This window comes from Streptomyces sp. NPDC090025, from assembly GCF_044748125.1.
Lineage (GTDB): Bacteria > Actinomycetota > Actinomycetes > Streptomycetales > Streptomycetaceae > Streptomyces.
Map to the genome: position 1 here is coordinate 1 of NZ_JBIVFL010000021.1, position 56,893 is coordinate 56,893.

The window sequence follows — 56,893 nt, forward strand, 5'->3', positions numbered from 1 at the left end:
AAGGAAGGCTCGCAGCCATCACGCTGCGTGCTACACCACGTCTCCCTGTCCAGCTCAACTCATCCCGGTGACACCACTCGCACCGCATCACACTGCCCCCGCGAGCCGCCCTCACCGAGCTGAGGGTGTTGGGGTGCACAGGATCGTCCAGGGTCAGTGTGGCAACGGATCCGTCATGCTCCAGACGTACGGGGATCGGGGCTTGATCCGGTGCGTCCTCCATGGTCAGGTGCTCTCCGAAGGGAACATCCGGCCGGTGAGCCTGGCCAGGTATGCCTCGTCCATCAGGGGGGCGGTGATCTCCCTTGCGGCGAGCAGGTTCGTGACCCGTGACGGGGTGAGGGCTGGCAGCCTGTGTGCGGGAGTCGCCTGGACCAGGTAGGGGAGCATGTCGAACATCGCGTACAGCGAACGGGCGGGCTGGAAGCGTCGGTTGGCGGCCAGCAGCGCCAGCCATTCGTCGACGGGTACGGATGTGATCTCGTGCCCGGCCCGGCGCAGTGCGTGGACCGCTTCGCCGAGCGGGAACGGGGTCGGGTCGTGCAGGTTGAACACCTGCGGATGCTCCGTTCGCGCCGCGCCATCGGCCAGCGCCGCGATGACGTTTCCGGCGTGGTCGACGGTGCAGACCGGCACCTGAGGCAGTGCCTCGGGAGCGGCATGGAGCTGTACACACACCTTCATGAGGGTGCTGAGCGGCTCACCCGTGGTGATCATGCCGGTGGTGCTGTCGCCCAGGACGAACGGCGGGCGGTAAATGGCGGCGGGAACGCCGCGTGCGGCTGCCTGACGCACCAGTTCCTCGGCCACGTACTTGGAGGCCGGGTATCCGAACGTGCCCGAGTACGACAGTGCGGGTGCGCTGTCGTCATCGATCAGGTCGGTCCCGCAGGCGCGGGCGGAGATGAACACCGCCATGGTCGAGACGTGGTGCACCGCCTTGACCGGACCGTACGCGGCGAAGCGCAGGACCTCGGTCGTTCCTCGCACGTTGGGAAGCCGCGCCAGCTGGTAGGGATCGTTCATGTTGACCGACGCACCGCAGTGGTAGACGGTGCCCACCTCCTCAGCAAGGGCCCGGTAGCGGTCGTCGTCGAGGCCGAAGCGCGGCTGGGTGAAGTCGCCCGCGACGGCGACCGCCCGCTTGAGGGGGACTCCCAACTCGGCGCAGCGCGCGGCCAGGCGCGCGGTCGCGGCCTGGTCGTCGGGGGCTCTGACCAGGCTGCGGACCGTTCCTGTGGTGAGGTTCTGCAGTTCGCGCAGCAGGTAGGCGCCCAGGTAGCCGGTCGCGCCCGTGAGGAGGATGTCCGGCATGGAGGCCGGATCCGTCAGGGGGCCGGGGCTGATGTCGGCCGGAAGCTGGAGGTCTGTGGCCGGAACGGACAGGGGGATGTGGGCGGTGATGCCATGGGGCATGGTGATGGATTCCCTCGTGTGCTGCTCAGTGCGCCATCATTGAGGCGTATGCCGGGTGGGTGATGCTCAGGCCTCCGTCGGCGTGCAGGACCTGTCCGGTGATCCAGCTCGCGGCGGGTGACGCGAGGAAGAGGACTACCTGGGCGAGTTCGTCGGGGGTGCCGATCCGGCGCAGTGGGGTGCTGGCGCGGGCGGCGGATTCCAGGCGGTCGTTGCCGGGCATTCCGGCGCGTGCGTCTCCTTCGATCAGCCCGCCGGATGCGGTGTTGACTCGGATGCCGGCGGGTCCGTACTCGACGGCCAGGTAGCGGGTGAGCGCCTCGAGGGCGGCTTTGGAGGCGCCGGTGCTGGTGTAGGCGGGCAGTACGGCACCCGCTCCGGACGATGAGACGTTCACGATGGCCGGCCGCGGGGCACGCTCCAGCAGGGGGCGGGCGGCCTGCGAGCACCACAGGGGCCCCGCCGCGTTGGTGGACAGGGCCCTGAGCCAGTGCCGTTCGCCGACCGCGTCGACGGCGGTGAACCGGCCTGAGGCGGCGTTGTTGACCAGGATGTCGAGGCGGCCGTGGCTCTTGGTGATCTTGTCGAACATGGCGGTGACAGCGGTCCGGTCGGCGACGTCACCGGGTAGCAGGTGTGCCGTGCCGCCACCGTCCAGTACCTCGTTGACGGTGCGCTGGGCGGAGTCGGGGTCGCGGAAGCAGTTGACGATGACGTGTGCGCCCTCGCGGGCGAACGCCTGGGTGATGTGGCGGCCGATGCCGCGTCCGCCGCCGGTGACGAGGACCACCTGGTCCGCGAAGGTGTCCGTCACGACAGCAGCCTCCAGCCGGGCGGGGTCATGATGACGCAGGAGTTCTGTCCGCCGAGGCCGAAGGAGTTGGACAGCACCGGCCGGGGGCCGGTGTCACGTGGTTGTCCGGTCACCACATCCAGCCCTGCGCAGTCGTCGGCCAGTCTGTCGTGGCCTGCGGTCGGCGGGACGAGGCCGCGGTAGGCGGTGAGGGCGGCGACGGCGGCCTCGGCGGCGCCCGATGCCCCCATCAGGTGGCCGAGCACGCTCTTGGAGCTGGTGACTGGCGGGGGTGTGCCGTTGAAGGTGGCGAGCAGGGCGCGGGTCTCCATCGCGTCGCCGAGCGGGGTGGAGGGTCCGTGTGCGTTGACCGATCCGATGTCGGCGGGGGTGAGGCTGGCGTCGGCGATTGCGGTGTTCATACAGGTGGTGACCCAAGTTCCGGTCGGGTTGGGCGCGGTGAGGTGGTGGCTGTCGGTGCTCTGCGCACTTCCGGCGACCTCGGCGTAGATCCTCGCCCCTCGGGAGAGCGCGTCGTCGAGGGGCTCCAGGGCCAGGAAGGCCGCGCCCTCGCCCATGACGTAGCCGTCGCGGCCCACCGAGAACGGGCGGGAGGCGGTGGCCGTGTCTTCGTTGCGGGTCGAGAGCGCGTCGGACTGGCAGAAGGCGGCCATCATCAACCGGGTCACCCCGGCGGAGTCGGAGGCACCGGCCAGGACGAGGTCGCAGCGCCCGTCACGGATCAGGCCGACCCCGGTGCTGATCGCGTCGATCCCGGAGGCGCAGGCGGTGGACAGGGTGGTGGAGGGGCCGTGCCAGTCCAGCTTCATGCCGATGAACGCGGCAGCGGAGTTCGGGATCAGCAGGGTGGTCGTGAGAGGGCTGACCTCTTCGGGGCCGCGGTCGCGGCAGTTGAGGGCCTGGAGGGTGTAAGAGTGGGCGCCTCCGAAGGAGGAGCCGCAGACGATGCCGTGCCGAAGGGGGTCGCCGGACGGCGCACCGGCGTCGGCGTGGGCGTCCAGCGCGGCGCAGAGCGCGTACTGGGCGAACAGGTCCGCACGGCGCTGTTCCTTGCCGGACAGGTAGCGGCCGGGGTGGAATCCGCTGACCTGGCAGGCGAATCGGGTCGGCAGACCGGTCGGGTCGAACCGGGTGATGGGTCCGGCGGTCGGCGTGCCTGCCAGGACCGTGTCCGTGAACGTGTCGAGATCGCAGCCGGCCGGGGTGGTGACGCCGATACCGGTCACGGCAACCCGGCGGCGGCCCAGACGGTCGAGAAGCTGATCACGGTGTGTCATGATCCCTCCCGCGGCCGGGGCGTGGGGGCGATGAGCAGGGCCGCGTTGTGGCCGCCGAAGCCGAACGAGTTGGACAGCACCGGGCCGGCCACCAGCTCTCGTGGCCACCCGAGCACCAAGTCGATTTCCATGCCGTCGTCGACTCTGACCGTGTTGGCGGTCGGTGGCACCACCCCGTGCGCGAGGGAGAGCAGAGAGGTGATCACTTCCACCGTGCCCGATGCGGCGATCATGTGGCCGGTGACACCCTTGTTGGCGGTCACCGGGACCTGGCGCGGGCCGAAGACCGCTGTGATCGCCTGCGCTTCGGCCGCGTCCCCGAGCGGCGTCGACGTCGCGTGGGCGTTGACATGCGATACGTCCGCCACGTCGATGCCCGCATCGGCCAGGGCAGCGCGCATGCACTCCGCCGCCCCTTCGCCGCCAGGGCTGGGACTGGTCAGGTGGTGAGCGTCGCAGTTGGTCGCGTAGCCGCTGATCCGCCCGTACTCCCGAGCGCCTCTGCGAGCGGCGTGTTCGAGACTCTCAAGCACCACGAACGCCGATCCTTCGGAAGCCACCGTGCCGTCCCGGTCCGCATCGAACGGTCGCGCCGAACGCAGCGGCTCATGGTGTCGCCCCGACAGCGCGCCGCTGGCTCCGATCCCGGCCAGTGACTTCACGGTGAGCAGCTCGGCGCCACCCGCCACAACGATGTCGGCAAGGCCATCGCGGATGAGCCGCGCTCCTTCACCGACCGCGACCGCGCCGGTGGCACAGGCGGCGCTGACGGCCATCGACGGCCCGGTGAACCCGGCCGCCAGACTGATCGTGGCCGCCAGAGCGTTGTGCATGGCCATCGGCACGAAGAAGGTGCCCCGCTCCGGCGCCTCCACGGTCGTGGACGCACCGAACGCCGTTCCCGCGACCACCGCGAACCTGCCGGTGACCGCACGCCCCGCGCCCTGCGGGCGCTCGTCCAGGTCGGCGTCGGCGAGCGCCTTGAGCGCGGTGTGCACGCCAAGGCGGGTGGCCGGGTCGAGGCGGCGGCCCAACTTGCCCAGGCGTAGATCGTGATGATGCTCGGTCGTCGCGGCGGCTGGCACACGGCAGGCGAAGCACGGGACTCCGTGCGCACCGTCCGGAGTCCCGTATGCGCCGGCCAAGGTACCCTTGGCCGCGATGAGCTCGCTCCACAGGTCTTCGGTGCGGGCCCCGGCCGGTGTGGTGGTGGCCATTCCGGTGACCGCCACCGCTCGTCCGCTTCCTTGCGTGTCCATCAGGCGGGCTCTGACGGTGCGTTGACGAGCGCAACGAGGTCGGCCACCGTCGAGGCCCTGGCCTTCACATCGGCCTTGTCCACGACGAACCCGCGCGCCACGAGCGCCGCCGCGATTTCGGCGAGGTCGAGCGAATCGGCGTCCAGGTCGTCGGCGAGCCGGGATTCGGGCGTCACCTGGTCCTCGGATACCGACAGGATGTGCATCACGACCTCAGTGACGGCATCGGAGATCTTGGTGTCGGGCTGGGTGTCGCTCATGGCGAGTACTCCTTCTTGACAGGGTGATGGGTTACGGTGCCCGCCGCACGGTCGCAGTTGGGCAGGGGGCAAGGGGTGCGGGCTCAATGGCCCATGGACATCCCGCCGTCCACGGGCAGCACGACGCCTGTGATGAAGCTCGCCTCCTCGGAGCAGAGGAAGGCGGCGGCAGAGGCCACTTCGGGGACGGTCCCGAACCTTCTGAACGGGATCATGTCGGCAAGCTGGCGTCGGCGTTTGCCGGTCAGGTGGCTGATCATCGCGGTGTCCACGGGCCCCGGCACCACCAGATTGCAGGTGGTGTACGGGGCCAGCTCACGGGCAAGTGATCTGGTCAGGCCGACAAGACCCGCCTTGGCCGCCGCGTAGTTCGTCTGCCCGGCTGATCCCAGCACACCTGCGGCCGATCCGACGGTGACGATCCGGCCCCACCGCGCGGCGGTCATGCCCGCGGCGGCGCGGGACGCGCAGTGGAAGGGACCGGTGAGGTTCACGTCAAGGGCGGCCTGCCACTGGGCGGTGCTCATCTCGCCGACCAGCGCGTCGGCCAGCAGCCCCGCACAGTTGACCAGGATCTGCACGTCCGAGCCGAAGTGCTCGCCGACCTCGTGGAACAGGGTGTCGACCCGCGCCGGGTCGGTGACATCGGCGCGCACCGCCAAACAGCCCGTCTCCGCAGTCACCTTGGCGGCCGATGTCTCGTCCCGGGCGTAGGCGATCGCGACCCGATGCCCCTGCTCGGTCAGGGCCGAAACGATTCCGGCGCCGATGCCCCGTGAGCCACCGGTGACCAGAGCGACTTTGGGACCACGGTCCTGCCCGGGCATCAGCCGGTGGCCGCGGTGTGCGTCGGCGTCGGGCCGGTGCCGGCGGACGCGGCCACGAGCGCGGAGAGGGAGCCGCACGCATCGGGTGTCGCCGCGTTGTAGAGCCGTACCCGTCCCAGTGTGCGTTTGGCCAGGCCGGTGAGGATACGGCCGTAGCCCGCTTCGACGACGGCGTCGGCTCCGAGCCGGGCGAGGGCGTGCTGGGTGTCACGCCACCGGACCGGAGTCGTCAGATCGGCCGCGACCAGTTCACGCCATGTACCGGGGCCGGTGTCACCAGGACTGTGTACGCGGCCGTTGTGAACGACCACCGCCCTCGCCCTGCGAAAGGGGATGCGGTGCAGCCCCGGCAGGAACTCCGTGGAGGCCCGGTGCATCAATGGCGTGTGGAAGGGGCCTGCGACATCGAGGGGGATGACGTCGCCCGCCCCCAACGCGGTCGCGGCCGCCTCCGCCCTCCGCAGCGCCGTGTGCTGTCCCGAAATGACCGTCTGCGTCGGTGCGTTGTCGTTGGCGACCCAGCAGCCGGAGACATCGGCGCACGCTTCTGTCGCTCCGTCGATGCCCAGAAGCAGGGCCGTCATACCGCCCGTTCCGTCACAGGCCGCTTCGGTGAGGCGGGCCCGCAGCGCCACGACCCGCACGGTGTCCCCGGCGGTGAGCACACCCGCGGCGTGCAGTGCCGAGATCAGCCCCAGCGAGTGGCCGGCCAACAGAGGACGCAGTTCCCCGTCACAGCCGAAGGCGGGCGCCAATGCCGTCCAGGCCATCATCGAGCACAGCACCACCGACAACTGTGCGTCCGTGGTCGAGGCGGGGACGGCCCCGGAGTCCAGCAGCATCGGTTCGAGCCTGCGCTCAAGGATGCTCTCGGCTTCCCGGACGACCGACCATGCAGGATCGCGCTGCCAGGCCGCACCCATGCCGGGGCCTTGTGACCCTTGCCCGGGGAACAGCACTGCGGGAGACCTCAAAGGGGGCATGTCCATCGCATGTACTCCTCGCTCCGCCCACACGGGCGTACAAGGCCAGGGGCAGTGGTGACAGTAGGGCGCGTCGTCGAGCCGACTCGGTGCGCTCGGACTCGTATGTGGCGCCGGAAGGTTGGTTCTCATGGACGTGGACGAAGTCCCGTCAGCAGCGGCAGGAGGGAAGCCAGGAAATCCCGGGCGCCGGAAGGCCGCACCTCCATGATGGTCCGCTGCCCGTCATCTCCGGCAGGCGCAAAGCGTAGGGCGATGAAGCACACGCGCACTACGAAGTGCGCCATGGCGCACTCCGGCCCGGCGCACGCCGTGGGTGCCGTCGTTGCTTCGTGAACACTGATTCTGGATCATCGGGGCGGTGCCGACCTGTCCGGCGGGCAGCGGCAGCGCATCGCGGTCGCTCGCGTGTTCTACAGGGGCGCCGCCATGCTCATGCTGGACGAGCCCACATCCGCGATGGACCCGCGCGCCGAACACCTCGTGATCAGCCGGTTCAAGGACCTCGCGGCGGGCAAGGCCGCCGTGTTCGTCACGCACAACCTGGAGAACGCCAAGATCGCAGACTGCAGCATCGTCCTCGACGGCGGTCGCGTACGAGAACAGGGTGGCTTCCAGGCCCTGATGGATCTGGGCGGCCTTTTTGCGGAGCTGTACAAACTCGCCCAAGACCGGTGAAGTGCCCGCCAACCAGGCGTAGTAGGGCGTTCCGTCGTCGTAGGAGTCGTCGTCGACGTACAGCTCGTAGACGCAGCCGAGCGCGGCGGCCAGGTTCGTCATCGTCTCCCCGGTCCGCTCCCCCAGGCCCGGAACCTCACCGGCGAGACGCCGCGGGTCCTGGACCTCCAGCCTTCAGACCACCCAGTCGAACTCCTGAGTGCACCACTGGTTCTGCGGTAGGTAGTCGATCTGGTACGCGGCTGGTTACGCGGCGCCAAGCGGGGCTGCGGCTCAGGAGGACTTGGCCCCAGTTGACCGAGCGGTCAGGGTGGCTATCAGACCAGAGCCGACCACGAGGATCACCGCGGTGATCATTCCTGGTGTCCACGTGCAGTGGTAGGCGATGGCGCCTGCGATGAGCCCAATGACACCGGTGAACCACGCCATGCGAGCCGTTCGAGTCTCCCCGCGACTACGCCAGATAAGAGCGGCGCCAAGCACGGTGGCGGACAAGACGCGTCCGTCGCTGACCACGCTGAGAAAGTCGGCTGCCATGTGATCTAGCTTCCATCTCATTAAGTCGGCGCTCGCACGCCGAGTGTGGGCGGTGTCTGGTGGGGGTCCGGGGACCGGACCCCCACCAGACAGTGACCTTGATGCGGGTTCTCACCCGCCCTGCAGGCCGGTATGACTACCAGAACCGCCGGAAGCGGATACTACGCGCCCGGCTCCAGCCACTCCGGAAGTACGACCGCCCACGACCGCCCCATCTACGGACGTGCGACCAGCCGGTCCTCCAGTGGGAGTGCAGGCCTGCGCCCGAGACGAACTCTGCCGTCTGGGCTCCACTCCATCCCGCCTGGACATACGCGTCCATGCCAGCTCTGCGATTGCCCAGCCACTTAGCTCCGGCTCCGGCGAGAGCGCCCGCAATGCCAGCGCAGGCGAAAGTCGCGGCTCCGGCGGTGAAGGCACCGCAGGCGACCCCCGCAGCGATGGACGCGAGGCCGACGCGATGGCGCTTGATAAAGCCCCAACCCCTGCGCCACCAGCTCCGGCGACCGTCCAGATCGTACCGATTCAGCGGGTCGGCTTGGACGTACTCGTAGGCGTTGGCGTTACCCCCGTAGATCGGGTCCAAGGACAGGAACCGCCCCGTCTGCGGGTTGTACAGTCGGACGCCCATGAGCATGAGACTCGTGAGCGTCTCGCTGGAGCGTTGCTTGGCGCCGAGCCAGTTGTAGCGGACGGCCGGCTGGCCCGCGCGGGGGTTGCCGTATTCGTCGTTGTCCAGAACGAGCGGGGCGTCGTTGGTGTCCAGCGGGAGCTGGAGGGCGACGTCGCCGTGGATGTTGGTGAGCTGGAGGACGGTGCCGCCGGTGTTGCTGGTGGTGGCGGCGAGGTCGCCGGAGGCGGAGTCGACGTTGCGGCTGAGGGTGCCGTCGGTAGTGTCCTCCACGGTCCAGCGGGGGTTGTCGCCGTCGCTGTCGTAGTGGTTGACCTTGGCCGCGGTCTGGGCCCACGTGCCGTCGGTGTTCTCCTCGACGCTCCAGGAGCGGCGGCGCTGGCCCGCGTCGAGCTGCCAGGTCTGCCGCTGGGTGCCGCTGGTCTGCTGGTACACCAGGTCGTTGGCGTAGTAGCCGATCTGGCTGCCCGGCAGGGCGGTGGTGCGGCCGAAGGCGTCGTAGACGTAGCCGGTCGCGATCAGGCGGTCGGCGCTGTCGTACGTGGAGGCGGTGGTGGTGCCTCCGGTGGTCGGGCAGGTCGCGCCCGCCGTGCCGGTCGCGGTAGTCAGCGAGGTGCGGTTGGTGCGCTTGTCGAAGCCGTACGTACGGACGGTGCAGACGTCGCCGACGGAGTCGTTGACGCCGGTCAGACGGCCGGTCGCGTCGTAGGCGTAGTCCTGGGCGGACCAGCCAGCGTGCTCGGTGACCTGGCCGTGGACGGACTCCTCGACCGTGTCGGAGTAGACGACCTGCTTGTCGCTGTCACGGGTGTAGACCCGAGTCGCGGTCGCGCCCGTGGTGTCCTCGGTGATGGTGAGGGTGTAGCCGCCGGGGAGCTTCTCAGCGGCGACGGAGCCGTCGGCGTCGTAGGTGGCGGCGAAGGTTCCGGCGATCGAGTCCGTGGTAGAGGTGACCAGGCCACGGGGCTCGGCGGTCGTGTCGTAGGTGTATGTGACCGTCGACGGGGCCGAGTCCGTGGTCTTGACCGGGCGGCCGAGGAGGTCGTACTCGGTCGTGGTCACACCGCCGTCGGCGTCTGTGTACGCGACCTGGCGGCCGAGCTTGTCGAACTCCTTGGTGATCGTGCCGCCGGTCGGCGATGTCGTCTTGACGGCCTGGCCGGTGGCAGGGTCGTACTCGGTCGTCGACTCCGGGACGGCCTGGCCGAGCCCGCCGGTCATGACGGACTTGATCGGACGGCCGGCGGCGTCATAGGTGTTGGTGGTGGTGCGGGTGACGCCGTTGGCGGTCTCGGTGACCTTGGCCGGGTTGCCCCACCAGTCGTACTCGGTGGTGGTCGTCGGCAGGCCGGTCGGGTTCGAGCCGCCGCCGATGACCGCGCCAGCCGGGCCGGTGGAGCAGACCTGGTCGGCCCACTCCGGGCGGCCCTGACACGGACCCGTGCCGGTCGCCGTCCAGTAGCCGGTCACGCGGGTACCCGCGTCCGTGCCGGTCGCGTCGGGCAGCAGCTGCTTGGTGACGCGGCCCTGGTCGTCGTGCTCGGTGGTCTCGGTGATCGCCAGACCCGCCGGGTCCTTGATCGTCTTGACTGGCAGGCCCTTGGCCCAGTCGTAGAGCGTCTGGGTCACGCGGGCGTCGGTCATGGCCGTCGAGCCGTAGACCTGGGCACCGGTCGTGACCTTTGTGACCTGGTTCTCGACCTTGGCCGTGCCGTCCGTCGGCCGGCCGGCGTCGTACTCGTTGACCGTCCACGAACGCGCCACCGCCGACTCGGCGCCACCGGTAGGAGTAATCCGGCGCAGCGGGCCGAACTCCTCGAGTTCGTGGATGCCCTTGGTGTCATAGACGGACTTTGTGGAGAGCAGGTCGGCACGGTCCTTGCCGGACAGGCCGATGATGCCGAGGTCGGTCAGCGTCGCCTGATCGACGGCGGTGCCGCCCAGCGCGAGTGCACGGTTGCCTGCGGACAGCTCACGCACCTTGTTGCCGAAGCGGTCGTACTCAGTCGTCGTGACGTTGCCGCCCGGGTCGACCGTGTTCACCTCGCGCCCGGAGGCGTCGGTGTACGTGATCGACGCACGGCCGTAGTCACCGGCACCGAGCTGAGACCCGGCGTTGGAAGACGGAACCTGATCAGCCGGGAAGACAGCGGTCACGTCCGTGGGAGCGTCGGACTGGCCCCACGCCGCGACGTCCGAGACGCCCAGCTGGTACGGGGCGTTGGAACCGGTCAGCGGCACGTCGTAGACGACGCTCGTCGACGCCGTCCCGGACTCCACGTCCTTGCTGCCCTGCTGCAGACCGGAACGATTCACCTTCAGGAGCATGCCGTCACCGGCGGTGGCGGCGTTGCCCGCCTTGCCGTAAGTGAACGACCACGGCAGCTCGCCGGGCGTGGTCAGCTGCGTGACCCGGCCGGCCGTGTCGTAGGCGTACTGCGTTTTCAGCGACGGGGTGACAAGCGGGTTGTACGTCTCCCGCAGGCGGCCCGAGGCGTCGTACGCGTACTTCTGCACTGTCTTCGACGTCGCGGCGGCGGCACCCGGCTCGGTGGACCAGGCCCGGATCTCCTTGACCTGGCCGGCGAAGTCGCCGAAAGCGGTGTCCGTGCCGGTCGTGGCGGTCGCGTAGACGAACTCCAGCACCCGGCAGCCCTTCGTGGACGGCGTCGCCGTGCACGTCGTGGACGAGGCGGCGGAGGTCGGGGCGATGACCAGCTTCGGACGGGCCAGCTTCGCGGTGCCGACCGTCACGGCCTCAGAGAACACCGTCGTCGTCGACTGCGTCAGACCGTCCACGGTGCTCGACGCGACCTGCCAGGCCGTCGCCGCCGGGTCCGCCTTGGTAAAGACGGTGACCGTGCCTTCGGTGTCCTTCAGCGTGAACGAACCCGTCAGCGAGCCGGTCAGCGTCACGTCCTCCGAACCCGGCTCCGGCTTCCAGCCGCCACCGCTCATCGCGGTGAAGCCGAGCTCCTCGCCGTCGCCGTCGACCAGCGCGACCGAGGTCGCCGTCGACTTCTTCAGGTACGCCCAGTCCGACTCGGTGAGCTCTGCGGTCGTCCCGGAGGTCCACTGCGGACCGAAGATCGCCGCCTGGCCGTCCTGCTTCGCGCCCGCGTCGGGGCGGCGCGAGGACGCCGTGCGCGAGACCGACAGGCCGAACATCGACGCGTCGGTCGCCGACAGGCCGTAGTCACCGGTCAGCAGGTTCACCGACCCGGGGCCGGCCGCCTCCGACGGCGCCGTGCCCGCGTTGCGGTCCACGGTGATCTCGTTGTCCGGCGAGTACACGGTCGTCGAACCGTCCGTGAACGCGGCACGGACCTCGATCGGACCGTCCTCGGCGAGGGTGTCCGTGATATTCCACGTCAGACCGGCCGGCTTGCCGTTGGACACACCCACCGGCCAGGCGGAGACGGTGTCCGAGCCCTGCCGGACGTCGGCGACCGGCACGTCCTTCCACGTATCCGTCTCACCTCGCCGGTACTGGTACGTCACGCCCGTGTAGGACGTCAGGCCCTCGGCCGACAGCGCGACACGGCGTGCCGGGCGCTCTCCCTGGCCCGGGGTGAGCAGGGCGGCGCCGGAGCCTGCGTAGAAGACGTGTGCCGCCTCGGCCGAGTAGTTGCCGGCGGCGTCCTTCGTGCGGACGGTCACCGTGTGCTTGCCCGCGGGGAACGTCAGCGTCTTGGACACCGTGGCGCCGGTCGTGGTGGCCGCCGTCCAGGCGCCGGAGTCCAGTTTGTACTCCACCGCGGCCACGTCAGTGATGGGCGGGGTGAAGGTGAAGGAGCCGGAGAAGTTGTTGTTCGCGTCCGGGGTGCCGGACCAGGTGTTCGCCTGGAAGTCCGTCGATCCGACCGCGCTCTTCGCCGGAGCGGTCGTGTCGATGTTGATGTTCCGGAATGCGGCCCAGGCGCTGTGGGTCGTGCCGTCGAAGGAACGAGAGCGCCACTTGTAGGCGCCGGCCGGCAGCGGGTTCGGCGGCGACCAGGTGATGACCGTGCCGGACGGCTTGTACGGCGACGCGGCAGCCTGCAGCCAGGCGGTGCCGTTGCGGTCCCAGATCTCGATGTCGAGGGTCAGCGGCTGGCCGTCGCCGTCGATCGCCTTCGCCGACATCGCCGGCGTCGTGTCGTTGGAGTAGAAGTTCGGCACGGGGCTGACCAGCGTCGGAACGCCCGGAACCGTGTTGTACGTGACCGACATGTACGGCGTGTTCGACGCGGCGTTGCCCGAGTTGAACTTCTTCCAGCCGTACGGGTCGGTCTCGTCCGTGGCGCGGATACCCATAGTGGCGGTCGCGACGCCGGCGCCGGCCCAGTACTGGCCCATTGCGGTCATGTCGGCGCTCACCCAGCCGTCCGCGCAGGACGACGAGTAGCCCTTGGTCGACGTCGACGACGCCCACTTCTTGAACCACGTGGGCTGAGCGGTCCACCGCGTGCTGGTGGAGACTGGGGCGACGTCCCAGATCTCCCAGCTCTTGGCCGTGCACGACCAGGAGTGGAACTCCCACAGGTTCAGCTTCGCGCTCAGGATCTGCTTGCCCGCGATCTTGGCCATGGGGAAGGCCAGGAACGAGCGGGCCACCTGGCTGGAGCCGTTGTTGCCCAGTTTCAGCTCCGTCGACGACGACATGTCGGTCGTGTAGCCCTGCTGGACGAACGTGTCGAAGCTGGGGCCGATGTTGATCGCGGGGTCCACCGTCACGGGGAACTGCGTCTCGGCGGCGTTCAGGAACGCCGCGTCCGGGGTCAGCGTGATGTCGACCTGGTCGGCGTTCTGCGTCACCTTCAGGCCGACGTCAGCGCGGTGCGTGTGCTCGCCGGACTTCGGGTCGACGTACGCGTCCCACATCACCGGCGCCGGCAGCATGCCGACCTGCTTGCCCGACTCCGAGTCCACGAACGTCACCGAGCGGTCCGCGTTCGCCCGAGCAGTGATGCCCTTGGCGTTCAGTGTCAGCGTCACCGAACCGTTCGCGTCGATTGCGGAACGGTCCTTCAGCTCCAGGAACTGCTCGAACCCGGTACGCGTCGACTCGACGCGCAGATCGGTCCCGGTCATGACGTCGGTGTAGCGCGCGGTCGTGCCCGACAGGGCCGGCTCCGGCAGCACACCACGCCACGACAGTCCCAGTTCCTTGCCGTCGCCAGCGTCCAGCGTCACGAGCGGAACCGGCTTCGTGCCCGCGTCACCGGCTTCACCGGAGGCTTCGACCGCCGCGGCTTCGGCAGCCGGGGTCTTCCCGGCGAGCTCCAGGCCGAGTGGATGCGCCTTGGCCTCGATCGTGCCGTCGACGCTCTTCGCGAGGTCGACGTCGATGTCCTGCCACTTATCGGTGGCCTCATCGCGGAACCGAACCGGGCCGGCGGCCGCGTCCAGCGTCACGGTGCCGTCCGGGTTCGCCCACGTGGTGGTCGACTCCGTCCGCTCCGAAAGCGCCTCGACCCGCTTGCCCGACAGCCGGGCAGCAACCTGAGCAGAGGTCAAATCGGCTGCTTCCGTCGCATAAGAGAGCGCACTGTCGACCGAGGGAAGCCGCGATGACACGGCAACCGCCTGCCCCCGTCGCCTCCACCACAACAGCGGCCTCAACTGCCAGCAGGCCCGCCACAGCCACGGCCACCCTTGACAGCGTGCGCTTACTCAGCCATCCCCCACCCACGCGCACGGTGGGCGATCTGTCGCTTCTGATCAAGAAGTCCTCCCCTTACAAAGGCCACTCATGTAGCCATCGGAGGATCATATTCCCCATGTAAAGATCTTGTGAGGGTGGGTGTGTCTACCCGCTTACCTGCCGCTCTGAACGCTAGTGCAAGACCCTCGGTGCTCAGCCGGCGCTGCACACAGGGCCCCAACCTGCCGAACCTGACGTGATCCTCCAGCCGGCGGCAACTGCCCTGGACCTGATGCGCGGGTACCTCGCCGCGGACCCGGAAGCCATCGCGGCCGCTGCGGCGGCGGGCACCGTGTGCCCGACCACCGCCGCCTACACGCGCCGGCAGACCTCGGGGCTGCTGACCGAAGCCGTCCTCGCCGACCCCCGCTTCTCCCCGTACCGCCGCGCGGTGATGGAGCCCGCGGGCATCGAATAGCTGGGGAGCGTGCCCATGGAGACGGCCGTCGCCGAAGCGGTGCTGCGCCCCCGCAGGCGACGGCGCAGCACCGCGCCTCCCTCTGAACGACGCGTTGCCAGCCAATGCGGTCCCTGAGGTCAGGCCACCGTCACGCGCAGGACGTATGACTCCCCCGCGCTGATGGCCCGGGCCTGCTCGCGCAGGTCCACGTCCGTGAAGCCGAGCAGCCCATCGGTGGCGAGGCGGTGCCACTGGCAGCCGGGCACGCGGCGGTCGAGTCGCCTGTACTCCCCCAGCTGGTAGAGGATCACCAAGGTGTCGCCTGCATGCTGGCCGGGCCAGCTCGGAGCCCGGCCCGGCCGGTTCCTGACGCGCGGCAGAGCAGCCCGGACGGTGCGCGCTGCCGCGTCGTACGCGGCCGCCTGCCGGCCGTCGGTGACGGGGAGCGGGCGCAGCGTCTGCGGGTCGCGGTCCGGGGCGGGCAGGCGCCCCAGCACCTGGACGTGCTGGTGGCCCAGTTGCTCGTCGCTCACCCACACCAGGTCGTGGCAGGCCTCGCGGACAGCGTGCGTCGGCTCGATGAGGATGTGCCCGAGCACGGGCCGACGGGGGTCCGTTCCGTGTCGTGCGGACTGGCACCACTGCTGCGCGATCCGCTCCGGTGTCCGTGGCAGCACGCGCTGGGCACGCCGACCGTCCTCGATGACCCACCGCACGTCGGCCGGCTCCACGGGCTCGTCCTGTGTCACCTCGACGTAGACGTCGGCCACATCGGGACACTCTCTGCCCACCGCCGCGATGAGCAGCACCCGGTCGTACGCCGCGCGGCAGGACGCCACGGCCTCGGCGAGTTCCTGGACGAGCCGGACGCGTACCTCGATGCGATCCAGGCACCCGGCGCCGTCGACGACCCGGACAGGCTGCAGGCCGCCCGAGGCGACGGACGCATCGCGCTTCCAGTTCCCCAAGGCCGTCAAGAAGATCACCGACGACGAGGCTGAGCTACTGGCCTTCTCTGACTTCCCCGCCCCACACTGGATCCTTCTGCGGACGACCAACCCAATCGAGTCCACGTTCGCCACCGTCCGACTGCGGACCAAGGTCACCCGTGGCGCCGGCTCCGGCAACGCAGCCCTGACGATGGTCTTCAAGCTTGTTGAGCCCACCCATGCCCGGTGGCGGGCCGTGAACGCACCCCACCTCGTCGCTCTCGTCCGCACCGGAGCCGCTTCGAACGCGGCCGCCTCGTCGAACGTCCCGAAGCCCGCGCGGCATGAGCGATCGCAACCGATCCGCAGAACGCCACCCATGATCCGGGTCACGGGCGCGGGAAGCGGGCGCGCGGGGCGTCGATGCAGGTGTCCCGGGACGTGGGTCCGCCGAACCGAAGACGGTCGTAGGCCGTGAACGCCGGTTCCAGCTTGTCGAGTTCGTCGACCAGTGCGTGCAGCCGCTCAGACCACCGTGCTGAACCGGCATCCGGCTCGTTCATTGCGGCGTTGATCGCGGTCGTCAGATAATCTTTGCGCTGAATGGCGGCCGGGTTCACCGAGTGCAGGCACACGTACTGTCCACTGAGATACGCATTCCACTCCGCCTTCCCGGTGATCGGGTCGGCCCAGTGAGCGGTGAACCACGCTTCGAGCAGCTCTGCACCGCCAGCTTCGTCGGCGAGAGCGAACAGGTCGGCCGGCACCATCTCGGCACCGTCGGAGCGCAGATATCCCGGAAGCGGCAGGTGCCGCCCCAGCATCAGCCGGCGGACCGCATCGGCATCGCGGCCATGAATTGCGCACAGTTCCTCAAGGGCAACGAACTGCGCGCTGACGTATGCGTCATCGGTATCGGTCATCGGATGGTCGCCGTTGACTTCGCGGAATCGCCCGGCGAGCTGCTGCTTCAGATCTGTCTCCGACATCGGGTCGCCTCCGGCGTTTACCAGCGCGGGCATCTCCCGCACAGGACTCGGCACGCTACCGGCCGGATGGTTCGGCACTCACCGAACCATCGATGGAACCACGCCAGCACGAGGGCACCTCGCCCTCGCTCCGCCCACCGATCCACACCTCTTGACGATTGCTCCGGGGCGGTAGAAGAGGTGGACAAAGGGTCAGAACCAGATCGAGGTCGGACCGACTCAGCCGGACAACGGGGCCGGTCGATGGCGTCCGCTCCCTGACGGTGGGCTCCGCTCGCTGAAGTGGACCCGGGCGTCGTTGGTGCGCACCACCGCACCGGGTGCGCGCCATCGGCTCCGTTCAGTGGCCGGTCTCGCGGCCGCGGTGCGGTCCGGGATCGGGCGGGCGGTGCGCCTGATGCTCGTCCGGGCGCACCGGGCGGACCACGTCGGCGACGGGCTGTGCGGTGTGGCGGTGCTCGCGGGCGCGGGCGTCGTCGGTCCTCTTGGCGACCACCTCCTGTAGGCGGCGCAGCCGGTCAGCCGTGAGATCGAGGGCTCCCACGTCCATACGGGACTCCCGCAGGGCCCACGCGGCCGTCAGGAACAACGACTCCGTGATGCCCCTCCCCCGGCGCGCAACACGGCGCCTCCGGCAACCTGCTGAGCGGCTTCTACGACTCCAACCAGATCATCGACGGACTGGACGACGGCTTCATCGTCAAGATCAACTGAGTCGGGCCGCGGGGGGGGGGGGGGGGGGGGGGGGGGGCCCCCCCCCCCCCCCCGCGGCGGCCCCGGCCCCCCCCCCGCCCCCCCCCCCCCCCCCCCGCCCCCCCCCCCGCCCCCCGCCCCCCCCCCCCCGGCCCCCCCCGCCACCGTGTGGGGGGTTTCAACCCACCCCACCCAAACCTCCCCCGCCCCCCCCCCCGCCCCCCGCGCGCCCGGGCCGTGGGGGGGGGGGGGGGGGGGGCGCCGCCGGGGCCCCCACCCCGCGCGTCACCTCTTTGGCCAGAAGTCGATCGAGTACTTCTCCACGCCGTACGCGACGCCTTCCAGCCGTGTGACCCGCGCGACCTCGTCGCGGCCCGCGCAATGGACACGAACACGCCACCATCCCGGCCGACCCAGCCGGATCAGATGCTTCGACCGCCCCAGGGTCGTCGTCCACACCGCGACGTCCCCGGTGGCCGACTCGAAATCGACCTCGCCGCGTTCGTCCCACACGCCCTCTGCCGCCGGGGGCTCGGAAGCCCACACCCTGACGCCCACAGCGGCCGTGTGGGTGTGACCGGCGCTGAACAGATCGAACCGCCGTGAGTACTCCTGGAGAAACGATCCCCACTCCTGCCCGTCCCCGAACGGCACGGGCACCACAGTGTCATCGGACTCCTGAAACCCGAACCCCCGGAATGCCACCTCGACATCCAGTAACTGCTCGTGAAGCAACTCAGGCACAGTTCCTCTCCTCCCTGCCAGCGCCTTTCGGCGGGCCCAACTCTGCGCCTCATGGGTACACAAGCCTCAGGAGCTCCTCTCCAGAATCCGCCAAGTCCATCAGGGCCCGGACGGTCGGGCAACGCGAGGGCGACGCATTGTCCACAGCACCGCCCCGGACGTCGCAAGTGAACAAGTTCAAAGCGCCTTTTCCTCCCTGTAGGGTGACCGTACGGTCAGCTCGCACAGACACCTGGACGGGCGCTTCCGTCCCCTGCTCCCCTCGCCGTCCTTGGAGTCGCACCGCGATGCGCCGCACCTTGTCCTCCGCTGTCGTCTGCCTTGCCCTGCTCACCGCAGGGTGTGGGACCAAGGGCCCGGGTGCCACACCGGAGGCGGCCACGCCTACGGCTGCCGCAGCCGCCACCACTGAGGCCCCCGATCACGCGCGATCGGTGCGGGAGGCCGTCACGGCGCTCACCACGGCTCGTACGGCGTACCGCTGGGAGATCGGCGGGCCGGACGGCAAGACGTACGCGGTCACAGGCAAGGGCAGCCACGACTTCGCGCGCAAGCAAGGAACGCTCGCCGTGGGCCTGGAGGGAGCTGCACGTTTCGAGCAGGTCTTCACCCCGAAGCGGCTCTACATACGAGGGACCGCCGGCGAAGAATCCGTCGGCTGGACGTTCGTGGACCGCGCAGGCATCAAGTCCGAGCGCCTGCTCAAGGCCCCGGGCAACGACCCCGAGTTCCTGCTGCGGCAGGCGGCCATGGGCGAGCACTACCAGCGGCTCCAGGTGGAGGACGTGGCCGGGGTCTCCGCGACCCGTTACCGGGGCGATCTCACGCATGCGGCGCTGACCCTGGACATGTCCGCCGAGTCCCGGAAGAAGACCGACCAGATGCGTGACCTGCTGGGCAGTTCGATCCCGGCGACCGTCGACGTCTGGATCGACGACCGGGGACGGCTCGTGCAGGTCCAGATGAAGCTGGACCTCCAGGGGACGGTCCAGTCCACCACCACCCTCACCCTCAACGGTCAGGGTGAGCCGGTCAAGGTCCACGTGCCTGCCGGGGCAGTCGAAGGCACCGCATCGTCCCTCGTCTGAGCGACTCGCCGCAGCTGACGCCGCACCGCTTCCCAGTCACGCAGTTGGGCTGCCCGCCGTACGAATAGTGGTGTACGAAACCACCGGTCGTGGGTCTCCACGTACCCCGGGGCAAGGTATGAACTGGGTCGCGGGACAAACAGCGACCAATCAGCCGTTCCCGCCCGCGCACCCAGAGGGCACGGTTGCCCACCCTGGCACGCACGAGTTCCCCGCCCGCTGCGCACCGCCGCGCAGCCCAACCGCTCGAAGAGCGACCGGCGCCCGTGGTCGGTCTCGACGAGTCAGGCCGACACGCGTCCCAGCGATCCCGAGCGTTCGGGCGCGGGCGGGAACGGCAGCCCGGCCGACGCCCCGGCACCATCCGGTTCGCCGACCGCGGCGCTCCTCAGGCGGTGGTGTAGTCGTGGAGGCGGACCGGGGTGGTGCGGGTGGTTGTGGCGTTGGCGACCAGGGCGTCCAGGATCTCCTGGCTGGGAGCCGGCAGGAAGAAATGCTGGGCGCCCTCGCGGCCCAGTGCCTGGTGTTCGGTCACGTAGGGGCGCATGTGCTGCTCGTATGCGGCGAAGGCCGTCGCGTGGTCGCCGTGGCAGGTGGCGAGTTCACCGGCCAGGAGGTAGGCGCCGATCAGGGCCTGTGAGGTGCCGCGGCCGGAGCTGGGGCCGGCGCAGTAGCCCGCGTCGCCGAGGAGGACGACCCGGCCCGCGGACCAGGTGTCCATCTCGACCTGGGCGTTGGCGTCGAAGAAGAACTCCTGCGCGGTGTCCATCTCCTTCAACAGGCGCGGGACTTCCCAGCCCTCGTCGGCGAACCGCTCGGCGATGATCCGCTTGTGCGCGGCGGGGTCACGGCGGTCGTACTCCAGGCCCTCGGCGGCGAAGTGGAAGGCCGCCCGGGCCTCGGTGTTCGCGCGGGCCGTGAAGATGTTGGCGGCCTTGCCGGGGGCCGTGTAGAGGCGGCCGGTGTTCTGCAGACCCAGGTAGTTGTCCAAGTTGAAGATCGCGGTGTAGATGCCGAGATGGCGGACGAACTCCTCCTCGGGGCCGAAGACCAGGGCGCGGGTCCGCGAGTGCAGGCCGTCGGCTCCGACGACCAGGTCGAAGCGGCGGGGTGCTCCGCGTTCGAAGGTGACGAGCACGCCGTCCTCGTCCTGTTCCAGGGTGGCGATCGAGTCGCCGAAGACGTACTCGACGTTCTCGCGGGTGGCCTCGTACAGCATCCGGGTCAGGTCGCCCTTGAGGACTTCCAGGTCTCCGGCGAACATCGCGGCCGGGAGGGTGGCGTACTGGCGGCCGTCGGCGTCAACCAGGGCCGCGTCGCCCATCTGCGTGTCCAGCGCCTCGATCTGCTGAAGCAGGCCCATACGGTCCAGGACGTCCAGGGCCTCGCCGCGGAAGTCCACCGCGTAACCGCCGTCACGCAGCTCCGGAGCCCGCTCGACGATCGTGGGAGCGAAGCCGTGGTGGTGCAGCCAGAACGCGAGCGCCGGACCCGCGACGCTGCCGCCGGAGATCAGCACGGTCCGGATGTTGTTCTCAGTCATGTTCCCTGTCCTCCGTGTCGGGGTGATGCGTACAACGTATAGACACTGAAAGGCTTCTGGAAATGGTTTTCTTGGGTATCCTAACTAGTGCACTATGATTGTGCGTACTAGTGCAATGAGGAGGGTGGGATGACGGAACGGAAGCAGGCGCCGTACGCGCGGATCGCGGCCGAGCTGCGCGGGCGCATCGAGTCCGGCGAACTGCGGCCCGGGGACCGGGTGCCCTCGACCCGGGCCATCACCCAACGGTGGGGGGTCGCCATGGCCACGGCGAGCAAGGTCCTGGCAGCGCTCGGACAGGAAGGTCTCGTCCGGGCCGTACCGGGAGTCGGAACCGTGGTCGCGGCCCGGCCCGCCACCGGCCGGGCTCGCCGCCCCGCCACCGAGGACGACACCGCACGGCGCGAACGGATCGTCAGCGCCGCGATGGCGATCGCGGACACCGAAGGACTCGCGGCCCTGACCATGCGCCGGCTCGCCGCAGAACTGGAAGTGTCCGCGATGTCCCTGTACCGCCACGTCAGCAGCAGGGAACAGCTCGTCGTGCTGATGGCCGATGCCGCCTTCGGCGAACAACCCCTGCCCGAGCGGCCGCCACCGCACTGGCGCGAGCGGCTGGAGCTGTCCGCCGCCCTGCAATGGGAGCTCTACCGGACCCACCCCTGGCTCGCCGCCGCCATGAACCTCAACCGGCCACTGCTGATCCCCAACGGCATCCGGCACATCGACTGGGCCCTCGCAGCCCTGGACGGACACGGCCTCGACGCAGACACCCGCATGCACGCCGCCGTCACCCTCTTCAGCTACGTACGAGGCCACGCAGTAGACCTGGAAACCGAAACCGGCGCGGCCCACACCAGCGGACTCAGCGGGCAACAGTGGATGCAGGCCCAGGAAACCCGCCTCTCAACCCTCGTCGACAACGGCGCCTTCCCCGCCTTCGCCGCCACCCGGACGGACGCCGACCTCTCCCCCGAATCCCTCCTGCACTACGGCCTCGCCGCGCTGCTCGACGGACTCACCACCCGCATCACCACACCACCACACTGACCAACCACCGCCGAGACAACGCCCCGACACCCACACAACAACCGCAGGCCGCAGCCGGGGCCTGGTCGGGAACGGTCTGCGGCGCGGCGGGCGCGGCGTCCGGGTTCGCGCGGAGGCGGGCCGGGCGGCAGGCTGGGCGAGGAGGAGCCTCTGGCTGGACACGCCGGACACCGTGATCGTCACGGGGTGAGCAGCAGGCGCGCCGCACCCAGTGGCCTGCGACGCGATCAGACGACGGACAGCGCGACACGACACAGCAGGCGACGCCCCCTGCCGCTCAGGCACAGCGAACAGCGTTGGAGGCCGGTCGGCGCCTTCGCCGTTTACCTCGCGCCGGGAATCCCTGACACATTGGGGACCGCGTTGAGCATGGAGGAGGTACCGGTCGTGGCGGTGAAGCTGCGTGACCATCAGGTCGAGGCCGTCGGGGCCATTGTGCGGGGGCTGGATGTGCCGCTGGGCGGCGTTCCTGTCGACGGGCTCAGGGGGCAGGTGCACGCCGCGTGCGGGACGGGGAAGACGATCATCGCGGCGGCCGCGGCGAGGCGTCTGGTGCCCGGTGGGCGGGTTCTTGTGCTGGTGCCGACGCTGGATCTGCTGACCCAGACCGTGCGGGCGTGGCGTGGGGCCGGGCATTCGGGGCCGGCGGTCGCGGTGTGTTCGTTGCAGGGCGACCCGGAGCTGGGGAGCCTGAAGGTGCGTGCCACGACGAATCCTGTGCAGCTGGCGCTGTGGCACGGTTCGGGGCCCGTCACGGTGTTCGGGACGTACGCCAGTCTCGGTGTGCTGGCGGAGGCGTTCGGGGGTGTGTACGGGCAGCGGCTGGACCCGATGGATCTGACGGTGGTCGATGAGGCTCACCGTACGTCCGGCTCCATGGGCAAGGCGTGGGCCGGTGTCCATGACCAGGGTGTCGTCCCATCGGCTCGCCGACTGTACTTGACGGCCACGCCGCGGATCTGGGCGGAGCGGCTGGACCGGGAGGTCGCCGAGGGGGTCCATGATCCGCTGCCTCGTGAGATGGCGGCCTCGATGGACGACGAGAAGATCTTCGGGCCGGTGCTTTACAAGCTCTCGCTCGCGTCGGCGGTGTCACGTGGACTGCTCGCGCGGTACCAGATCATCGTCCTGGAGGTCGCGGACCCCGTCGTCACCCCGGAGCGGCTGATGGGTGAGGACCGGCTCGGCGAGGAGGTCCGGGGGCAGCGGCTCGGGGCGCTGCAGGCCGCGTTGCTGCACACCATGGCGGAGCACGGTCTGTCGACGTGCATCACGTTCCATCACCGGACGATGGAGGCGCAGGCTTACGCGGAGGGTCTGGCGGCGGTGGCGGCCAAGCTGCACGCCAACGAACCGGCGCGTTACCCCGCGCCGATCTGGGCGGACTGGTTGTGCGGCGAGCACGGGGCGGAGCACCGGCGGAGCGTGCTCGGCTCGTTCGGAACCACGGCGCGGCGGGCCGTTCTGTCGAACTGCCGGGTGCTGGGTGAGGGCGTCGACATCCGGGCGGTGGACTCCGTGGCTCTCCTCGACCCGAAGGGTGCCCCGCACGACATCGTCCAGGCCATCGGGCGGGCCCTGCGTCAGAAGCCGGGGCAGGGGAAGCTCGCCTCGCTGATCGTGCCGGTGTTCCTCCGGTCCGGGGAGCGGCCGGAGGACATGTTCACCTCAGGGTCGTACCGGCCCTTGGTGAAAGTCCTCGAGGGTCTGCGCGCTCACGACGAGGAAGCCGTCGAACTGCTCGCGATCCCGCAGGAACCTCAGCGGGATACCGCGCAGCCGTCCGTCTTCATCGGCCCGCCGCCCGGGGCGGGCGAGGCGGAGTCCCGGCTGCTGTTGCGGTTCGCCGCGCCGCGCGACCCGGTGATGGTCGCGGACTGGGTCAGCTTCAACGTCATCGACACCGAGCGGCAGGACTGGGCGCGCGGCTGGGCCGCGCTGAGACGGTTCACCGAGCGTGAGGCCCACGCCAGGGTCCCGTACGGGCACAAGGAGGACTCGTACCCCTTGGGCCAGTGGGTCGCGGAGCAGCGGCGTGCCTACGCGGCCGGGGAGATGAGCAGGCTGCGCGCGCGGCGGCTGGCGAAGCTCGGCATGGTGTGGGCGGTCGCCGACGAGCGGTTCCAGGAGAACCTGGCCGCGGCGAGGGCGTACTACGAGGAGCACTGGACGCTGTGCGCGCCCCGCACGGCCACGGTGTGGGACAGGCCGATCGGGCAGTGGCTGTCCAATCTGCGCCGCCCCGGCGCGCTGGAGAACCGGTCGGATTGGGCGACGGCGCTGAGCGAGATCGACGAGGACTGGAACCCGGCCTGGCCGCCCGACTGGCAGCGCCACTACGCCGCGCTGCGCGAGCTGATCGTCGATGAGGAGGGCCGGGCCGATGTCCTGCCCGGTGTCACCGTCCACGGCATGGACATCGGCGCGTGGCTGGCCCGACAGCGGACGCCGACGGTGTGGGCGGCCATGACTGAAGGCCAACGGCGACGGCTCGGGGCGCTCGGCGTCATCCCCGGCGCCCCGGAACCGGAAGCGTCCACGCTCGCGAAAGCGTCCGGGGCACCCGTGAACACCTTCGAGAGGAGCATCGCGGCCCTCGCCCAGTACAAGGGCCGGGAAGGGCATCTGCGAGTTCCCCGAGCCCATGTGGAGCGGCTCGCGGACGGGAGCGAAGTCCGCCTCGGGGTGTTCCTGAGCAACAGCAAGACGAGACGGGCCAGGCTGGCTGCCGACAAGCTCGATGCGCTCGCCGGTCTCGGGCTGGAGTGGGCGACCGTGTGACGCTCGCCTGTACGGCACGTGACATGCCGTTGTGGACGGTGCTCAACTTCGAGGTGAGGCCCAGGGCCCGGTTGGTCTTGCCGGTGGTCATGTGGTTGAGCCAGCGCTCGTACCAGGCGAGGAAGTCCGGGGCCGAGGACACGTTCGGGGGGCGGAAGCCGTCCGCGTTGCCGGTGAGCACGCGTCCGGTGAGGGGGCCGGTCAGGGTGAGGAGGACGAGGTCGGTACAGCCGGGTTCGATGATGTGGAGGAAGAGGTCGCCGCGGCGGGTGGGGCGGTGGGCGCGGGTGAAGCCTCGTCCGGTGGTGGCGGGTTGCCGGGGGTTCATCGTGAAGAGGGCGCAGTCCGTCAGGGGGATCAGGCCGTAGTACGGGGACGCGCCGGTGCCGCCCAGAAGGGTGAGGAACTCGCGGTAGGGCTGGGGTAGTTCCACGTCGTGCTCGGCTTCGAAGGCGTCCGCCCGGGCTTCGGTGAGGCGGGGTCCGAGGCGGAAGGCGTGGCGCTCCTCCCCGAAGGAGTGGCTTCGGGTGGGCAGGTAGGGGATGCGGGCCAGCTTGCGTCGCAGCCGCGGGATGCGGGGGTCCATGCGCGCTCTTCTCTCGTGTCGGCGCAATCTATCGCACGGCCGTCGGCGCCCACCCCCGCCCGGTCGCCGGTCAGGCGGCCGGGTGGGCCGGTCCCGCGCCCCAGGTGACGCGGAACAGGGCGCCGCCGCCCGGGGCCTGTTCGGCCGTCAGGTCGGCGCCGTGGGCGCGGGCGATCTGACGGGCCATGGCCAGGCCCAGGCCGGAGCCGGGCAGGGCGCGGGCGGTGTCGGCGCGGTAGAAGCGGTCGAAGACGTGGGGCAGGTCCTCGGCGGCGATGCCGGGGCCGTGGTCGCGGACCGTGAGGGCGGCCGTCGTGAGGTCCACCTCGACCGGGAGGCCAGGCGGGCTGAACTTCGCCGCGTTGTCGAGGAGGTTGGACAGCATCCTCGACAGCCGGGCCGGGACCCCGGGGAGGTCGACTTCCTGGGCGTGGAGCGTGAACGGGGTGTCCGGCCAGTGGGTGCGGGCCGCGTCCACGCAGTGGGCCACCAGCGGGGCCAGCGGCACCTGCTCGACCAGCGGCCGTGGCTCCTCGTCCCGCGCCAGCTCGATGAGGTCGCCGACCAGGCCGGTGACCTCGCGCAGCTGACGGCCGAGCGCGGTCGCCGCGCGATCCCGCTGGGCGGGGGTGAGCCGGTCGCCCCGGGCGAGGAGTTCGGCGTTGGTGCGCAGCGCCGTCAGCGGCGTACGCAGCTCGTGGGAGGCGTCCGCCACCAGGCGCCGTTGCGCGGTGACGGACTGTTCGAGTTCGGCGAGCATCGTGTTGAAGGTCGCCGCGAGCCGGGTGATCTCGTCCTCCCGGCCGGGTGGCGGCAGTTCGATGCGGTGCCTCGGGTCGCGGGTCGCGGCGATCCGCTCGGCGGTGGCGGTGAGCCGGGTCACGGGCGCCAGCCCCGTACGGGACACCCAGAAGCCGAGGAGGGCGGCCAGCAGCACACCGACCGTGCCGGTCAGGGCGAGCCAGCGGGCCGCCTGCTCAACGCCGTCCTCGACGGTGTCGGCGCGCAGGGCGACCTGCAGGGCCCGCCCGGAGGCGTAGTCGGTGGTGAGCATTCGGGCCGGATGCCCGTCCAGGCTGAAGCTGGTCACGAACGGTGCCCGCCGGCCCGCCGCCACCTCGCGGGTGGCGGTGTTCACCGGCAGCAGGTACGGGGTGCTGGGGTCGCGGGCGGGATCCGCCGGGACGATCTCCGCGCAGGCGGGTGCGGCCAAGAACCGGCACTGGCCGGCGAGCTGCCCCGGTGCGGCGTCGCGGTTCTGCTGGGCGACAAGCCGGGCGGACTGGGTCAGGTTCAGGTCGAGCTGGTGGTAGAGCTGGGCCCGGACGATCACGAAGGCCGCCGCACAGACCCCGACGGCCACGACGGCGACGGCCGCGGTCGCGGCGAGGGCGAGCCGGACCCGCAGGGGCCGGCGGCGGCGCCAGCGGGCGCCCAGGCGGCGGCGTCCCCGCCCGGCAGCCAGGACCGGGGCCGGGGCGGGGCCGGGGCCGGGACCCGGGGCGGACGCGGGATCCGGGCCGGGGGCGGGGGCGGGGCGGGCGGTCATGCCGGGCCGAGCCGGTAGCCGACGCCGTGGACCGTGTGCACCAGCCGTGGTTCGCCCTCGGCCTCCAGTTTGCGGCGGAGGTATCCGACGTACACGGCGAGCGAGTTGGAGTCGGGGCCGAAGTCGCGGCCCCAGACCAGTTCGAGGATCAGCTCACGGGGCAGCACCTGGCCCGGGTGGCGCAGGAGCAGTTCCAGCAGGGCCGATTCGGTGCGGCTGAATTCCAGGGGGCGCGCGCCCCGGTGCCCGGTGCGGGTCGCGGGGTCCAGGACGAGGTCGGCGAAGCCGAGGAGCGCGCTGCCCGCGGGGTCGTCGGGCGCGGTGCGGCGCAGCAGGGCGCGCAGACGGGCCAGGAGCTCGTCCAGGGCGAAGGGTTTCACCAGGTAGTCGTCGGCCCCGGCGTCGAGGCCGTCGACGCGTTCGCTGACGGAGTCCAGCGCGGTCAGGACCAGGACCGGGGTGCGGTCGCCGAGTGCGCGCAGCTGCCGGCAGACCCCGAGGCCGTCCAGGACCGGCATCATCACGTCCAGGACGATGCCGTCGGGCTGCCACGCGGCGATCTCCGCGAGCGCGCCGAGGCCGTCGGCGGCGCCGCGTACCTCGTACCCCTCGACGGCGAGACCGTCGGTGACCGCGGCGCGGACCTCGGGTTCGTCGTCCACCACCAGAATGCGATATGCCGTGACTGCAGCCATGCGATGAATCGTGCCAAATCAGGATCGGGGATGTTCTTAGAACGTTCTTAGGGCGCGCCGGGACGGTGGGGTCATGCACACACCCATCGGATTCCCACCTCTTTCCGTGGTGATCGGCGCGGGCGGCACCGGCGGTCACATCTATCCGGGGCTCGCGCTCGCCGATGCGCTGCGCAGGGTCGTGCCCGGTGCCCGGGTCTCGTTCATCGGGACCGAGCGCGGCCTGGAGACCCGGCTGATCCCGGACGCCGGGTACCGGCTGCACACCGTCGACATGATCCCCTTCGACCCTTCGCTGGGCGCCCGGCGCTGGCTGCTGCCCGCGGATCTGCTGCGCGCGGCGGGGCAGGCGAAGGCGGTGCTGCGGAGCGAGGCCGCCCGGGTCGTGGTCGGCATGGGCGGCTATCCGAGCGCCCCGGCCGTCCTCGGCGCCCGGCTCGCCGGGCTGCCCGCGCTGATCCACGAGTCCAACGCGGTGCCGGGCCGGGCCAACAAGTTCGCCGCCCGGCTCACCCCGCACGTCGCGGTCGCCTTCGACCACAGCCGTACGCATCTGTCGGGCGGCGAACGGGCGATCACCTGCGGGATGCCGATCTCCGCCGAACTCGCCCGGCTCGCCACCGACCCGGACCGGGCCGGACGGCGCACCGCCGCGCGGGCCGCCCTCGGGGTGCCGGAGCACCGGCGGCTGGTGGTGTTCAACGGCGGGAGCCTCGGCGCCGCCCGGCTCACCGCGGCCGCCGTGGGCCTCGCCCAGCTGTGGCGCGAGCGGGACGACGTCCAGCTGCTGGTCAAGACCGGTCCCCAGGCGCTCCCGGAGACGGTGCGGCTGCTCGCCGCCGGTGGCGGCGACCGGATCGCCACCCCGGTCGCCTATCTCGACCGGATGGACCTCGCGTACGCGGCGGCGGACCTGGTGGTGTGCCGGGCCGGTTCGGCGACCGTCGCCGAACTGGCGGCGACCGGGGTACCGGCGGTGCTCGTGCCGTACCCGTACGCGCCCGGTGACCACCAGACCCACAACGCGCGGGTGCTGACCGACGCGGGCGCGGGTCTGCTGCTCCCCGACGGGGAGACGACGGACGCGGCGCTGGCCGCGCTGATCGGGCCGCTGCTCGCGGAGCCCGCCCGGCTGGCCGCGATGACCCGCGCCGCCGATCCCGGGCCGCACGCGCGGGCCGCGGATCTGCTGGCCGGTCAGGTGCTGCGGCTCGCCGGGCACCCCCTTCCCCACCCTCACCCCCACCCCCATCCCGACTCCCAGCTGGAGCGCGCATGAACACGAACGAGACGGTCACGCCGGACGAGACGGTCATGGTGGACGAGACGGTCACGGCGGACGGACCCGGCGGCGCGGGTCCGCGGGCGGACTGGACCGGGCGGCGTGTCCTGGTCACCGGCGCGGAAGGGTTCATCGGCTCGACCCTCGTCGACCTGCTGGTCGCGCGCGGTGCGCGGGTGCGGGCCCTGGTGCACTACAAGCCGTACGCCGAGAAGGGGCATCTGGCGCGGTACCTGGACCCCCGCGGCGGCGACGGCGGTACGGACGGTGCCGCGGGCCGGGTGGAGATGTGGGCCGGTGACATCCGCGACGCGGGCCGGGTCAGCGACGCCGTCGAGGGGTGCGACACCGTCTTCCATCTGGCGGCGCTGATCGGGATCCCGTACAGCTACGACTCGCCGGGCGCCTACGTCCAGACCAATGTGACCGGCACGCAGAACGTCGCAGAGGCGTGCCGGCGGCACGGCGCGCGGCTCGTCCACACCTCCACCAGCGAGGTGTACGGGACGGCCCTGACCGCTCCCATCGACGAGAGCCACCCGCTGCAGCCGCAGTCGCCGTACTCGGCCTCGAAGATCGGCGCCGACATGATGGCGCTCTCCTTCCACCACGCGTTCGAACTCCCGGTGACCGTGGTCCGCCCGTTCAACACGTACGGGCCCCGGCAGTCCGCGCGGGCCGTGATCCCCACGATCCTGGCGCAGTTGCACGCGGGCGCCGAGGAGATCCGGCTCGGGTCCCTGACGCCGACCCGTGACTTCACGTTCGTGACGGACACCGCCGCCGGGTTCCTGGATCTCGCCGCGAGCGACCGGGCGGTCGGGCACGTGGTGAACCTGGGCACGGGCCGGGAGATCTCGATCGGCGATCTCGCCCGAGCCCTCGTCACCGCTTCCGGACGGGACGCCCGCGTCGTCGTCGACCCGGCCCGGCTCCGGCCCTCGGGCAGTGAGGTGGAGCGGCTGCTCTCCGACAACTCCCGGGCCCGGGAGTGGGCCGGGTGGCGGCCGGAGGTCACGCTGGAGGAGGGGCTGCGGCGCACGTCGGAGTGGGTGGCGGCGAACCTGGGGCTGTTCGCGCCCGGGCGCTACCAGGTCTGAGGGCGCGCGGCGGCGGGGACGGTCGCCGAACCGGGGGGCCGGTGGGGCTCGTCGGGGAGTCGTTCGGGACTCCTCGGGGGCTCGTCGGGGGCTCGTCGGGGAGGGGGCCGGCCCCGCTGCCTTCGCACGCACGGGCCTGCGGCGTCCATCGGAGGCCCTGGCGGGGAAGGCTACGGCCGCGTGTCCGGCGCTCGATCGCACCGGGCACGCGGCCATTGCTCTGTTGTCAGCGCGGCGGTCCGCCGCCATCGGCGGCGAAGAAGCCAGACGACAAGCGCACACCCCGGAGCCTACGGCCAGATGGGCCGCCAGCGCTCCCGTCACGCCCTCCCCTTTCGTTCGCCAGACCGTACTGACCAGGAGACCGAAGAACAGGTACGTGGCCACGACAGGCGCGGTCGAGAGCGAGGGTCGGTCGCGCTCGGTGTCCTCCAGCGGTAGTCACCAGACTCGAACATGTCGTTGAGGTCGGCCGAGGGGCCGAACGCATGGTGTGCGGGCCTGCGGACGCGTGCCCGCACGGCAAAGCCCCGGCTCGGCGGCGCAACGCGACGAGATCCAGCCACCGGGAGCTTCGGCCGAGGCGTGGCCGACGTCGCTTCCCCTTGGGCTCCGGAGGTCTCCGCCGACCCCGTTGACGAGCACTACTTAGGTTAGGCTAACCTCTGTTTCGTGCATGTCGGTGAAGAGAACTCCGCGGACCAGCGTCCACGCGGTCATCAGCTTTCGGCCACGGGTGTCACCGTGGCGTACGACGGTGTCGACGTCGTCCACGAGGCGTCGTTGACGCTTCTGCCGGGCGAGGTGACCGTCCTCGTCGGGCCGAACGGCAGTGGGAAGTCGACGCTGTTGCGCACGGTCGCGCGACTCCAGCGGCCGCGGACCGCCAGCCTCCTCATCGACGGGGCGGACGGTCTGGCGCTGACGCCGCGCGAGTTCTCCCGGCAGGTCGCGCTGTTGACGCAGGGTCGGCCCACGCCGAGCGGGCTCACGGTGCGGGACGTGGTCGAGTTCGGCCGCTACCCGTACCGGGGCCGCTGGGGGAAGGCCGATCCCGAAGGGCCCGCCGCGGTCGAGCGGGCGCTCGGGCTCACCGGTGTGGCGGAGTTCGCCGACCGGGGCGTCGAGCACCTGTCCGGAGGACAGCTCCAGCGGGTGTGGCTCGCAGGCTGCCTCGCCCAGGCGACCGGCGTGCTGCTCCTCGACGAGCCGACGACCTATCTCGACCTGCGCTACCAGGTCGAACTCCTCGACCTCATGCGCGACCTGGCGGACGTCCACGGCATCGCCGTCGGTGTGGTCCTGCACGACCTGGACCAGGCCGCGGCCGTCGGCGACCGCATCGTCCTGCTCGACGCGGGACGGGTCGTCGCCGACGGCAACCCCGAAGACGTCCTGACCGCCGAGCGGTTGACCGACACGTACGGCATCCGCGTCGACGTCGCCCCCGACCCCCTCACCGGCCGACTGCGCACCCGGGCGATCGGCCGCCACCACACGCGAAGCGAAAGGCTCACCCCCCTCTCATGAGACGACACCTCAGCGCCGCCGCGGTCCTCGCCGCGGCGGCCCTCGCCCTGACCGCCTGCGGCACCACCGAGCCCGCCGCCGACGCCAAGGCGCCGAAGACCGCCGAGAAGATCACCCTGACCGACGCCTCCGGCAAGAAGGTCACCCTCGACGGCCCCGCCAAGAAGGTCGTCGGCACCGAGTGGCACGAGGTGGAGCTCCTGGTCTCGCTCGGCGTCGACCCGGTGGGCGTCGCCGACGTGAAGGGGTACAAGTCCTGGGACTCCGCCGTTCCGCTGAAGAACGAGCCCAAGGACATCGGCACCCGGGGCGAGCCGAGCATGGACACCATCGCCGCCCTCAAGCCGGACCTCATCGTCGCCAGCACCGACCTGCCGCCGGCCGCCGTCAAGCAGCTGCGCGACGTCGCCACCGTCATCGAGGTCAAGTCGGCCGACGCCGCCGACCCGATCGGCCGGATGAACCAGAACCTCGACCTGCTCGCCCGGGCCACCGGCACCACGGACAAGGCCGCCGAGCTCAAGAAGACCTTCGACGCGAAGATCGAGGAGGGCAAGAAGGCCCTCGCGGGCGCCGGTCTCGGCGGGGCGAAGGTCGCGTTCGCCGACGGCTACGTGGTCTCCAATCAGGTCCAGGTCAGGCCGTACACCAGCGGCTCCCTCATCGGCGCCGTCAACGAGCGGCTCGGCCTGAAGAACGACTGGACGGTCAAGGGCGACCCGGCGTACGGCCTCGGCACCACCGATGTCGAAGGTCTGACCAAGCTCAGCCCCGACGTCCACTTCGCCTACATCGGCAACGCCGACGACAAGGACAGCACCCCGTTCACCGGCGCGCTCGCCAAGGACAAGGTGTGGACGTCGCTGCCGTTCGTCAAGAAGAACAACGTCCACCGGCTGCCCGACGGCATCTGGATGTTCGGCGGCCCGGGTTCGATGGGCAAGTACGTCGACTCGATCATCGCCCTGACGAAGTAAGCCCGACGAGGTAAGAGGCCATGGCCGTCACCGCAACCACCCCCGCCACCCGTCCGCCGGCGGCCCCGTCCCGGACGGGCGCGGCCGCGGTGACGGCCGCGCTGCTCCTCCTCGTCACCGGGCTCGCGCTCGTCGACCTCACCCAGGGCACCGCGTCCGTCGGCGCCCCGGAGATCTGGAAGGCCCTCACCGGGCGGGCCGCGCCCGGCGACGCGTCCGTCGTCGTCGCCTCGCGGCTGCCCCGGATGGCCGCCGGGCTGCTGGTCGGCGTCGTGCTCGGCGTGGCGGGCGCGGCCCTCCAGGCCGTCAGCCGCAATGTGCTGGCCGCGCCCGACACCCTCGCCGTCAACGCCGGTTCCTACTTCGCCCTCGGGCTCACCGCCACCACCGGCGTCTCTCTCCCGCTGCTCGCCTCCTCCGGCATCGCGTTCGCCGGTGGCCTGGCCGCCGCCGCGATCGTGCTGGGCCTCTCCGGCCTGGGCACCGGCACCGTCCGGCTCGTCCTGGCCGGCAGTGCGCTCACCCTCGGCCTGAGCGCCATGACCGAGGGCATGCTCCTGCTCTTCCCGCAGGAGGCCGAGGGCGTCTACCACTGGAACCAGGGCAGCATCGCTCAGAACGGTTTCGACGGCGTCCTCCAGATGGCGCCCGTCGCCGTCGTCGGACTCGTCGGACTGCTGCTGCTCGCCCGCCGGATGGACGCCCTGGCCCTCGGCGACGACGCCGCCCGCGGCCTCGGCGTGCCCGTCCGGGCCACCCGGACGACCGCCGTGGTCCTGGCCGCGCTGCTCGCCACCGCCGCCGTCACCCTGGCGGGCCCGGTCGGCTTCGTCGGACTGTGCGCCCCCGCCCTGGTCCGGCCGCTCGCCCGCCGCTTCGGCGGCTTCGCCCGTACGCGCATCGCCGTCCCGGCCGCCGGGCTCGTCGGCGCCGCGCTCGTGATCGGCGCCGACGTGCTGCTGCGGGCGCTCGTCCCGGGCGACGCGGCCGTCGCCGTGCCGACCGGTGTGGTCACCAGCCTCGTCGGAGCCGCGTTCGTCGTCGTCATGGCCGCGCGCCTGAAGGACACGGCGGGGGTCGCCGCCGACCGGCTGACGATCCGCAGCCGGACCGTCTTCGTCACGGTCACGATCGCCCTGGTCGCCGTCCTCGTCGGCGTCGTCATCGCCGCCGTCCTGCTCGGCGACGCCAAACTCCTCCTCGGCGACGTCACCAACTGGGCCATGGGCCGGGCCGGTCGGACGGTCGACTTCGTCCTCGACACCCGGGTGCCCCGGGTGCTCGCCGCGCTGCTCGCGGGCGCGGCGCTCGCCCTGTCCGGGACGCTCGTCCAGGCCGTCACCCGCAACCCGCTCGCCGAGCCCGGCATCCTGGGCGTCTCCGGCGGCGCCGCGCTCGGAGCCGTACTCCTGGTCACGACCGTCCCCATGGCCTCCGGCTGGGGCGTGGCCGCCGCCGCGTTCGCCGGAGCCGCGGCCGCCGCGCTGCTGCTCTTCGGGCTGACCGCGCGGGGCGGCTTCAAGCAGACCAGGCTCGTCCTCGTCGGCTTCGCGATCCACTCCGGCGCCGCCGCACTCGTCAGCCTGCTGATCATCCTGACCGACCCGTTCAACGCGACCAAGGCGCTCACCTGGCTGTCCGGCTCCACCTACGGCCGGACGCTGCCCGACGTGGTGCCGCTCGCGATCGTCCTGGCCGTCGGTCTCGCCGTGGCCGTCGCCCGTCGCACCGAACTCGACCTGGTCTCCCTGGACGAGGACACCCCGCGGCTCCTCGGGCTCGCCCTCGGGCGCGGCCGGCTGGGCTTCCTCGCCCTGAGCGTGCTGCTCGCCGCCGCCGCGGTGGCCTCGGCGGGCACCATCGGCTTCGTCGGACTCGTCGCCCCGCACGCCGCCCGCGCCCTGGTGGGCCGGCAGCACGCCCGGGTCGTCCCGGTCGCCGTCCTCCTCGGCGCCGTGCTCGTCTGCGCCGCCGATCTGGTGGGCCGTACGGCCATCGCCCCGGCGCAGCTGGGCGCGGGCATCATGACGGCGGTGATCGGCACGCCGTACTTCCTGTATCTGCTGGTGCGCAGCCGCCGGTAGCGGGGGGTCGCGGGCCGGGCGGGACTTTACGGACACGACCTAGGGACGCCAGGTGCCGTCGAGCGGGACGCCCGCGGCCGCGGCGATCCGGTCGCGGGAGGCGAGCAGGCGCCGCTTCAGCGGTTCGACGTCGACGCCGACCAGCGCTCCGTCGCGCTTCACGATCCGTCCGGCGGCGAGAACGGTGTCGACGAGGCCGGGGTGGCCCGCGCTGACCACGGTGCCGGCCGGGTCGGTGACGGGGAAGACGGTGAGGTCGTCGGTGCGCAGGAGGATCAGGTCGGCGTCCTTGCCGGGGGTGATGCTGCCGGTACGGGCCTGAAGGCCGCAGGAGCGGGCGGCGTCGATGGTGGCGAAATGGAGCAGGTCGCGGGCCCGCAGGCCACCGTCCAGGCCGCGCTGGGCGGAGAAGGCGGTGCGCATGGTGGAGAACATGTCGCCGCCGACGGAGGGGACCACGTCGATGGAGAGGGTGGGGCGCAGTCCGGCGGCGAGGGCGCGGCCGGTCAGCGGGGCGCCGAAGCCCATCTTGAGTTCGACGTCGGGGCTGACGGAGAGCGAGCTGCCCGCGTCGGCGAGCATCCGGAGTTCGTCGTCGCCGATGCCGTTGCCGTGGACGAAGGTGGTGGTGTCGCGCAGCAGGCCGTGGCGGCGCAGGGTGTCGACGGGGCGCTGGTCGCCGCCGGTGTGGAGGCTGGTGCGCAGGCCGAGTTCGTCGGCCGTCCGCAGTTCGTCGGCGAGGGTGTCGAGGCCGGTGTCGTCGGCGCCGCGCAGGCCCCAGGCCATGGTGACGAGACCGCTGTCGTCCAGTCGGGAGCGGACGCGGCGGATGCCGGACGTGACGGAGGCGGGGGTGGCCCAGCCCGCGCCGAGGCAGAACACCGAGCGGGCCGGGGCCTCGTGGAGGGCGTCGACGGCGGCGTCCTCGTGGTCGGGGCCCTGGGCGACGTGGTACCAGTCGAGCAGGGTCGTGATGCCGGAGTGGAGCGCTTCGAGCCGGCCGAGGAGGGTCGCGGCGTGCACGTCCTCGGGCGTGTAGTGGGGTTTGACCGTACGGTGCATGGCCTGGGCCCACTGGTCGAAGGTCCAGTCGGCGCCGACGCCGCGGAACGCGGTCTGCCAGGTGTGGCGGTGGTTGTCGACGAAGCCGGGCATGACGATCCGGTCGGTCGCGTCGATCCGTTCGGCGTCGTCGGGCGCGTGCAGATGTGCGGCGACGTCGACGATCCTGCCGTTCTCGATGAGGACGTCGCCGCGGGCGAGGTCGCCGACGGCCGGGTCCATGCTGAGGACGGTGCCGCCGGAGAGCAGGGTCTTCATGGGGGTCCTTCGTTCGTTCCTTCGTGCTGGTGGTGGTACCGGCGTCCAGCGTGGGCGCCCGGGCCGCGGGCGCGGTCGTCCCGGCGCAATTTCGGCAGGAGATTGCGCGGGGTGTCGGCATCGCTGTGCTTCGGGAGGGGTCTCTCCGCAATATTCTGCTGGTCATGGACGATGTGGACCGACGGATCCTGGCCGTGCTCGAACGCGACGGCCGGATCAGCAACAACGAGCTCGCCGCCCGGGTGGGGCTCTCGCCCTCACCGTGCCTGCGGCGGGTGCGGAACCTCGAGGAGGCCGGGGTCATCCGGGGGTACCGGGCCGTCGTCGATCCGGCCGCCGTGGGACGGGGCCTGCGGGTCTTCGCGGGGGTCCGGCTGATGCGGCACACCCGTACGGAGGTCGTCGCCTTCGAGGAGGGGGTGATGGCGGTGCCCGGGGTGATCGCCTGCCATCACATCACCGGCAGCTTCGACTACCTGATCCAGGTGGAGGTGGCCGACCTCCCCGCGTACGAGGAGTTCCACGCCAACCAGCTCGCCGCGCTGCCGGGCGTGGCCACGGTGAACAGCTTCGTGATCATGAAGACGCTGGATCTGCCGGCGCACCGGCCGGTGGAGCCGTGACCGGTGGAGCCGTAAGAAGGTCCCGCTGCCCGTTACGTGGTCGTGCCGCGCAGGTCGGGGCGGTTCCGGGGCAGGCCGAAGCCCGCCATCTCCTTCTCCGCGTACGACAGGAAGCCCAGGCTCCGGTAGAACGCGTGGTTTCGTTCGCCCTCCGGTGACGACTCATGGTCCGTGGAGAGGAGGAGGAAGCGGCAGTGCGAGTAGCGCCGCATGAGCTCCTCGACGAGGGCCCGGCCGACGCCCCGCCGGTGCTGCGCCGGGTCGACCACGACGTCCTGGACGTAGCAGATGTGTTCGTCGTCCGAGATGGTGCGGGCGAGTCCGAGGAGCGTTCCGGCGTCGTCGCGTGCGGTGATGACGAGGTGGGAGTTGCGCAGGCCGCGGCAGAGCCGGTCGACGTCGGCGGTGTAGCCCTCCCAGCCGACCGAGTCGTAGAGGCCCAGCATCTCGTCGGGGTCGAAGACGTCCTCTTCCCTGATGAACACGCGCGACTCCCCCACGGCCTGGGCCGCTCCTCGATGCCGGTCTCCCGCCCCATCCGACGCCATGTCCCTCGGCCGCGTCAAGATCGGCAAGGTTTCGGGAACCGCGACCTCACGAGCCGACCCGAGCCGAACAGGCTCCGCGGGTGCGGGCAGTGGCGCGTTCCGGCGTACGAGGGGCCGCGGGCGGACGTAGACTCGCGCGGCGTCCCGGCAACTCCCGCGTCGAACGGAGCATCATGCCCAAGGTCACCGCCATCGCCCTGCTCAAGGCCGCCCCCGGCGCCGAGGACAAGGTCCGGGAGCAGGCACTCTCGATGGTCGCGCCGTCACGGGCCGAGCCGGGCAACATCAGCTACCAGGCGTACGTGCACCCCGAGGACCCGAGCGCGTGGCTGGTCTTCGAGGAGTGGGAGGACCGGGCCGCGTTCGAGGCGCACCTGGTGAGTCCGCATCTGACCGAGGCGCTCGCGGCGGGGCCCGGGCTGCTCGTCGGGCCGCCGACCGAGCACGTGTTCACCGCCGCCGAGTGACGGGCGGCCTCGGGTGCGGATGCGCGGCCCGGCTCAGGCGTCGAGCGCGCGCAGCCGGTCGGCGACGCTGTAGACGGTCAGCCGGAGGGCGCGGATGTCGGTGATCAGCGCGTGCCAGGGTTCGACGGTCACGTCGACGGACCGGCCGGAGGCCCGGAGGTAGGCGATGGCGACGCCGTACGCGAAGAGTTCGTTGCGGGCGGGCAGCGGGCGCAGGAGGACCAGCTGTTCCAGGAGGGCGGCGGCCCGCCAGTACGCGTCGGGCTCGCTGCCGAGCGCCGGGGTGTTGACCCGGTGCCGGGCGACCGCCGCGACGAGGCCCGAGTAGTCGCGCACCCGGAGGTCGCGGCCGAGGAGCTCCTCCTGGCGGTCGAGCAGCCAGCGGATGTCGATGTGCAGTTCCAAGGTCAGGCCGCCCCGCGCTCCGGCTCGTCGGACGGCGACGGCGACGGCGGGAGCCCGCCGAACGCGGCGTCGAACGCCTCGGCGACCCCGGGTCCGCCCACGACCTCACGGAACACGGCCGTCGCCGTCCCGAGCGCGAGCTGGTTCTCCTCCTCGACGGCCAGGTCCGCCAGGTAGGCCCGCACGCTCTTGCCGTGCGCGGCGGCGACCGCGGCGAACCGGTCCCTGGTCTCGGAGTCGACCTTCATGGTGGTGTCCATGCCCCGAGTATGCACCGCTGAATACCTTTCTGAATACCCCCGTTCCGCGCACCCCAGGCGGGACCCGGCGGCGGCCCGCCCGCACGGCCGGGTGCGGCTCCTGGGCGGTCGCGGTGCTTGAATGGGCCGTCGTTCCTGGTCCTGCAAGGAGAACCGCTGTGCCCCTGGTGTCCGTCGTCATGCCCGTGTACAACTCGGCCGCCACGCTCGGCGCGGCCGTCCGGTCGGTGCTCACGCAGACCCACAGCGACCTGGAGCTGCTGATCACCGACGACGGGTCCGACGACGGCTCGATGGACCTGCTGCAGGAGTTCGCCGCGCGGGACGAGCGGGTGCTGCCCCGTGCGGCGCCGGAGCGGGGTGGCGCGGGCAAGGCCCGTAACCTGGCGATCGAGCGGGCCCGCGGGGACTACGTCGCCTTCCTCGACAGCGACGACATGTGGCTCCCGGAGAAGACCGAGAAGCAGCTCGCGTTCGCCGCGGCCGGGACCGCGCCGCTCACCTTCACCTCGTACTTCAAGATGGACGCCGAGCACGCGGGCGACAGCACCGACTGGGTCGCCAACGGACGGGTGATCCGGGCGCGCTCGCACGTGGACTACCGCGCGATGCTGCGCCGGGACTGGATCGGCGCGCTGACCGCGATGTACGACCGCAACGTCCTCGGCACCCGGCTGATGCCGGAGATGCGCAAGCGGCAGGACTACGCCCTGTGGCTGTCGATCATGCGGGACGGCGCCGACGCCCGTGGTCTCGCCGAGCCGCTGGCCGTGTACCGGGCCCACCAGGCGGGGTCGCTGTCCTCCAACAAGCTCTCCCTCGTCCAGTACAACTGGTCGCTGTACCGCGAGCACGAGCACCTGTCGGTGCCCCGGTCCACGCGGGCGCTGGCCGGTGCGGTGTGGCAGTCGCTGCGGAACTCGCGCATCTAAGGCCTGTCCGGCGGATCAGGGTCGGACAGGCCCTAGGCCGTGTCCAGGCCGTGTCTTTCGGACAACGGCCTGGGGCGCCACACGGCCTGGAGGTTGTCCCGGTCCCGTCGGTTCCACGGCGGGACCGTGGTGCATATCACGGCGAGGGCGCCCGATTTCGCGTGGATTCGCCTTTGAGTGGCATGTGCGTTCCCGGTATCCAGGAGCAGGTACATGATCCAGCTCCGAAAGGGCCGCTCCGCATGCATACGCACAAACCCCGGAAGTCGTCCGACGAACCGGCGGCTCAGCGGTCGGCCGGGACGGCCGCGGCCGTCCCCGCGGCGTTACTCGCCCTGCAGCGCAGCGCGGGCAACGCCGCCGTCGTGCAGATGATGCGGCAGGCGGGACGGCCCGGCGGGCCTGGCCAGGCGCCGCATCAGCATGACGACGGCTGCGGCCACGACAGGCCCGGGGCGGCCACGGTGCAGCGTTCGGCCGTGCCCGGTGTGCTGAGCTCGGGCGGCCGGCCGCTGGACGAGGCCACCCGTACCGACATGGAGTCGCGGATGGGCGCGGACTTCTCCGACGTCCGGATCCACGACGACGCCGCGGCGCAGCGCTCGGCCGCCGAGATCGGCGCGCGGGCGTACACGTCCGGCAGTCATGTCGTCATCGGGCAGGGCGGCGGGGACCGGCACACGCTCGCCCACGAGCTCACGCACGTCATCCAGCAGCGGCAGGGACCGGTGGCCGGCACCGACAACGGCAGCGGGCTGCGGGTGTCCGACCCGTCGGACCGTTTCGAGCGCGCGGCGGAGGCGAACGCGCGCCGGGTGCTTTCGGGTTCCGCCGCCGCCCCGGCGACCGCGGAGCCGGTCGCGGCGCAGCGCGCCGAGGCGACGGGGGCCGTACAGCGGATGCCCATCCAGGACGTGCTGACCGACGAGCACTGGGAGCAGCGAGCGGGGGACCTCCCCGCGGTGGGCGCCACCGCTCCGGGCGGGGCGCGGAACCTCAACGAGATCCTCACCCGGGTGGCGAACCAGCTCCTGACGGATCTGACGGCGCAGGGCGCGGGCGCGGGCCAGCAGGAACTGCGGGTGTTCCGGACGATGACGGTCGAGGAGGCCGAGGCGATCCTCACCTGGCGCGGCGAGGGCAAGCTGGAGGGCACCGAGGAGTGGTTGCGGGGCCATCAGGGCGACGCGCAGATCACCGCCCACTACCACGCGGCCAAGGCGCTGCCCGGGGCCGCCGTCGGCGCGATGCCGGTCAAGAACCACCTCGGCGACATGGATCAGGCGTACCACTACTACAAGTCCCAGCACGACCAGCACTATGAGAACCACATGAGGGACACTCCCGGCCAGCGGGTCGTCGGCGGCCCGGCGACCCGCGTCCTGGAGTTCACGCTCAAGCCCGGCGCGCACGAGCTGCTGTTCAGTCCGGACAACATGGCCCTGTCCGGGAACACCGGCGCGGCGGCCGCGCTGCGCAAGATCTTCGCCGCGCGGAACCGCACCTTCGCGACGGGCTCGGGCGCCGAGGGCAGCCTCGGCGGTTATGTCGGTCTGAAGCCCGAGCAGCACGGCGACTTCAGTCTCAGTCTCGGGGACAGCGAGGCGACGAAGCTGCTGTTCCAGTTGTTCGTGAAGCGGGTCGAGGACGTGACGTCGCGGGCCAGTCACCGCTGGAACAACGAGACGACGGAGTACTGACGCGCACTGGCGGAGTACTGGCCGAGTACTGACGGAGTACTGACGGAGTACGAGGCGGCGGCGCAGGTCCGTACCGTGAACCACGGTACGGACCTGCGGCGTTGACCGGCGCGCGGGCGCCCGGGGAGCGGCATCGGGACGCCGCGCGGGGGGCATGGGCCTCGGACTCTGGGGCGTGTTCGGCACCGGGTTGCTGGTGTTCGGGTTCGGGCTCGCTCCCGGATCGCCGCCGGTGTCGGCGTTCTTCATCATCATCGCGGTCATCTCCGCGTCGGCCGCCATGCAGTCGGCGCGCGGCATCGACTATCTCGTGGGCATCGCGTCACGGATCATCAGACGGCGGCCCGAACGCATCACGTACGTGGCCCCGTTCGTCACCTTCGTCTTCACCGTGGGCTCCGGCACCTCGAACATCTTCTTCGCACTCATGCCGGTCATCTACGAGACCTCGCACCGCAGCGGCGTCCGCCCCGAGCGTCCGCTGACCGCCTCCACCGTCGCCTCCGGGCTCGGCATCACGGCCTCCCCCGTCTCCGCCGCGATGGCCGCCTACCTCACCCTGCTGCCCGGCGACTTCACCCTCGCCAAGATCCTCTCGATCACCGTGCCGGCCGCCGTCGTGGCGATCGTCGCCGTGTCGGTCATCCAGTCCCGCGTCGGCAAGGAGCTCAAGGACGACCCGGAGTTCCTCCGCCGGGTGGACGCGGGCATCGTCGAGCCGATCCCGGCGCGCGCCGACGACGGCGCGGCGCGGCCGGACGGCGGCCAGGCGCTTCCGGCCGGGGCCGCGCGCAGCGCGTGGCTGTTCCTCGGCGGTGTGGCGGTGGTCGTGCTCCTCGGCCTGTTCGACGGGCTGCGGCCGGTCGTGACGATCGGCGAGAAGACCGGGCCGCTGGACATGTCGACGGTCATCCAGCTGGTGATGTTCACCGTCGCCCTGCTGATCATCCTGCTGAACAAGCTGGACCCGGCCGACGTCATCAAGCAGCCGCTGATGACCGCGGGACTGGTCGCGGCGATCGCCCTGTTCGGCATCGCGTGGATGGCCGACACCTTCATCTCCGGCAACCAGACGACGATCATCGACCCGCTGACCGTGATGATCAAGGACCATCCGTACCTGGTGGCCGTCGGCTTCTTCCTCGTCGTGGGCCTCACCACCAGCCAGTCGACCGCGACCCGCACCATCGCCCCGATCGGCCTCGCCGCGCTCAGCCCCGCCGTCGTCACCGCCATGTGGACGTCCCTCACGGGTGTCTGGCTGTTCCCCGCCAACGGCTCGCAGATCGCCGCCGTCGAGCTGGACAAGACCGGCTCGACCCGGCTCTCGAAGTTCCCGCTCCACCACTCCTTCACGCTGCCGATGCTCGTGTCGTGGGTGGTCTCGGTGGGAGTCGGTCTGCTGCTCGCCACGCTCGTCCACTGACGCACGCCGCCGCACAGGGCCGGGCCCGCCCGTTCCTCCCCGATCCGAATCCGCAAAGGCGCACCTCGTGAACCACCACCACGCCGGACTCCCCCAGGCCCAGCCCTCGTCCCCGTCCCGGCCCCGGCCGCTCTCCGCCGCGACCCGCGAGGCCGTCGAGCGCCTCGGACCGCTCCTCCCCGAACTCGCCGAGGAACTGGCCGCCCTGGTGGCCCTCCCCTCGGTCGCCTTCCCCGGCTTCCCCGAGGAGCCGGTGCTCCGCGCCGCGCACGCCACCGCCGACCTGCTGCGGCGCAGCGGCGCAGCGGACGCCCGGCTGCTCGACATCCCGGGCGGCTACCCCGCCGTGTACGCCGAGGTGCCCGGTCCTCCCGGTGCGCCGACCGTGCTGCTCTACGCCCACTACGACGTCCAGCCCGCCCCGGACGACCAGCGCTGGAGCACCGACCCGTGGACGGCGACCACCGGTGCGGACGGCCGGCTGTACGGGCGGGGCGCGGCGGACGACAAGAGCGGCGTCGTCGCCCACGCGGCCACCCTGCGCGCGTTCGAGGGCAGGCCGCCGGTGCACCTCAAGATCCTCGTCGAGGGCGAGGAGGAGACGGTGAGTCACCTCGGTCCTTACGTGACCGCGCACCCGGAGATGTTCGCGTGCGACGCCTTCGTCATCGCCGACCTCGGCAACGTACGGACCGGGGAGCCCGCCCTGACCACGGCGCTGCGCGGCACCGCGGTGTGCGACCTGACCGTGACGGCGCTCGACGCCCCCGTGCACTCGGGCGTGTTCGGCGGCCCGGTGCCCGACGCGTACCTGGCGCTGAGCCGGATCGTCGCGTCCCTGCACGACGACACGGGCAACGTCGTGGTGCCCGGGCTGCACCACGCCGAGTGGCCCGGCGCCGACCTGGCGGCCGACGAGCTGCGGGCCGCCGCCGGGATGGCCGAGGGGGTCGAGGTGATCGGCTCGGGGACGGTGGCCTCGCACCTGTGGGCCCGTCCCTCGGCGAGCGTGCTCGGCGTCGACGTGCCCGCGCGGGACGGCGCCCCGAACGTGCTGCACGCGTCGGTCGCCGCCCGGATCTCGATGCGGGTGCCGCCGGGCGCGGACCCCGCGCGCGAGCTTGAGCTGCTGATGGAGCACCTGCGCGCGGCGGCCCCCTGGGGTGTCCGGGTGGAGGTCGAACCGGTGAAGACGGGGCAGCCGTTCCGGGCCGACACCGCGCACCCCGCGTTCGCCGCCGCCCGGGAGGCGATGGGCACCGCGTTCGGGCGGGCGGCCGGGACGATCGGCGGCGGCGGTGCGATCGGTCTGGTGGCCACGCTGCAGTCGGTGGCCCCCGGTGCGGGGGTCGTGCTGTGGGGCGCGGAGGACATGGCGGGGGCGCGCATCCACGCGGGCGACGAGAGCGTGGACCTGGCCGAACTGGCCCGGATCGTGACGGCGCAGACGCTGTTCCTCGGCCTGCTCGGTGATGCCGGGGAGTGACCCCCGCCCGGGGCGCGGGCCGGCCGCTCACGGCCGGCCCGTACGCCTCGGCAAGCTCAGTAGCGCGGCTGCAGGGGGCCGAGGCCGAGGGCCCGCAGGGTGTGCTCGGCCATCTCGAGCTGGCCCGCGGCGTTGGGGTGGGCCGGGTCGTCGAGCCAGGCGATCGGGTCGTCGTCGCCGAAGCGCTCGCGCCAGTGGGCCTCGTGGTCGACGAGCAGGGCGCCGGTCTCGTCGGCGAGCTCGCGGACGGCCTGCGCGTAGGCCGGGAGCGCGCCGCGGGCCTCGCGCCCGGCGAGGCTGACGAGCACCGGGGTGTGCAGGACGATCTGCGGCCGCGCACCCGCGCGCCGGAGGATCTCGCGCATGGCGTCACGGAACTCCGGCAGTCCGGCGAGACCGGCGCGCGCGTCGTTCGTGCCGAGCGAGACCGAAAGGACGTCGGGCTCGAAACGTCCGATGAGATGGTCGTACGAGCCGAGCACGTCCACCGCCCGCCAGCCGGAGACCCCGGTGTTGACGACGATGTCGGTCAGCCGGTCGAGCTGCCACCGGACCCGCTCCTGCAGGTGCTCCACCCAGCCGCGCGCCCCATGGGTGTGCAGCACGGCCTGGGTGATGCTGTCCCCGGCCGCCACCCAGGTCATGGGTTGCTCGGACAGACGGATCATGCGATTCCCCTCCACGACGCTCGGAGCCCCCAGGCGGCTGCCCGCCCCTGGCCCTCCCGAGCTCACAACATAACTCCCGTCCCACGGGCCTCGCGCACCCGTGTGGCGCGCTCCCCCGCAGGTCAGCCGCCGAGGACGACCTGGTGGCCGGTGAGTTCGAGTTCGAGGCCCTCGGGGGTGGCGCGGGAGCCGGTGATGTCGATGTTCTGCGGGAGCGGGATGCGCCAGGTGTACGGCTCGGGGCTGATCTCCGGGGCGCGGAACTGGAACTCGTCCGCGGCGACCGAGATGCTCGCCGGGGTGTTCAGGGCCCGGCCGTCCCAGGTGCCGGACACCTTCAGGCGGGCCTCCTCGCCGGAGCCGCCGTTCTGGGCCGTGCCGCTCTGGGTCTGATTGTTCTGGGCCTGGTCGGCGGGCGCGACGGTCAGACCGCCACCCTTGGCGAGCAGGCGGGAGACGACCCCCGAGAGGTCCTCGTAGCCGATGACGACGCGGCCGGTGACCAGGTTGGCTCCGGCGCTGCGCGCGGAGAGCGAGGACGCGGTGAGGTCGCGCAGCTCGAGGTCGAGGGCGCGGATGTTCAGGTGGTCGCCCTGGGCGTTCACCGTGGTGTTGACGGAGAAGTTCCCTGCGCTGAGGGTGACGTGGTCGAGCCGCATGTCGGCGGCCTGGGTCAGGAACGGGAAGCCGTGGATGGAGACCTCGGTGCGCCCGTCGGTCGAGCTCGCCCCGTAGCCGTACTTCTCCTGGACGAGGGCGACGGCCTCCTTCTCCGCGAAGTGGACCGCGATCCGGTCGAGGGCGACGAACAGTCCCGCCAGTATCACGACCACGATCGTCAGGACCTTCACCCAGCGTCGCTTCATCCCCGTACTCCCCCGTCGTTCACCGTATGAGCAGCGTGCCCGCGTGCCCGTGTATCCGCGCATCCGCGCATCCGCGTATCCGCGTATCCGCACGCGGATGCCTTCGCGCGTGTGTTCGCGATTCGCGTACGCGTAGGGGCAGACCTTACATCGACGCCCGGGGCGCGGTCGCGGGCGCGGGGGTGACGGGGCCGGGGGCCGGGAAGGATCACCTTCGGTGCGGGCACGGGGCCGAGGGGGAGCATGGGAACCGATTCCGACGCGGACACGGGTGCGGGTGCCGACGAGGGCGCGGACCCGGGCGGCCGGACGCACGCGTGGCGGATCGAGCCCCGGGAGTACGAGCGGCACGAGCTGCGACGGGGGCGGCGGCACGCGTACGAGCGGATCGAGGCCGCGCGGACGGCGCTCGTGGTGATCGACATGGTGGCGTTCTTCGTGGCGGCCAATCCGTACGCGCGCGGGATCGTGCCGCGGATCGCGCTCCTGGCGGGTGCGCTGCGGGCCGCCGGGGGTCTGGTGGCGTGGGTGCTGCCGGGGCGGCAGGCGCCGTTGGGGGCGCGCAGCGGGGAGTTCTACGGGGCGGCGGCGAGCGAGGTGTTCGCGCGCAGCGGCGGGGAGGGGCCGCCGCGCGGGCGGCTGTGGCCGGCGTTCGAGGTCGGGGCGGACGACCTGGTGGTGGAGAAGAGCGCGTACAGCGCGTTCTTCCCGGGGCGTTCCCCGCTGCCGGGGCTGCTCGTCGAGCGCGGGGTCGACACGGTCCTGGTCACCGGGACTCTGACCGATGTGTGCTGCGAGTCCTCGGCGCGGGACGCGGCGACGACCGGGTTCCGGGTGCTGATGGTCGCCGACGCGAACGCGGCGCGCCGGGACCGGGACCACAACGCCGCGCTGCACGTCATCTACCGGTCGTTCGGCGATGTGCGCAGCACGGCGGACGTCCTCCGGCTGCTCGGGGAGCCCCCTGGACCTGGAAGGATGGCGGAAGCGGAAGCTGAACAGGGACGGCAGGAACGGAACGGACCGATGGGGGATCATCGATGATCATGCTGGTGCTCGCGGGAGTCGTGGTGCTCGCCGCGTTCGGCTGCGGCTGTGTCGTGTGGGCCGCACGGGGCGGACCCCGCTGGGTGCGGGGCGTGGCGGCGGTGACGCTCACGGCCGGTGAACTGGTGCGGGCCGTCCAGCGTTCGGACCGGCGGCGGCGGAACCCCACCCAGTCCGGCAACGACTGAGCGCCCGGCGGCGGGCTCGGCGAGACGTACGGCGGGGGCTCAGGGCGTTCCGGTACGGATCGGGCGGCGCAGCAGATAGCCCGCGGCCGGGACGATCAGGGCCAGCATGCAGGCGATGAAGACCAGGCCCGCGCCCTCGAGGCCGAGCGGGTCGGCGAGCAGGCCGACGCCGACGACCGGGACGGAGATCCCGGTGTACGCGACCACGAACAGGGTGGAGATGACGGCGGCGCGGCGCTCGGCGGGTGCGGCCTGGGCGACGGCGGTCATCGCGGCGCGGAAGGCCAGGCCCTGGCCGATGCCGCCGGTCAGCGCGGCGAGGACGACGAGGGCGAGCGAGTCCGCGTGGATCGCCGCGGCGAGCAGGAGCAGGCCGGCGAAGAGCACGGCGCAGCCCAGCGGCAGGGAGCGGGTCACGCCGACCCGGCCGACGGCGAGCTGTCCGGCGGTGGAGGCGAAGAAGGCGAGCGCGACGACGAGGCCGCTGACGGCGTGGTTGTCCACGTGGAGGTAGCGGGCGAGGAACGCCGGGCTGACCGAGGTGAAGACGCCGAACAGGGCGAAGCCCACGAACGCGGCGACGGCCGCCGGGAAGAACACCGCCCGGACCTGCGGGGGCAGGGCGGGGCGCTGGGGGCGGACGGCCGACAGGGGGCGGCGGTCGGCCACGGTCTCCGGGAGCCACAGCAGGGCGAGGACGGAGGCGGCGACCAGGCCGAGGTGGACGAGGTAGGGCGTCCGCAGCGGGCTCGGCGCGTACTCGGCGAGGAGTCCGGCGAGGAGCGGGCCGCAGCCGAGACCGCCCATGTTGGCGGCGGTGGCCACGAAGGTGGCGCGGGAGGTGCCGCCGGGCGGGGCGAGTTCGAGGACGTAGGCGGTGGCGGCGCCGGTGAACAGTCCGGCGGACAGGCCGGAGAGCAGTCGGCCCGCGTACAGCCAGCCGAGCTGGTCGGCGGCGAGGAAGCAGCAGGCGCTGGCGGCCGCGAAGCCGAGCCCGCAGAGCAGGGTGGGACGGCGGCCGATGGTGTCGGAGACGTTGCCGACGAGCAGCAGGACGCCGATGACCGCGAAGGCGTACACCGCGTAGACGACGGTCACGGTCAGCTCGGAGAAGCCGAACTTCTGCTGGTAGAGGGGGTAGAGCGGGGTCGGCAGGGTGGTGCCGGTCATGCAGACGACGAACACCGCCCCGGCGAGCAGGCAGCGCAGCCAGCCCTGCCGCCGCGCCTGCTCCGCCGGTGCTGCCGCCCCGCCCGCTCGTGTGCCGTCGCCCTGGCCCGGGGTGTCCTCGCGCATGGCGCCGACCGTAACCCCGCCGGCCGGCCGGGGCCAGGTCGGCTCACCGGCGGCCGGCCGAGTCGGGGCGGACGGGGTCACGAGGTCAGCGCGGTGAGGTCGGCGAGGACCTCGCTGAGGACGACCGGATCGAGGTCGGCGAGGCGGGCCGGGTCGGGATCGCCGGGCCGCCGGGCGCCGGGGTGCTGTGCGAGGCCGATCGCCTCCAGGAACTGGTCCGGCTCGGCGTCCACGGCCCCGATGACGATGCCGGGTTCGAGCGTGACGACGAGGTGGCAGCGCGGTGCGACCCGGCGGGAGATCCACCCCTCGACGCCGCCGTCCTGCGGCGCGCCGCGCTCCCAGCCGCGCGCCCGGAGTCCGAGGACCTTGCCGGTGGGTACCTTGCGCCCCGCGAAGCGGGTCAGCTGGTCACCCTGGCCCTCGGCCTCGTCCAGGGTCAGGACCGGGCGGTCCAGTTGGGGGAACGGCTGGTCGAAACCGTGGGCGGCGAACACCTCGGCCCAGCGCTCGCGGGCGGGGCCGAGGCGCAGTGGGTGCGGCAGGGTGACCGTCGCCTCGTCGGCGAGGGTGCGCGGGCGGTCGTCGGGGTCCACGCAGCCGCCGTCCTGGGTGACGCGGAACGTGAACGCCTCGCCGTCCTGTGCGGCCTGCCAGACCAGGCGACCGGTGGGGTGCCGGACCAGCGGGTGGGCGACGAGGAGGCGCAGGAACTCGGCGCCGGTCCAGGTGCGGCCGTCGACCATCGCCTTCTCCAGGCGGTGCGTCAGGTCGCCCGCGACGCCGCGGGCGTCCTTCTTCAGCGCGGTGAACCGCTTCCGTTCGGCGGCGGCCCGGTCCTGGTCGTCCTGGGCGCCGGGCTTGGGCAGGTCCTTCAGGAGGCGGCCGGACGCGTCGCGCACGTACGGGGCGAGCCGGGCGTCGAAGCCGACGGTGAAGCGGCGGGTGCCGTAGTCGACGGTGGTCGTGCCGTCCGGGTCGAGCCCGAGGTCGGGGACGAGCCGGTCGGCGAGCTGGTCGGCGGTCAGGCCGAGTCCCTCGGCGACCTCGGTGATCTTCTCCTGGGCGCGTTCCTTGAGGGCCTTGAACCGCACCCGCTGGGAGATGCCGTGCAGGGCGGCGAGGGCGGTGTCGGTGCCGATGGCGGCCAGGACGTCGAGGGCCTCGACCGCGCGCTGGTTGGCGCCTTCGCCGGGCCAGGCCCGGATCACGGGGGTCAGGGCGCGGACGGTCTCGTCGTCGCCGAGCCAGGCGAGGCCGTGCAGGGCCCAGGCGCCCTTCGCGGGCATCCCGGCGATCCGCCAGTCCTCGAACAGGGCCCGGCCGAAGGCGGCGAGGGATTCCGGTGTGCACGCCTCGGCGAGCGGGGCGAGGCCCGGGTAGGGCGCCTCGGGCTTGGACAGGGCGAGCATGGTGAGGACATGGCCGACGGCGGTCACGGGGAGCGCGCCGCCGCCGTCCGTGAGCCGGATCCGGGGCAGTGTCCGGGGGTCGGCCCAGTCGGCGGGGGCCGGCAGGCGGGCGGGCAGGGCGGTGACGAGCGGGTCGGCGGCGAGCAGGAGGTCGACGGCCGCGGCGGCCTCGGGCCCGTACTCGGCGGCGACGGCACGGACGGCGTCCGCCCCGTGGGCCGTGGCGACGGTCCGCAGGGCGCCTTCGGCGGCCGTCCTGGCCGGGCCCGGGGTGCCGACCGCGTCCGGGACGAGCGGGCGCGCCGCGTCGGCGCCGTGCCGCAGGAACCAGCCGCGCGCGATGCGCCCGGTGCTCTTCAGCCGGTGCAGCCAGTCGGCCATCAGCCGGGCGACCCCGGTGTCGACGTACGGCAGCAGGGCGGGGGCCATGGCCAGGGGTTCGTCCTGCGCGAGCCGGAGCATCGGGGGCAGCACGGCGAGTTCATGGGCGGCGGCCAGTGCTCGGAAGGAGGCGGCGCCGTCGCCCTCGTCGAAGGGCCGCCAGTCGGCGAGGAGCGGGCGGACGAGCTCGGCCGGGCCGTGCAGGAACAGTCCGAGCGCGTCCCAGCTGCCCAGCCTGCCCTGGTGGAACAGGTCGACGAAGTGCTCGACCGGCCGGTACGGGTACCAGCCGCTCGCCCAGCACTCGCCGGTGGCCCAGGTCTCGCGCTCGTCGGGGAGCCAGGCGATCCGCGCGTCGGCCGGGGGGACGAGCCCCTTGACGACGGGCGGCTTGGCGGTGGTGCGCTGCCCGGTCCACGGCGGGGCGGTGAGGAGCGGCGGGAGAGCGGACACGGGGGCGTCGTCGGCCGGGTCGGGTTCGACGGTGAGCGGTGTGACGAGCGCGGCGACGGTGTCGGGAAGCCCGGGCAGGGCGGTGCGGGTCCGTGCGCGGTGGGCGGCCACCTGGGCGGTGAGCATCCGCTCGGCGAGCGCGGCGTGGGGGCCGCCGTCGCTCGCCGCGGCGCCGAGCAGGCGCAGCGCCCGGACGGGGAAGCGGCGGGCGGCGAGGGCCAGTTCGGGACGGACGCGCTTGTCGCCGATGCGGTCGACGAGGGCCTGGAAGGCCGCGTCGACCGGCAGCTCGCCGAGGGCGGCCGCGAGGGCCGCGGTGTCGTCGCCGGAGTGGGCGGGGGCGGCGAGCGCGGTGACGAGCAGCGGGGTGACGGCAGTGCCCACGGCGTCGGCGACGGTCGCGACGACGAGCGGGCGCACGGCGCCCCAGGGGTGTCCGGCGTGCGCGCTGCCGGTGGCGTGGGCCGCGAGCTGGTCGGCGGAGCCGACCGCGCACAGCAGCCGTTCGCGGACCGGGAACAGGGGGTGGCCCAGGACCTCGGGGTCGGCGAGGCAGTCGTCGGTCCAGGCCCGTTCGGTGGGGACGAGGAAGCTGACGGCGGCCTTGCGGCGGGCGTCGCCGCGGTGTCCGGCGAGACCGGCCACGGCGGACGCGTGGTCGGCGTCGTCGGTGACGGCGAGGAGCGCCCGGACCCGGTCGAGCGTGGCGTACGCCCGCATGGAGCGCCAGTCCACGTCGTTCTGGGGAACCCGCTCCACGCCGCGGACGAAGCCGGGGGTGTGGAAGGGCTGATGGCGCTGGGTGCGGCAGTCCAGTTGCTCGACGGCGGCGCGGGCGGCGAACGGCAGGCCGTGGGCGGCCACCCAGGCGTCGGCGAGCTCGGCGCCGCCGACCCCACCTGCTCCGTCGGGCAGCAGCACGGCGAGGACGGCGGCGCCGAGCGGCTCGGGCACCCCCGCGTCGTGTGTGCGGGCCGCGCCGACGAGGAGTTCGTCGCCGGTCGGCGAGTCCAGCGCGCGCTCGATGTCCTCGGCGTACCGGGCGCGCCACTCGTCCCAGCGGGCCGCGTCGGGCGCGACCGGAGCGACCTCGGTCGCGACGCCGCCGCGGCGGGGGTGGAGGAGCTTCTTCCAGGCGGCGGGGAAGACGAAGGTGTCCTCGTCGGGCTCGGCGGCCTGCCCGGACGGGCTCTCGGTGGTGGGGTCGGCCGAGCCGTCCCCGGTGTGCTCCCAGCGCCCCACGGGCCCCTTCTTTCCTCGACGTACGAGACCAAGATCGGTCCTGATCTCTCCTCACACACCGTAGGCGGGGGGTCTGACAATGCTTCTTACCGTCCGGAATACCTCGGTGTCCGGCGGTCGTTGGAGCTGACCAAGGAGGTTGGACATGGCACTTGTCGGTGTGTACGAGCCGAGCCCCACGCAGTGGGTCCGGGATCAGGTGGAGCTGTACGAGTCCTCGGGCGGTACGGAGGGGACCACGATCCGTGGGGACCTTCCGGTGATCCTTTTGACGAGTGTCGGCGCGCGGAGCGGGAAGATCCGCAAGACGCCGCTGATGCGGGTGGAGCACGAGGGGGCGTACGCGCTGGTCGCGTCCAACGCCGGGGCGGTGAAGCATCCGGTCTGGTACCACAACCTGGTCTCCTCCCCGCTGGTGGAGCTTCGGGACGGCACCCAGGTGTGGGAGATGAAGGCCCGTCTGCTGTCGGGCGAGGAGCGTGCGGTGTGGTGGGAGCGGGCGGTCGCCGCCTTCTCCGACTACGCCGATTACCAGGCCAGGGCCGAGCGCGAGATCCCGCTGTTCGTCGTCGAGCCGACGGCGGTCTGACCGGAACCGGCCGGACCGGCTGGATCTGCCGGACCGGCCGGATCTGCCGGGGCGGTGACGGTGGTGACGGCGTGCGTGCCGTGGCCACCGGCACCGCCTCCGGCGTTGGTGTCGTCGTTCCCGCCGCTGGTCGAGGTCAGGGTGCCGTTGGCGAGGTGGCCGACCAGGCCGAGGAAGAGGAACAGCCAGACCAGGATCTTCGCCGAGGTGTCCAGGAGCAGCGGGCGGGTGCCCGAGCGGACCTCCTGGGCGGCGGGGGCGGGTTCGTCGCCGAGGATGCCCTTCGGGTAGACCGGGGTGAGCATCATGACGTACGCGCTGAACCGCATCCGGTAGCGCACGACGGCGGCGGTCGCGGTGTACGCGGCGTCCGGCATCCGCCCGGTGAAGAGCGTGATCAGCCAGAACACCCAGCCGACGGCGAACCAGCCGGTCTGGGCGAGCCCGCTGATGATGGCGCCGGGAATCATCAGGAACAGCCGGAAGAGGACCGCGAGCCGGTTGAGCGGGGTGCGGCGCAGTTCGATGCGGACCGGATGGTCGGGGGCGTCGAAGGAGAACGGCGGGTAGCGGTCGACGAGCAGGGTCTCGCTCGCGGAGACCCGGGTCTGGTACGCGAGGATCGCGCCGAGCACGGAGGCGATCGGGTCGGGCAGCCGGCCGGTGAACAGGGCGCCGAACCAGCCCGCGACGGTGACGAAGAACGCCACGAACGACAGCACGGCGACGGCGATGAACTGCGGGATGAGCAGCAGCCAGCGCAGCAGTACGGTCCAGCGGCGCTGCGGCTCCGGCGGCGGGATGTCCAGGGGTGGCCGGAATTCGTCGGCGTCCGGGTCCTCGATGGGACGGGGTTCCCAGCCTGCCGCCATGTCCGCCTCCGTGTGCCGCGCCGTGTCGCCTTGGGGTCACCTCGATCGTGCCGCGCGCGGGCGGACGGCGCATCGCCACGGGGGCCGGGCGGGGCGGTCAGGCCGGGGCGGCGGCCGGGAGTCCCGGGGCGCGGTGGGCGGCGCGGTAGGCGAGCGGCGCGAGCCCGAGGTGGGTGTGGAAGTGCTTGCGCAGGGCCACCGGGTCGCCGAAGCCGCAGGCGGTGGCGATGGCCGCGACGGTGAGTTCGGTGGTCTCCAGGAGGTGCCGGGCGTGGTCGATGCGGCGCTGGAGGAGCCATTGGAGCGGGCTGGTGCCGACCTCGGCGCGGAACCGGCGGGTGAAGGTGCGCTCGCTCATGAGCGCGTGGCGCGCCAGGTCCTTCAGGGTGAGCGGCTCGGCGAGCCGGGTCAGCACCCAGTGGCGGGTGGCCGAGGTGGACCGGTCGGCGTCGGCCGGGACCGGGTGCTCGATGAACTGTGCCTGGCCGCCCTCGCGCCAGGGCGCCACCACGACCCGGCGGGCGGCGGCGCTCGCGACGGCCGCGCCGTGGTCGCGGCGCACCAGGTGGAGGCACAGGTCGATGCCGGCCGCGCCGCCCGCCGAGGTCAGGATCCGGCCACTGTCGACGAACAGCACGTCGGGGTCGACGTCGATCTTCGGGAAGAGGCGCGCGAAGGCGTCGCAGAGCATCCAGTGGGTGGTGGCGCGGTGGCCGTCCAGGAGTCCGGCGGCGGCGAGCAGGAAGGCGGAGCTGCACAGGCTGACGACCCGGGCGTCGGGCCTGATCAGGTCGAGCGCGGCGGCGAGTTCCGGCGGCAGGGTGCCGGTGGCGAGCAGATGGGTGGACGGCTCCTGGGTGGCGATCACCACGGTGTCGGCGGTGGCGAGGGCGGTCTCGTCGTGGTCGACGAGCAGCCGGAAGTCCTCCGCCGTGTGCACCGGGCGGCCGCCGAGCGAGCAGGTGACCAGGGTGTAGAAGGGGATGCCGTGCTCGTCGGTGGCGGCGTTGAACACCCGGGCGGGGACGCCGAGGTCGAGCGGCAGCACGCCGTCCAGGGCGAGGACGACCACCCGGTGCGGCGCCCCGGACGCGCCCTGGCCCGGGCCCGGAGCGGGGACGACCGCCGACGGGTAGCCGGGCGCGGAGGGCACGGCGGGGCGGGTGGGCGCGGTGGTCGTCACGACGGAAGCCATGGCTGGAATAGTACGACAGCTGTCCTTCCGGCCACTCACTCGGCGGGCCGGCCAGGAGAAACCCTTGGTCGGGCCGGGGGTTCCGCCCCGGCTCGTACCACCGGGCGGCAGGCCCCGTGCCGTACGCCCGAGAGTGAAGGAAGATCATGAGCGAGACCATGCGGGCCGTGACCCTGACCGCGTTCGGCGGCCCCGAGCGGCTGACCGTCGCCGAGGTACCGCGCCCCGCGCCGCTGGCGACCGAGGTGCTGGTGCGGGTGCGCGCCGCCGGGATCAACCCGGTCGACTGGAAGACCCGCGACGGGCACGGCCTGCCCGGTGCGGTGTCGCTCCCGGTGATCCTCGGCTGGGACGTCTCCGGCGTCGTCGAGGCGGTGGGCGCCGGGGTCACCACGCTGCGCCCGGGCGACGAGGTGTACGGGATGCCCTGGTTCCCGCGTCCGGCCGGCGGGTACGCGGAGTACGTCACCGCGCCGTCCCGGCAGTTCGCCCGCAAGCCCTCGTCCGTCGGGCATGTGGAGGCGGCGGCGCTGCCGCTCGCCGCGCTGACCGCGTGGCAGGCCCTGGTGGACACCGCGCGGGTGACCGCGGGACAGCGGGTCCTGGTGCACGCGGCGGCGGGCGGCGTCGGGCACCTGGCCGTGCAGATCGCCCGGCACCTCGGGGCCGAGGTGGTGGCCACCGCCCGGGAGCCCCGGCACGGCTGGCTCAAGGAGCTGGGCGCGGACGAGACGATCGACTACACCCGGGAGCGCTTCGAGCACGCGACCGCTCCGGTCGACGTGGTCCTGGACCTGATGGGCGGCATCGACGACACGGACGTGCGGTCGGTCGCGGTCACCCGGCCCGGCGGCCTGGTCGTGTCGCTGCCGGGCGGTGTGCGGGACGCGCTGGCCGCGGCGGGCGAGGCGGCCGGGGTGCGCACCACCCCGATGATCGTGGAGCCGGACTCCCCCGCCCTGACGGCGATCGCCGGGCTCGTCGACGCGGGCGCGCTGCGGGTCGAGGTGGAGCGCGTCTTCGCGCTCGGCGAGGCCGCCGACGCGCACCGGCTGGGCGAGGGCAACCGGACGCGCGGGAAGCTGGTCCTCGACCTGACCCGCTGACGACCCCGGCGGCGGCTCCGGTGACGCCCCCGCTCACGACCGGGCACTGCGCCGTACCCGCCCGCAGACCCGGACAAGTGGGGCGGCACCCTAGCAGCGCGGCACCGGCCGGTGGGCGATATTCGACTACTCTCCACACCCGCCCGACTTCGTGAGGTAGTCATGGGGCCAGGGAGGGAACACCTTGGTCTTCAGTCTGAGTCGTCGCCGTAAAGCCGCCCCCGTCGCCGGCGCCTGCCCGTTCGCGCACACCCACACCCCCGCCGCCCCCGCCCCGGCGCAGGACCCCGGTCTCGATCCCGGTCCCGCGCCCGTGCCGCCGCCGTCCCCGTCGGCGTCGCTCCGGCAGGAGGCGGAGCGGTTCGTCCGGCAGTACCACGCCGAGCACCCGCAGCTCGCGGCCGAGGCCGGTGCGGAGGGCGGTGCCGTGGAGGCGCGGCTGCGGGAGGTGCGGGCCGAGATCGAGCGGACCGGCACCTACACCCACTCCCCCGCCGAGCTGACCTTCGGCGCCCGGGTCGCCTGGCGCAACGCCGCCCGCTGCATCGGGCGGCTGTACTGGCGCAGCCTGGTCGTCCGGGACCTGCGCGCGGTGTCCTCCCCCGACGAGGTCGCGGAGGAGTGCTTCGAGCATCTGCGGCTCGCCGGGAACGGCGGCCGGATCCGGCCGGTGATCTCGGTGTTCGCGCCGGACCTGCCGGGGCGGCCCGGGCCGCGGATCGTCAACGACCAGTTGGTGCGCTACGCCGGGCACCGTACGGCCCAGGGGCGCTGGGCGGGCGATCCGCGCAGTGCCGGGCTCACCGAGCGGGCCAGGGCGCTCGGCTGGAAGCGGGACCAGGAGCAGTTCCAGGTGCTGCCGTTGCTGGTGCGGGCGGGCCCGGGGGCGGCGCCGGAGTGGTACGAGCTGCCGGACGGCGCCGTGTCGGAGGTGCCGTTGCGGCATCCCGACCACGCGTGGTTCGCGGACCTGGGGCTGCGCTGGTACGCGGTGCCCGCGATCAGCGACATGGTGCTGGAGATCGGTGGCATCCGGTATCCGGCGGCGCCGTTCAACGGCTGGTACATGGGCACCGAGATAGGCGCCCGCAATCTCGCGGACGCCGAACGCTTCGACCTCCTCCCGGTGGTGGCGGACCGGCTCGGGCTCGACCGGTCCTCGGAGCGGACGCTGTGGCGGGACCGGGCGCTGGTGGAGCTGAACGTGGCGGTGCTGCACTCCTTCCAGGACGCGGGGGTGACGATGGCCGACCATCACACCGAGTCCGAGCGGTTCCTGCGGCACATCGCGCAGGAGGCCCGGCACGGCCGCCCGACGCCCGCCGACTGGAGCTGGATCGTGCCGCCGGTGTCGGGCTCCGCGACCCCGGTGTTCCATCGCTATTACGACCCGGTGGACGCGTCGCTGCGGCCCGCGTTCCTGGCCCGGGAGCCGCACGAGTCGTAGCCCGGGGGCCCCGATGTCCTCGGGGGCCCGGCGCCGTGACGGCGCCGGGCCCCCTGCTGCGACGGGTCAGCGGGCGGGGGCGTAGCCCGCCGGGCGGGTGGTGAAGGTCGCCCGGCCCTGGGTACGGCTGCGCAGGTGCGTGGCGTAGCCGAAGAGTGCCGCCAGCGGGACGGTGGCGGTCAGGACCGCCGTGTCCGCGTGCGTGGTGGAGTCGGTGATCCTGGCCCGGCGGGCCGTCAGATCACCGAGCACCGTGCCGACGGAGCTTCCGGGCGCGGTGACGGTGATCTCCACGACCGGTTCGAGCAGGGTGGTGCCCGCCGTGCGCAGGGCCTCGCGCACGGCGAGGCGGCCCGCGGCCCGGAAGGCCAGTTCGGACGAGTCCTTCACATGGGTCGCCCCGTCGGTGAGGGTGACCCGGACGCCGGTGACCGGATGGCCGCCGAGCGGTCCTTCGGCGAGCGCGTCGCGGCAGCCCGCCTCGAAGGCGCGGACGAACTCGGCGGGGACCCGGCCGCCGGTCACCGTCGACCGGAAGACGAAGTCCTCGGCCGAACCGCCGCCGGTCCGCTCGCC

The 56,893-nt window shown here is 72.2% G+C and carries 46 protein-coding genes and 2 pseudogenes (1 of these 48 cut by a window edge); 22 read left to right on the top strand and 26 right to left on the bottom strand.

All coding sequences use genetic code 11. The features are described from left to right. Positions 1–225: 225 nt before the first annotated feature. From ACIPXM_RS32935 to ACIPXM_RS32965, 7 genes are all read right to left on the bottom strand, one after another. On the bottom strand, positions 226–1,416 hold the full coding sequence (locus tag ACIPXM_RS32935) for a thioester reductase domain-containing protein (protein WP_401663139.1): 1,191 nt from the start codon (positions 1,414–1,416) through the stop codon (positions 226–228). Positions 1,417–1,441: 25 nt separating this feature from the next. Continuing rightward, complete coding sequence (locus tag ACIPXM_RS32940) at positions 1,442–2,230, bottom strand: SDR family oxidoreductase (protein WP_401663141.1); 789 nt, start codon at positions 2,228–2,230, stop codon at positions 1,442–1,444. Beyond that, a complete protein-coding gene (locus ACIPXM_RS32945) occupies positions 2,227–3,507 on the bottom strand; it encodes a beta-ketoacyl-[acyl-carrier-protein] synthase family protein (protein ID WP_401663143.1) in 1,281 nt (426 codons plus the stop codon). The genes ACIPXM_RS32940 and ACIPXM_RS32945 overlap by 4 nt, the downstream gene beginning before the upstream one ends. Continuing rightward, a complete protein-coding gene (locus ACIPXM_RS32950) occupies positions 3,504–4,739 on the bottom strand; it encodes a beta-ketoacyl-[acyl-carrier-protein] synthase family protein (RefSeq protein WP_401663145.1) in 1,236 nt (411 codons plus the stop codon). The genes ACIPXM_RS32945 and ACIPXM_RS32950 overlap by 4 nt, the downstream gene beginning before the upstream one ends. 26 nt (positions 4,740–4,765) lie before the next feature. Then, a complete protein-coding gene (locus tag ACIPXM_RS32955) occupies positions 4,766–5,026 on the bottom strand; it encodes a phosphopantetheine-binding protein (RefSeq protein WP_401663147.1) in 261 nt (86 codons plus the stop codon). An 83-nt stretch (positions 5,027–5,109) separates the two neighbouring features. Continuing rightward, a complete protein-coding gene (locus ACIPXM_RS32960; protein ID WP_401663148.1) occupies positions 5,110–5,853 on the bottom strand; it encodes a 3-oxoacyl-ACP reductase family protein in 744 nt (247 codons plus the stop codon). Continuing rightward, a complete protein-coding gene (locus ACIPXM_RS32965) occupies positions 5,853–6,968 on the bottom strand; it encodes an ACP S-malonyltransferase (protein WP_401663149.1) in 1,116 nt (371 codons plus the stop codon). The genes ACIPXM_RS32960 and ACIPXM_RS32965 overlap by 1 nt, the downstream gene beginning before the upstream one ends. A 261-nt stretch (positions 6,969–7,229) precedes the next feature. On the opposite strand from ACIPXM_RS32965, the gene ACIPXM_RS32970 reads away from it, so the two are divergent. Then, positions 7,230–7,514 carry a hypothetical protein gene (locus ACIPXM_RS32970; RefSeq protein WP_401663381.1) on the top strand — a complete coding sequence of 95 codons (285 nt, stop codon included), beginning with the start codon at positions 7,230–7,232 and terminating at the stop codon, positions 7,512–7,514. A 673-nt stretch (positions 7,515–8,187) separates the two neighbouring features. Here the strand turns inward: ACIPXM_RS32970 and ACIPXM_RS32975 are convergent. Further along, a complete protein-coding gene (locus ACIPXM_RS32975) occupies positions 8,188–14,181 on the bottom strand; it encodes a DNRLRE domain-containing protein (protein WP_401663150.1) in 5,994 nt (1,997 codons plus the stop codon). Between the two features lie 383 nt (positions 14,182–14,564). On the opposite strand from ACIPXM_RS32975, the gene ACIPXM_RS32980 reads away from it, so the two are divergent. Continuing rightward, positions 14,565–14,786 (top strand): hypothetical protein, encoded by a 222-nt coding sequence (locus ACIPXM_RS32980; RefSeq protein WP_401663152.1) that lies wholly within the window; start codon positions 14,565–14,567, stop codon positions 14,784–14,786. Positions 14,787–14,905: 119 nt separating this feature from the next. Here ACIPXM_RS32980 and ACIPXM_RS32985 read toward each other — a convergent pair whose 3' ends face one another. Then, positions 14,906–15,754, bottom strand: coding sequence for a hypothetical protein (locus ACIPXM_RS32985; protein ID WP_401663410.1), 849 nt, complete (start codon positions 15,752–15,754; stop codon positions 14,906–14,908). Here ACIPXM_RS32985 and ACIPXM_RS32990 point away from each other — a divergent pair. After that, a pseudogene (locus ACIPXM_RS32990) lies at positions 15,726–16,045 on the top strand (transposase); the annotation flags it as partial. The gene ACIPXM_RS32985 and the pseudogene ACIPXM_RS32990 sit on opposite strands and share 29 nt — an antisense overlap. 41 nt (positions 16,046–16,086) lie before the next feature. Here ACIPXM_RS32990 and ACIPXM_RS32995 read toward each other — a convergent pair. The 3 genes from ACIPXM_RS32995 to ACIPXM_RS33005 form a co-directional block, all read right to left on the bottom strand. After that, complete coding sequence (locus ACIPXM_RS32995) at positions 16,087–16,686, bottom strand: DUF6058 family natural product biosynthesis protein (protein ID WP_401663384.1); 600 nt, start codon at positions 16,684–16,686, stop codon at positions 16,087–16,089. 340 nt (positions 16,687–17,026) lie between these two features. Beyond that, positions 17,027–17,236 (bottom strand): hypothetical protein, encoded by a 210-nt coding sequence (locus ACIPXM_RS33000; RefSeq protein WP_401663154.1) that lies wholly within the window; start codon positions 17,234–17,236, stop codon positions 17,027–17,029. A gap of 428 nt (positions 17,237–17,664) precedes the next feature. After that, entirely contained in the window at positions 17,665–18,123 is a 459-nt protein-coding gene (locus ACIPXM_RS33005; RefSeq protein WP_401663156.1) for a hypothetical protein, read from the bottom strand. 434 nt (positions 18,124–18,557) lie between these two features. On the opposite strand from ACIPXM_RS33005, the gene ACIPXM_RS33010 reads away from it, so the two are divergent. Further along, positions 18,558–19,211: a hypothetical protein gene (locus ACIPXM_RS33010; protein ID WP_401663158.1), complete on the top strand. Its 654-nt coding sequence runs from the start codon at positions 18,558–18,560 to the stop codon at positions 19,209–19,211. A gap of 388 nt (positions 19,212–19,599) precedes the next feature. Here the strand turns inward: ACIPXM_RS33010 and ACIPXM_RS33015 are convergent, their stop codons facing one another. Next, positions 19,600–20,754 carry an FAD-dependent monooxygenase gene (locus ACIPXM_RS33015; protein WP_401663160.1) on the bottom strand — a complete coding sequence of 385 codons (1,155 nt, stop codon included), beginning with the start codon at positions 20,752–20,754 and terminating at the stop codon, positions 19,600–19,602. A gap of 129 nt (positions 20,755–20,883) precedes the next feature. Here ACIPXM_RS33015 and ACIPXM_RS33020 point away from each other — a divergent pair, with 129 nt between their 5' ends. Both ACIPXM_RS33020 and ACIPXM_RS33025 read left to right on the top strand, forming a co-directional pair. Further along, complete coding sequence (locus ACIPXM_RS33020) at positions 20,884–21,804, top strand: GntR family transcriptional regulator (RefSeq protein WP_401663162.1); 921 nt, start codon at positions 20,884–20,886, stop codon at positions 21,802–21,804. Positions 21,805–22,191: 387 nt separating this feature from the next. Further along, entirely contained in the window at positions 22,192–24,585 is a 2,394-nt protein-coding gene (locus tag ACIPXM_RS33025; RefSeq protein WP_401663386.1) for a Helicase associated domain protein, read from the top strand. 656 nt (positions 24,586–25,241) lie between these two features. On the opposite strand, the gene ACIPXM_RS33030 is transcribed toward ACIPXM_RS33025, so the two are convergent. Both ACIPXM_RS33030 and ACIPXM_RS33035 read right to left on the bottom strand, forming a co-directional pair. Then, a complete protein-coding gene (locus tag ACIPXM_RS33030; protein WP_401663164.1) occupies positions 25,242–26,720 on the bottom strand; it encodes a sensor histidine kinase in 1,479 nt (492 codons plus the stop codon). Beyond that, on the bottom strand, positions 26,717–27,415 hold the full coding sequence (locus ACIPXM_RS33035) for a response regulator transcription factor (protein ID WP_401663166.1): 699 nt from the start codon (positions 27,413–27,415) through the stop codon (positions 26,717–26,719). The genes ACIPXM_RS33030 and ACIPXM_RS33035 overlap by 4 nt, the downstream gene beginning before the upstream one ends. A gap of 73 nt (positions 27,416–27,488) precedes the next feature. On the opposite strand from ACIPXM_RS33035, the gene ACIPXM_RS33040 reads away from it, so the two are divergent. The 5 genes from ACIPXM_RS33040 to ACIPXM_RS33060 all read left to right on the top strand — a co-directional run bounded on the left by ACIPXM_RS33040 (position 27,489) and on the right by ACIPXM_RS33060 (position 34,388). Continuing rightward, complete coding sequence (locus ACIPXM_RS33040; RefSeq protein WP_401663168.1) at positions 27,489–28,694, top strand: UDP-N-acetylglucosamine--N-acetylmuramyl-(pentapeptide) pyrophosphoryl-undecaprenol N-acetylglucosamine transferase; 1,206 nt, start codon at positions 27,489–27,491, stop codon at positions 28,692–28,694. A 35-nt stretch (positions 28,695–28,729) separates the two neighbouring features. Continuing rightward, positions 28,730–29,797 (top strand): GDP-mannose 4,6-dehydratase, encoded by a 1,068-nt coding sequence (locus tag ACIPXM_RS33045; protein WP_401663389.1) that lies wholly within the window; start codon positions 28,730–28,732, stop codon positions 29,795–29,797. A 672-nt stretch (positions 29,798–30,469) separates the two neighbouring features. Further along, a complete protein-coding gene (locus ACIPXM_RS33050) occupies positions 30,470–31,327 on the top strand; it encodes an ABC transporter ATP-binding protein (protein ID WP_401663170.1) in 858 nt (285 codons plus the stop codon). After that, positions 31,324–32,304, top strand: coding sequence for an iron-siderophore ABC transporter substrate-binding protein (locus tag ACIPXM_RS33055; protein WP_401663172.1), 981 nt, complete (start codon positions 31,324–31,326; stop codon positions 32,302–32,304). Before ACIPXM_RS33050 ends, ACIPXM_RS33055 begins: the two co-directional genes overlap by 4 nt. 20 nt (positions 32,305–32,324) lie before the next feature. Then, positions 32,325–34,388, top strand: coding sequence for an iron ABC transporter permease (locus tag ACIPXM_RS33060; protein ID WP_401663174.1), 2,064 nt, complete (start codon positions 32,325–32,327; stop codon positions 34,386–34,388). A gap of 39 nt (positions 34,389–34,427) precedes the next feature. On the opposite strand, the gene ACIPXM_RS33065 is transcribed toward ACIPXM_RS33060, so the two are convergent. Beyond that, positions 34,428–35,708 carry an amidohydrolase family protein gene (locus ACIPXM_RS33065; RefSeq protein WP_401663176.1) on the bottom strand — a complete coding sequence of 427 codons (1,281 nt, stop codon included), beginning with the start codon at positions 35,706–35,708 and terminating at the stop codon, positions 34,428–34,430. A gap of 164 nt (positions 35,709–35,872) precedes the next feature. On the opposite strand from ACIPXM_RS33065, the gene ACIPXM_RS33070 reads away from it, so the two are divergent. Further along, complete coding sequence (locus tag ACIPXM_RS33070) at positions 35,873–36,331, top strand: Lrp/AsnC family transcriptional regulator (RefSeq protein WP_401663178.1); 459 nt, start codon at positions 35,873–35,875, stop codon at positions 36,329–36,331. 32 nt (positions 36,332–36,363) lie between these two features. Here the strand turns inward: ACIPXM_RS33070 and ACIPXM_RS33075 are convergent, their stop codons facing one another. Beyond that, positions 36,364–36,816, bottom strand: coding sequence for a GNAT family N-acetyltransferase (locus ACIPXM_RS33075; RefSeq protein WP_401663180.1), 453 nt, complete (start codon positions 36,814–36,816; stop codon positions 36,364–36,366). A 236-nt stretch (positions 36,817–37,052) separates the two neighbouring features. Here ACIPXM_RS33075 and ACIPXM_RS33080 point away from each other — a divergent pair, with 236 nt between their 5' ends. Further along, positions 37,053–37,346 carry a putative quinol monooxygenase gene (locus ACIPXM_RS33080; protein ID WP_401663182.1) on the top strand — a complete coding sequence of 98 codons (294 nt, stop codon included), beginning with the start codon at positions 37,053–37,055 and terminating at the stop codon, positions 37,344–37,346. 33 nt (positions 37,347–37,379) lie between these two features. Here the strand turns inward: ACIPXM_RS33080 and ACIPXM_RS33085 are convergent, their stop codons facing one another. Beyond that, a complete protein-coding gene (locus tag ACIPXM_RS33085) occupies positions 37,380–37,751 on the bottom strand; it encodes a toxin Doc (RefSeq protein ID WP_401663184.1) in 372 nt (123 codons plus the stop codon). Between the two features lie 2 nt (positions 37,752–37,753). Then, entirely contained in the window at positions 37,754–38,011 is a 258-nt protein-coding gene (locus tag ACIPXM_RS33090) for an antitoxin MazE7 (protein ID WP_401663186.1), read from the bottom strand. A gap of 158 nt (positions 38,012–38,169) precedes the next feature. Here ACIPXM_RS33090 and ACIPXM_RS33095 point away from each other — a divergent pair, with 158 nt between their 5' ends. From ACIPXM_RS33095 to ACIPXM_RS33110, 4 genes and pseudogenes are all read left to right on the top strand, one after another. Further along, positions 38,170–38,943, top strand: a complete 774-nt coding sequence (locus tag ACIPXM_RS33095) for a glycosyltransferase family 2 protein (RefSeq protein ID WP_401663189.1) — start codon at positions 38,170–38,172, stop codon at positions 38,941–38,943. Positions 38,944–39,185: 242 nt separating this feature from the next. Next, positions 39,186–40,643, top strand: a complete 1,458-nt coding sequence (locus ACIPXM_RS33100; protein ID WP_401663192.1) for a DUF4157 domain-containing protein — start codon at positions 39,186–39,188, stop codon at positions 40,641–40,643. Between the two features lie 148 nt (positions 40,644–40,791). Then, positions 40,792–42,069: pseudogene (locus ACIPXM_RS33105) on the top strand (anaerobic C4-dicarboxylate transporter family protein); the annotation flags it as partial. Positions 42,070–42,136: 67 nt separating this feature from the next. Further along, the gene (locus ACIPXM_RS33110) at positions 42,137–43,555 is read left to right on the top strand and encodes a M20/M25/M40 family metallo-hydrolase (protein WP_401663194.1); all 1,419 of its coding nucleotides are present in this window, start codon (positions 42,137–42,139) and stop codon (positions 43,553–43,555) included. A 56-nt stretch (positions 43,556–43,611) separates the two neighbouring features. Here ACIPXM_RS33110 and ACIPXM_RS33115 read toward each other — a convergent pair whose 3' ends face one another. Together ACIPXM_RS33115 and ACIPXM_RS33120 are read right to left on the bottom strand one after the other, a co-directional pair. Beyond that, on the bottom strand, positions 43,612–44,223 hold the full coding sequence (locus tag ACIPXM_RS33115; RefSeq protein WP_401663197.1) for an SGNH/GDSL hydrolase family protein: 612 nt from the start codon (positions 44,221–44,223) through the stop codon (positions 43,612–43,614). 122 nt (positions 44,224–44,345) lie between these two features. Further along, entirely contained in the window at positions 44,346–45,089 is a 744-nt protein-coding gene (locus tag ACIPXM_RS33120) for a DUF2993 domain-containing protein (protein WP_401663199.1), read from the bottom strand. Positions 45,090–45,332: 243 nt separating this feature from the next. Between ACIPXM_RS33120 and ACIPXM_RS33125 the strand changes: the two genes are divergently transcribed. Together ACIPXM_RS33125 and ACIPXM_RS33130 are read left to right on the top strand one after the other, a co-directional pair. Beyond that, complete coding sequence (locus ACIPXM_RS33125; RefSeq protein ID WP_401663202.1) at positions 45,333–46,133, top strand: isochorismatase family protein; 801 nt, start codon at positions 45,333–45,335, stop codon at positions 46,131–46,133. Next, on the top strand, positions 46,130–46,324 hold the full coding sequence (locus ACIPXM_RS33130) for a hypothetical protein (RefSeq protein WP_401663205.1): 195 nt from the start codon (positions 46,130–46,132) through the stop codon (positions 46,322–46,324). The genes ACIPXM_RS33125 and ACIPXM_RS33130 overlap by 4 nt, the downstream gene beginning before the upstream one ends. Positions 46,325–46,363: 39 nt before the next feature. Here the strand turns inward: ACIPXM_RS33130 and ACIPXM_RS33135 are convergent, their stop codons facing one another. Next, positions 46,364–47,494, bottom strand: a complete 1,131-nt coding sequence (locus ACIPXM_RS33135; protein WP_401663391.1) for an MFS transporter — start codon at positions 47,492–47,494, stop codon at positions 46,364–46,366. A gap of 203 nt (positions 47,495–47,697) precedes the next feature. After that, positions 47,698–51,108 (bottom strand): DUF4132 domain-containing protein, encoded by a 3,411-nt coding sequence (locus ACIPXM_RS33140; RefSeq protein ID WP_401663207.1) that lies wholly within the window; start codon positions 51,106–51,108, stop codon positions 47,698–47,700. A 145-nt stretch (positions 51,109–51,253) separates the two neighbouring features. Between ACIPXM_RS33140 and ACIPXM_RS33145 the strand changes: the two genes are divergently transcribed. After that, positions 51,254–51,697, top strand: coding sequence for a nitroreductase family deazaflavin-dependent oxidoreductase (locus ACIPXM_RS33145; protein WP_401663210.1), 444 nt, complete (start codon positions 51,254–51,256; stop codon positions 51,695–51,697). Here ACIPXM_RS33145 and ACIPXM_RS33150 read toward each other — a convergent pair. Then, the gene (locus ACIPXM_RS33150; protein ID WP_401663212.1) at positions 51,637–52,569 is read right to left on the bottom strand and encodes a DUF4389 domain-containing protein; all 933 of its coding nucleotides are present in this window, start codon (positions 52,567–52,569) and stop codon (positions 51,637–51,639) included. The genes ACIPXM_RS33145 and ACIPXM_RS33150 overlap by 61 nt on opposite strands. A gap of 97 nt (positions 52,570–52,666) precedes the next feature. Then, positions 52,667–53,764, bottom strand: coding sequence for a GlxA family transcriptional regulator (locus tag ACIPXM_RS33155; RefSeq protein ID WP_401663214.1), 1,098 nt, complete (start codon positions 53,762–53,764; stop codon positions 52,667–52,669). A 146-nt stretch (positions 53,765–53,910) separates the two neighbouring features. On the opposite strand from ACIPXM_RS33155, the gene ACIPXM_RS33160 reads away from it, so the two are divergent. Beyond that, positions 53,911–54,870, top strand: a complete 960-nt coding sequence (locus ACIPXM_RS33160) for an NADP-dependent oxidoreductase (protein ID WP_401663217.1) — start codon at positions 53,911–53,913, stop codon at positions 54,868–54,870. 313 nt (positions 54,871–55,183) lie between these two features. Then, positions 55,184–56,317 carry a nitric oxide synthase oxygenase gene (locus tag ACIPXM_RS33165; RefSeq protein ID WP_401663394.1) on the top strand — a complete coding sequence of 378 codons (1,134 nt, stop codon included), beginning with the start codon at positions 55,184–55,186 and terminating at the stop codon, positions 56,315–56,317. Between the two features lie 66 nt (positions 56,318–56,383). Here ACIPXM_RS33165 and fusA read toward each other — a convergent pair whose 3' ends face one another. Continuing rightward, a protein-coding gene (fusA, locus tag ACIPXM_RS33170) for an elongation factor G (RefSeq protein ID WP_401663220.1) crosses the window boundary here: on the bottom strand, positions 56,384–56,893 show its 3' portion. Its footprint extends 1,560 nt past the window's final position; only the last 510 of its 2,070 coding nucleotides appear in the window; its start codon lies off the right edge, out of view — the gene reads right to left on this strand; it ends in the stop codon at positions 56,384–56,386.

Coding starts and splice junctions, on each gene's coding strand:
- ACIPXM_RS33065 (WP_401663176.1), bottom strand. CDS start 35,708: ATGAAGACCCTGCTCTCCGGCGGCACCGTCCTCAGCATGGACCCGGCC.
- ACIPXM_RS33150 (WP_401663212.1), bottom strand. CDS start 52,569: ATGGCGGCAGGCTGGGAACCCCGTCCCATCGAGGACCCGGACGCCGAC.
- ACIPXM_RS32955 (WP_401663147.1), bottom strand. CDS start 5,026: ATGAGCGACACCCAGCCCGACACCAAGATCTCCGATGCCGTCACTGAG.
- ACIPXM_RS32965 (WP_401663149.1), bottom strand. CDS start 6,968: ATGAGAACCAACCTTCCGGCGCCACATACGAGTCCGAGCGCACCGAGT.
- ACIPXM_RS32995 (WP_401663384.1), bottom strand. CDS start 16,686: ATGTCGGAGACAGATCTGAAGCAGCAGCTCGCCGGGCGATTCCGCGAA.
- ACIPXM_RS33045 (WP_401663389.1), top strand. CDS start 28,730: ATGGTGGACGAGACGGTCACGGCGGACGGACCCGGCGGCGCGGGTCCG.
- ACIPXM_RS33030 (WP_401663164.1), bottom strand. CDS start 26,720: ATGACCGCCCGCCCCGCCCCCGCCCCCGGCCCGGATCCCGCGTCCGCC.
- ACIPXM_RS33100 (WP_401663192.1), top strand. CDS start 39,186: ATGCATACGCACAAACCCCGGAAGTCGTCCGACGAACCGGCGGCTCAG.
- ACIPXM_RS32945 (WP_401663143.1), bottom strand. CDS start 3,507: ATGACACACCGTGATCAGCTTCTCGACCGTCTGGGCCGCCGCCGGGTT.
- ACIPXM_RS33070 (WP_401663178.1), top strand. CDS start 35,873: ATGGACGATGTGGACCGACGGATCCTGGCCGTGCTCGAACGCGACGGC.
- ACIPXM_RS33040 (WP_401663168.1), top strand. CDS start 27,489: ATGCACACACCCATCGGATTCCCACCTCTTTCCGTGGTGATCGGCGCG.
- ACIPXM_RS33080 (WP_401663182.1), top strand. CDS start 37,053: ATGCCCAAGGTCACCGCCATCGCCCTGCTCAAGGCCGCCCCCGGCGCC.
- ACIPXM_RS33155 (WP_401663214.1), bottom strand. CDS start 53,764: ATGGCTTCCGTCGTGACGACCACCGCGCCCACCCGCCCCGCCGTGCCC.
- ACIPXM_RS33125 (WP_401663202.1), top strand. CDS start 45,333: ATGGGAACCGATTCCGACGCGGACACGGGTGCGGGTGCCGACGAGGGC.
- ACIPXM_RS33115 (WP_401663197.1), bottom strand. CDS start 44,223: ATGATCCGTCTGTCCGAGCAACCCATGACCTGGGTGGCGGCCGGGGAC.
- ACIPXM_RS33145 (WP_401663210.1), top strand. CDS start 51,254: ATGGCACTTGTCGGTGTGTACGAGCCGAGCCCCACGCAGTGGGTCCGG.
- ACIPXM_RS33120 (WP_401663199.1), bottom strand. CDS start 45,089: ATGAAGCGACGCTGGGTGAAGGTCCTGACGATCGTGGTCGTGATACTG.
- ACIPXM_RS33055 (WP_401663172.1), top strand. CDS start 31,324: ATGAGACGACACCTCAGCGCCGCCGCGGTCCTCGCCGCGGCGGCCCTC.
- ACIPXM_RS33035 (WP_401663166.1), bottom strand. CDS start 27,415: ATGGCTGCAGTCACGGCATATCGCATTCTGGTGGTGGACGACGAACCC.
- ACIPXM_RS33000 (WP_401663154.1), bottom strand. CDS start 17,236: ATGGACGTGGGAGCCCTCGATCTCACGGCTGACCGGCTGCGCCGCCTA.
- ACIPXM_RS32960 (WP_401663148.1), bottom strand. CDS start 5,853: ATGCCCGGGCAGGACCGTGGTCCCAAAGTCGCTCTGGTCACCGGTGGC.
- ACIPXM_RS33160 (WP_401663217.1), top strand. CDS start 53,911: ATGAGCGAGACCATGCGGGCCGTGACCCTGACCGCGTTCGGCGGCCCC.
- ACIPXM_RS32935 (WP_401663139.1), bottom strand. CDS start 1,416: ATGCCCCATGGCATCACCGCCCACATCCCCCTGTCCGTTCCGGCCACA.
- ACIPXM_RS33020 (WP_401663162.1), top strand. CDS start 20,884: ATGACGGAACGGAAGCAGGCGCCGTACGCGCGGATCGCGGCCGAGCTG.
- ACIPXM_RS33015 (WP_401663160.1), bottom strand. CDS start 20,754: ATGACTGAGAACAACATCCGGACCGTGCTGATCTCCGGCGGCAGCGTC.
- ACIPXM_RS33090 (WP_401663186.1), bottom strand. CDS start 38,011: ATGGACACCACCATGAAGGTCGACTCCGAGACCAGGGACCGGTTCGCC.
- ACIPXM_RS33130 (WP_401663205.1), top strand. CDS start 46,130: ATGATCATGCTGGTGCTCGCGGGAGTCGTGGTGCTCGCCGCGTTCGGC.
- ACIPXM_RS33135 (WP_401663391.1), bottom strand. CDS start 47,494: ATGACCGGCACCACCCTGCCGACCCCGCTCTACCCCCTCTACCAGCAG.
- ACIPXM_RS33060 (WP_401663174.1), top strand. CDS start 32,325: ATGGCCGTCACCGCAACCACCCCCGCCACCCGTCCGCCGGCGGCCCCG.